This is a genomic window from Curvibacter sp. EU05-FHT14A10 (assembly GCF_058791075.1).
On record NZ_JBYTDE010000001.1, the window covers coordinates 169,419 to 224,919 of the forward strand.

At 65.4% G+C, this 55,501-nt stretch carries 53 protein-coding genes, 1 pseudogene and 1 riboswitch (2 of these 55 only partly in view); of the genes and pseudogenes, 38 read left to right on the forward strand and 16 right to left on the reverse strand.

Annotated features, from left to right (window positions below; translation table 11 throughout):
• The 11 genes from AC3WUT_RS00745 to AC3WUT_RS00795 form a co-directional block, all read left to right on the forward strand.
• Positions 1 to 153: the 3' end of a YfgM family protein gene (locus AC3WUT_RS00745; RefSeq protein ID WP_492345155.1), read on the forward strand. Its footprint begins 543 nt before the window's first position; only the last 153 of its 696 coding nucleotides appear in the window; its start codon lies off the left edge, out of view; its stop codon occupies positions 151 to 153.
• 5 nt (positions 154 to 158) lie between these two features.
• Positions 159 to 1,295 (forward strand): outer membrane protein assembly factor BamB, encoded by a 1,137-nt coding sequence (gene bamB / locus AC3WUT_RS00750; protein ID WP_492345156.1) that lies wholly within the window; start codon positions 159 to 161, stop codon positions 1,293 to 1,295.
• A gap of 17 nt (positions 1,296 to 1,312) precedes the next feature.
• Positions 1,313 to 2,656 carry a ribosome biogenesis GTPase Der gene (gene der, locus AC3WUT_RS00755; protein ID WP_492345157.1) on the forward strand — a complete coding sequence of 448 codons (1,344 nt, stop codon included), beginning with the start codon at positions 1,313 to 1,315 and terminating at the stop codon, positions 2,654 to 2,656.
• Positions 2,657 to 2,774: 118 nt separating this feature from the next.
• On the forward strand, positions 2,775 to 3,026 hold the full coding sequence (hfq, locus tag AC3WUT_RS00760; protein ID WP_019575375.1) for an RNA chaperone Hfq: 252 nt from the start codon (positions 2,775 to 2,777) through the stop codon (positions 3,024 to 3,026).
• A gap of 60 nt (positions 3,027 to 3,086) precedes the next feature.
• Positions 3,087 to 4,262, forward strand: a complete 1,176-nt coding sequence (gene hflX / locus AC3WUT_RS00765; protein WP_492345158.1) for a GTPase HflX — start codon at positions 3,087 to 3,089, stop codon at positions 4,260 to 4,262.
• 40 nt (positions 4,263 to 4,302) lie between these two features.
• A complete protein-coding gene (gene hflK, locus AC3WUT_RS00770) occupies positions 4,303 to 5,661 on the forward strand; it encodes an FtsH protease activity modulator HflK (protein WP_492345159.1) in 1,359 nt (452 codons plus the stop codon).
• Between the two features lie 11 nt (positions 5,662 to 5,672).
• Positions 5,673 to 6,575 carry a protease modulator HflC gene (gene hflC / locus AC3WUT_RS00775; RefSeq protein ID WP_492345160.1) on the forward strand — a complete coding sequence of 301 codons (903 nt, stop codon included), beginning with the start codon at positions 5,673 to 5,675 and terminating at the stop codon, positions 6,573 to 6,575.
• A 6-nt stretch (positions 6,576 to 6,581) separates the two neighbouring features.
• Positions 6,582 to 6,773 (forward strand): DUF2065 domain-containing protein, encoded by a 192-nt coding sequence (locus tag AC3WUT_RS00780; RefSeq protein WP_492345161.1) that lies wholly within the window; start codon positions 6,582 to 6,584, stop codon positions 6,771 to 6,773.
• 52 nt (positions 6,774 to 6,825) lie between these two features.
• On the forward strand, positions 6,826 to 7,974 hold the full coding sequence (locus AC3WUT_RS00785) for an ATP phosphoribosyltransferase regulatory subunit (protein WP_492345162.1): 1,149 nt from the start codon (positions 6,826 to 6,828) through the stop codon (positions 7,972 to 7,974).
• Positions 7,975 to 7,987: 13 nt separating this feature from the next.
• On the forward strand, positions 7,988 to 9,361 hold the full coding sequence (locus AC3WUT_RS00790) for an adenylosuccinate synthase (RefSeq protein ID WP_492345163.1): 1,374 nt from the start codon (positions 7,988 to 7,990) through the stop codon (positions 9,359 to 9,361).
• 104 nt (positions 9,362 to 9,465) lie between these two features.
• A complete protein-coding gene (locus tag AC3WUT_RS00795; protein ID WP_492345164.1) occupies positions 9,466 to 9,990 on the forward strand; it encodes a phosphoribosyltransferase in 525 nt (174 codons plus the stop codon).
• A gap of 67 nt (positions 9,991 to 10,057) precedes the next feature.
• On the opposite strand, the gene AC3WUT_RS00800 is transcribed toward AC3WUT_RS00795, so the two are convergent.
• On the reverse strand, positions 10,058 to 12,559 hold the full coding sequence (locus AC3WUT_RS00800) for a heavy metal translocating P-type ATPase (protein WP_492345165.1): 2,502 nt from the start codon (positions 12,557 to 12,559) through the stop codon (positions 10,058 to 10,060).
• 291 nt (positions 12,560 to 12,850) lie between these two features.
• On the opposite strand from AC3WUT_RS00800, the gene AC3WUT_RS00805 reads away from it, so the two are divergent.
• Positions 12,851 to 13,390: a hypothetical protein gene (locus AC3WUT_RS00805; protein WP_492345166.1), complete on the forward strand. Its 540-nt coding sequence runs from the start codon at positions 12,851 to 12,853 to the stop codon at positions 13,388 to 13,390.
• Positions 13,391 to 13,417: 27 nt separating this feature from the next.
• Here AC3WUT_RS00805 and AC3WUT_RS00810 read toward each other — a convergent pair whose 3' ends face one another.
• From AC3WUT_RS00810 to AC3WUT_RS00825, 4 genes are all read right to left on the reverse strand, one after another.
• The gene (locus AC3WUT_RS00810; RefSeq protein WP_492345167.1) at positions 13,418 to 13,966 is read right to left on the reverse strand and encodes an NUDIX hydrolase; all 549 of its coding nucleotides are present in this window, start codon (positions 13,964 to 13,966) and stop codon (positions 13,418 to 13,420) included.
• Between the two features lie 68 nt (positions 13,967 to 14,034).
• Entirely contained in the window at positions 14,035 to 14,541 is a 507-nt protein-coding gene (locus AC3WUT_RS00815; protein ID WP_492345168.1) for a hemerythrin domain-containing protein, read from the reverse strand.
• 133 nt (positions 14,542 to 14,674) lie between these two features.
• Complete coding sequence (locus tag AC3WUT_RS00820; protein WP_492345169.1) at positions 14,675 to 15,370, reverse strand: fumarylacetoacetate hydrolase family protein; 696 nt, start codon at positions 15,368 to 15,370, stop codon at positions 14,675 to 14,677.
• A 52-nt stretch (positions 15,371 to 15,422) separates the two neighbouring features.
• Positions 15,423 to 15,731, reverse strand: coding sequence for an antibiotic biosynthesis monooxygenase family protein (locus AC3WUT_RS00825; RefSeq protein WP_027475463.1), 309 nt, complete (start codon positions 15,729 to 15,731; stop codon positions 15,423 to 15,425).
• A gap of 68 nt (positions 15,732 to 15,799) precedes the next feature.
• Here AC3WUT_RS00825 and maiA point away from each other — a divergent pair, with 68 nt between their 5' ends.
• Together maiA and pgeF are read left to right on the forward strand one after the other, a co-directional pair.
• Positions 15,800 to 16,438, forward strand: coding sequence for a maleylacetoacetate isomerase (gene maiA / locus AC3WUT_RS00830; RefSeq protein WP_492345170.1), 639 nt, complete (start codon positions 15,800 to 15,802; stop codon positions 16,436 to 16,438).
• A 2-nt stretch (positions 16,439 to 16,440) separates the two neighbouring features.
• On the forward strand, positions 16,441 to 17,295 hold the full coding sequence (pgeF, locus tag AC3WUT_RS00835) for a peptidoglycan editing factor PgeF (protein WP_492345171.1): 855 nt from the start codon (positions 16,441 to 16,443) through the stop codon (positions 17,293 to 17,295).
• Here pgeF and AC3WUT_RS00840 read toward each other — a convergent pair.
• Positions 17,212 to 17,568: a hypothetical protein gene (locus AC3WUT_RS00840; RefSeq protein WP_492345172.1), complete on the reverse strand. Its 357-nt coding sequence runs from the start codon at positions 17,566 to 17,568 to the stop codon at positions 17,212 to 17,214. The genes pgeF and AC3WUT_RS00840 overlap by 84 nt on opposite strands.
• Before the next feature lie 91 nt (positions 17,569 to 17,659).
• On the opposite strand from AC3WUT_RS00840, the gene phaC reads away from it, so the two are divergent.
• The 4 genes and pseudogenes from phaC to AC3WUT_RS00860 form a co-directional block, all read left to right on the forward strand.
• The gene (gene phaC, locus AC3WUT_RS00845) at positions 17,660 to 19,372 is read left to right on the forward strand and encodes a class I poly(R)-hydroxyalkanoic acid synthase (RefSeq protein ID WP_492345173.1); all 1,713 of its coding nucleotides are present in this window, start codon (positions 17,660 to 17,662) and stop codon (positions 19,370 to 19,372) included.
• Between the two features lie 102 nt (positions 19,373 to 19,474).
• Entirely contained in the window at positions 19,475 to 20,653 is a 1,179-nt protein-coding gene (locus AC3WUT_RS00850) for an acetyl-CoA C-acetyltransferase (protein WP_492345174.1), read from the forward strand.
• 129 nt (positions 20,654 to 20,782) lie between these two features.
• Positions 20,783 to 21,520, forward strand: coding sequence for an acetoacetyl-CoA reductase (gene phbB, locus AC3WUT_RS00855; RefSeq protein ID WP_492345175.1), 738 nt, complete (start codon positions 20,783 to 20,785; stop codon positions 21,518 to 21,520).
• A 198-nt stretch (positions 21,521 to 21,718) separates the two neighbouring features.
• Positions 21,719 to 22,948: pseudogene (locus AC3WUT_RS00860) on the forward strand (cation:proton antiporter domain-containing protein); the annotation flags it as partial.
• Between the two features lie 33 nt (positions 22,949 to 22,981).
• Here the strand turns inward: AC3WUT_RS00860 and AC3WUT_RS00865 are convergent.
• Complete coding sequence (locus AC3WUT_RS00865) at positions 22,982 to 23,680, reverse strand: response regulator (RefSeq protein ID WP_492345176.1); 699 nt, start codon at positions 23,678 to 23,680, stop codon at positions 22,982 to 22,984.
• The gene (locus AC3WUT_RS00870) at positions 23,677 to 25,233 is read right to left on the reverse strand and encodes an ATP-binding protein (protein WP_492345177.1); all 1,557 of its coding nucleotides are present in this window, start codon (positions 25,231 to 25,233) and stop codon (positions 23,677 to 23,679) included. Before AC3WUT_RS00870 ends, AC3WUT_RS00865 begins: the two co-directional genes overlap by 4 nt.
• Positions 25,234 to 25,553: 320 nt before the next feature.
• Here AC3WUT_RS00870 and AC3WUT_RS00875 point away from each other — a divergent pair, with 320 nt between their 5' ends.
• The gene (locus AC3WUT_RS00875) at positions 25,554 to 26,921 is read left to right on the forward strand and encodes a dicarboxylate/amino acid:cation symporter (RefSeq protein WP_492345178.1); all 1,368 of its coding nucleotides are present in this window, start codon (positions 25,554 to 25,556) and stop codon (positions 26,919 to 26,921) included.
• 81 nt (positions 26,922 to 27,002) lie between these two features.
• Positions 27,003 to 27,743 (forward strand): SOS response-associated peptidase, encoded by a 741-nt coding sequence (locus AC3WUT_RS00880; protein ID WP_492345179.1) that lies wholly within the window; start codon positions 27,003 to 27,005, stop codon positions 27,741 to 27,743.
• On the opposite strand, the gene dsdA is transcribed toward AC3WUT_RS00880, so the two are convergent.
• Positions 27,687 to 29,078, reverse strand: coding sequence for a D-serine ammonia-lyase (gene dsdA / locus AC3WUT_RS00885; RefSeq protein ID WP_492345180.1), 1,392 nt, complete (start codon positions 29,076 to 29,078; stop codon positions 27,687 to 27,689). The two genes, AC3WUT_RS00880 and dsdA, sit on opposite strands and share 57 nt — an antisense overlap.
• 530 nt (positions 29,079 to 29,608) lie before the next feature.
• On the opposite strand from dsdA, the gene AC3WUT_RS00890 reads away from it, so the two are divergent.
• The 16 genes from AC3WUT_RS00890 to AC3WUT_RS00965 all read left to right on the forward strand — a co-directional run bounded on the left by AC3WUT_RS00890 (position 29,609) and on the right by AC3WUT_RS00965 (position 47,644).
• Positions 29,609 to 30,574 carry an ABC transporter substrate-binding protein gene (locus tag AC3WUT_RS00890; RefSeq protein ID WP_492345181.1) on the forward strand — a complete coding sequence of 322 codons (966 nt, stop codon included), beginning with the start codon at positions 29,609 to 29,611 and terminating at the stop codon, positions 30,572 to 30,574.
• Between the two features lie 3 nt (positions 30,575 to 30,577).
• Positions 30,578 to 31,426, forward strand: a complete 849-nt coding sequence (locus AC3WUT_RS00895) for an ABC transporter permease (protein ID WP_492345182.1) — start codon at positions 30,578 to 30,580, stop codon at positions 31,424 to 31,426.
• Complete coding sequence (locus tag AC3WUT_RS00900; protein ID WP_019575348.1) at positions 31,423 to 32,202, forward strand: ABC transporter ATP-binding protein; 780 nt, start codon at positions 31,423 to 31,425, stop codon at positions 32,200 to 32,202. The genes AC3WUT_RS00895 and AC3WUT_RS00900 overlap by 4 nt, the downstream gene beginning before the upstream one ends.
• Positions 32,203 to 32,244: 42 nt before the next feature.
• A complete protein-coding gene (hutC, locus tag AC3WUT_RS00905) occupies positions 32,245 to 33,075 on the forward strand; it encodes a histidine utilization transcriptional repressor HutC (RefSeq protein WP_492345183.1) in 831 nt (276 codons plus the stop codon).
• A 66-nt stretch (positions 33,076 to 33,141) separates the two neighbouring features.
• A complete protein-coding gene (gene hutH / locus AC3WUT_RS00910; protein ID WP_492345184.1) occupies positions 33,142 to 34,707 on the forward strand; it encodes a histidine ammonia-lyase in 1,566 nt (521 codons plus the stop codon).
• 48 nt (positions 34,708 to 34,755) lie between these two features.
• Complete coding sequence (hutU, locus tag AC3WUT_RS00915; RefSeq protein ID WP_492345185.1) at positions 34,756 to 36,489, forward strand: urocanate hydratase; 1,734 nt, start codon at positions 34,756 to 34,758, stop codon at positions 36,487 to 36,489.
• Positions 36,490 to 36,615: 126 nt separating this feature from the next.
• Positions 36,616 to 37,356, forward strand: coding sequence for an IclR family transcriptional regulator (locus AC3WUT_RS00920; RefSeq protein ID WP_492345186.1), 741 nt, complete (start codon positions 36,616 to 36,618; stop codon positions 37,354 to 37,356).
• A 67-nt stretch (positions 37,357 to 37,423) separates the two neighbouring features.
• Positions 37,424 to 38,170 (forward strand): transporter substrate-binding domain-containing protein, encoded by a 747-nt coding sequence (locus tag AC3WUT_RS00925; protein WP_492345187.1) that lies wholly within the window; start codon positions 37,424 to 37,426, stop codon positions 38,168 to 38,170.
• 37 nt (positions 38,171 to 38,207) lie between these two features.
• Complete coding sequence (locus tag AC3WUT_RS00930; protein ID WP_492345188.1) at positions 38,208 to 38,876, forward strand: amino acid ABC transporter permease; 669 nt, start codon at positions 38,208 to 38,210, stop codon at positions 38,874 to 38,876.
• Entirely contained in the window at positions 38,873 to 39,679 is an 807-nt protein-coding gene (locus AC3WUT_RS00935) for an amino acid ABC transporter ATP-binding protein (RefSeq protein WP_492345189.1), read from the forward strand. Before AC3WUT_RS00930 ends, AC3WUT_RS00935 begins: the two co-directional genes overlap by 4 nt.
• Before the next feature lie 20 nt (positions 39,680 to 39,699).
• The gene (locus AC3WUT_RS00940; protein WP_492345190.1) at positions 39,700 to 40,296 is read left to right on the forward strand and encodes a HutD/Ves family protein; all 597 of its coding nucleotides are present in this window, start codon (positions 39,700 to 39,702) and stop codon (positions 40,294 to 40,296) included.
• A gap of 2 nt (positions 40,297 to 40,298) precedes the next feature.
• Complete coding sequence (gene hutI, locus AC3WUT_RS00945; RefSeq protein ID WP_492345191.1) at positions 40,299 to 41,558, forward strand: imidazolonepropionase; 1,260 nt, start codon at positions 40,299 to 40,301, stop codon at positions 41,556 to 41,558.
• Positions 41,559 to 41,566: 8 nt separating this feature from the next.
• Positions 41,567 to 42,994, forward strand: coding sequence for a formimidoylglutamate deiminase (locus AC3WUT_RS00950; protein ID WP_492345589.1), 1,428 nt, complete (start codon positions 41,567 to 41,569; stop codon positions 42,992 to 42,994).
• Between the two features lie 24 nt (positions 42,995 to 43,018).
• A complete protein-coding gene (gene hutG / locus AC3WUT_RS00955; protein WP_492345192.1) occupies positions 43,019 to 43,840 on the forward strand; it encodes an N-formylglutamate deformylase in 822 nt (273 codons plus the stop codon).
• An 88-nt stretch (positions 43,841 to 43,928) separates the two neighbouring features.
• A complete protein-coding gene (gene acuI, locus AC3WUT_RS00960) occupies positions 43,929 to 44,912 on the forward strand; it encodes an acrylyl-CoA reductase (NADPH) (protein WP_492345193.1) in 984 nt (327 codons plus the stop codon).
• 153 nt (positions 44,913 to 45,065) lie between these two features.
• A riboswitch (cyclic di-GMP riboswitch) is annotated at positions 45,066 to 45,151 on the forward strand.
• A 129-nt stretch (positions 45,152 to 45,280) separates the two neighbouring features.
• Entirely contained in the window at positions 45,281 to 47,644 is a 2,364-nt protein-coding gene (locus AC3WUT_RS00965) for a putative Ig domain-containing protein (protein WP_492345194.1), read from the forward strand.
• A gap of 73 nt (positions 47,645 to 47,717) precedes the next feature.
• On the opposite strand, the gene AC3WUT_RS00970 is transcribed toward AC3WUT_RS00965, so the two are convergent.
• The 7 genes from AC3WUT_RS00970 to AC3WUT_RS01000 form a co-directional block, all read right to left on the reverse strand.
• On the reverse strand, positions 47,718 to 48,182 hold the full coding sequence (locus AC3WUT_RS00970) for a hypothetical protein (RefSeq protein WP_492345195.1): 465 nt from the start codon (positions 48,180 to 48,182) through the stop codon (positions 47,718 to 47,720).
• Positions 48,183 to 48,303: 121 nt separating this feature from the next.
• A complete protein-coding gene (locus AC3WUT_RS00975; protein WP_492345196.1) occupies positions 48,304 to 49,026 on the reverse strand; it encodes an ABC transporter ATP-binding protein in 723 nt (240 codons plus the stop codon).
• A complete protein-coding gene (locus tag AC3WUT_RS00980) occupies positions 49,023 to 49,757 on the reverse strand; it encodes an ABC transporter ATP-binding protein (protein ID WP_492345590.1) in 735 nt (244 codons plus the stop codon). The genes AC3WUT_RS00975 and AC3WUT_RS00980 overlap by 4 nt, the downstream gene beginning before the upstream one ends.
• 26 nt (positions 49,758 to 49,783) lie before the next feature.
• Complete coding sequence (locus AC3WUT_RS00985) at positions 49,784 to 50,797, reverse strand: branched-chain amino acid ABC transporter permease (RefSeq protein WP_492345197.1); 1,014 nt, start codon at positions 50,795 to 50,797, stop codon at positions 49,784 to 49,786.
• A 61-nt stretch (positions 50,798 to 50,858) separates the two neighbouring features.
• Positions 50,859 to 51,722, reverse strand: a complete 864-nt coding sequence (locus AC3WUT_RS00990) for a branched-chain amino acid ABC transporter permease (protein WP_492345198.1) — start codon at positions 51,720 to 51,722, stop codon at positions 50,859 to 50,861.
• A 40-nt stretch (positions 51,723 to 51,762) separates the two neighbouring features.
• Positions 51,763 to 52,404, reverse strand: a complete 642-nt coding sequence (locus AC3WUT_RS00995; RefSeq protein WP_492345199.1) for a LysE family translocator — start codon at positions 52,402 to 52,404, stop codon at positions 51,763 to 51,765.
• 143 nt (positions 52,405 to 52,547) lie between these two features.
• A complete protein-coding gene (locus AC3WUT_RS01000; RefSeq protein WP_019575328.1) occupies positions 52,548 to 53,738 on the reverse strand; it encodes an ABC transporter substrate-binding protein in 1,191 nt (396 codons plus the stop codon).
• An 839-nt stretch (positions 53,739 to 54,577) separates the two neighbouring features.
• Here AC3WUT_RS01000 and AC3WUT_RS01005 point away from each other — a divergent pair.
• Complete coding sequence (locus tag AC3WUT_RS01005; protein WP_492345200.1) at positions 54,578 to 55,096, forward strand: hypothetical protein; 519 nt, start codon at positions 54,578 to 54,580, stop codon at positions 55,094 to 55,096.
• Between the two features lie 198 nt (positions 55,097 to 55,294).
• Positions 55,295 to 55,501, forward strand: partial view of a bactofilin family protein gene (locus AC3WUT_RS01010; protein WP_492345201.1) — the 5' portion only. Its footprint extends 387 nt past the window's final position; 207 of the gene's 594 nt are visible here — the first part of the coding sequence; it begins with the start codon at positions 55,295 to 55,297; its stop codon lies off the right edge, out of view.

Here is a 55,501-nt window from a genome sequence, read left to right on the forward strand (position 1 = left end):
ATCGCCGAATACCGCAAGGCCTATCAAAAGCTCGATGAGCGCACGGAATACCGGCGCCTGATCGAGGCCAAGCTCAATGCGCTGGGCGTCAACCCGCAAGCTGCTGCCGAACCGGCGACAGCCGCGACAACCCCTACCGAGGACAAGAAGTGAAGCACATGGCACGACCGGTCGTTGAACGCAGCCTCATGGCGGCCCTGGCGGCCGTTTCGCTGCTGGTGTTGACTGCTTGCAGCTCGGGCTCGCCCAAGCACAAGCCTGCCGAACTGGCGCCCGTGGTGGCCCTGGTGGGGGTCAAGCCGGCCTGGTCGGCCAGCCTGGGGGCGGTTGAGTTCCCGCTGGACGCCCAGGTCACGGGTTCCACCCTGACCCTGGCCTCGTCGGCAGGGCAGGTCACCGCTTGGGATGCCACCACCGGGCGCGAGCTTTGGCGCGCCGACGCCAAGGCCAGCATCACGGCGGGTGTGGGCGGCGATGGCAAGCAGGTGGCTGTGGTCACCAGCAACAACGAATTGGTCAACTTTGTGGCCGGACGCGAAATCTGGCGTCGCCAATTGCCCGCCCAGGTCTTCACTGCGCCCTTGGTGGCCGGTGGTCGGGTCTTCGTGTTGGCGGCCGATCGCTCCGTATCGGCCTTTGATGCTGAATCCGGCCGCAAGCTCTGGACCCAGCAGCGCCCGGGTGAGCCCCTGGTGCTGCGTCAACCGGGTGTGCTGATTCCGGTCAATGACACCCTGGTGGCCGGCCTGTCCGGGCGGCTCGCGGGCTTGAACCCTGCCAACGGCGGTATCCGTTGGGAGGCGCCTCTGGCCACGCCGCGCGGCACCAACGATGTCGAACGCCTGGTCGACCTGGTGGGTCGCGTGAGCCGCGTGGACGACTCGGTCTGCGTGCGCGCCTTCCAGGCTGCCGTGGGCTGCGTGCAGGCCCAGCGTGGTACCTTGAGTTGGACCAAGCCAGCCAATGGATTCACCGGCGTGCATGGTGATGCGGCAACCGTCTTCGGTACCGAGTCCGATGGCCGTCTGGTGGCCTGGCGTCGTGCCGATGGTGAGCGCCTGTGGACCAGCGATCGTCTGCAATACCGCCACCTGACCGCCCCGTTGCTGTTGGGTCGCTCGTTGGCGATCGGCGACGACGCTGGCTTTGTTCATTTGCTGTCTCGCGAAGATGGCAGTTCCCTCAACCGCCTCAGCACCGACGGCTCACCGATTGCGGTGGCCCCGGTGCTGGCTGACGGCGTGTTGGTCGTGGTCACCCGCAAGGGTGGCGTGTTTGCATTCCGTCCGGAATGAATCGGCGGTAATGCTTCATGAAACCTGTTATTGCGCTCGTCGGGCGCCCCAATGTCGGCAAGTCGACACTTTTCAACCGCCTCACCAAGTCGCGTGATGCCATCGTGGCCGACTTCGCGGGCCTGACCCGCGATCGCCACTACGGCAATGGCCGTCAGGGTGCGCACGAGTACATCGTGATCGATACCGGGGGCTTCGAGCCCGATGCTGCCAGTGGCATCTACAAGGAAATGGCCAAGCAGACCCAGCAGGCTGTGGCCGAAGCCGATGTGGTGGTGTTTGTGGTCGATGCCCGGGCCGGCCTGTCGGCCCAGGATCACGACATTGCCAAGTACCTGCGTCGCCTGGGCAAGCCTTGCGTGCTGACGGCCAACAAGGCCGAAGGCATGAAAGAGGGCATGCAACTGTCCGAGTTTTATGAGCTGGGCCTGGGCGAGGTCTATCCGGTCTCGGCGGCCCACGGCCAAGGCATCCGCGGCCTGGTCGATCTGGCGCTGGCCCCCTTGAACCTGCCTGAGCCCGACGAGGATGCCGAGGAGGCTGATGCCGGCCTGATCAAACTTGCCGTGGCGGGGCGTCCCAATGTCGGCAAGTCAACGCTGATCAACACCTGGCTCGGTGAAGAGCGTCTGGTGGCCTTTGACATGCCTGGCACCACCCGGGATGCGATCTCGGTGCCCTTTGAACGCAATGGGCAGCGTTACGAATTGGTGGATACCGCCGGTTTGCGTCGCAAGGGCAAAGTCTTTGAAGCGATCGAGAAATTCTCGGTGGTGAAGACCTTGCAAGCCATCGAGTCGGCCAATGTGGTTTTGCTGTTGCTGGACGCCACCCAGGGCGTGACCGATCAGGACGCCCACATTGCCGGCTACATCCTGGAGAGTGGCCGCGCCGTGGTGATTGCCATCAACAAGTGGGATGCGGTGGACGACTACCAGCGCCAACTGGTCGAGCGCTCGATCGAGACCCGCCTGTCCTTTTTGAAGTTTGCCTCTGTGCACTTCATCTCGGCACGCAAGCGCCAGGGCCTGGGGCCGGTCTGGTCGGCGATTGCGCAGGCCCACAAGGCGGCCACGTGCAAGATGCCGACGCCGGTTCTCACCCGCCTGCTGCTGGAGGCGGTGCAGTTCCAGACGCCCAAGAAGACGGGCATGTACCGTCCCAAGCTGCGCTATGCCCACCAAGGGGGCATGAACCCGCCGGTGATCGTGATCCACGGCAACTCGCTGGAGCACGTGACCGAGGCCTACAAGCGCTTCCTGGAAGGCCGTTTCCGCAAGGAATTCAGCCTGGTGGGTACGCCTTTGCGCATCGAGCTCAAGACTTCGCAAAACCCTTTTGCTGACAAGGACGGCCATTGAGCCCATGGCCGCAGGGCCCCCGGAGTCCGGGTGCTGAAAATTGGCCTTGCGCCTTGCCAGGGGCCGGGCCTGTGGTAAGGTCTGGCTTTCCAACAACATTTTGAACACGGAGAATATCGTGAGCAATAAAGGGCAGCTTCTTCAAGACCCGTTCCTGAACGCACTGCGCCGCGAGCATGTGCCGGTGTCGATTTACCTCGTCAACGGCATCAAGCTTCAAGGTCAGATCGAGTCGTTCGACCAGTACGTGGTGTTGCTGCGCAACACCGTGACGCAAATGGTTTACAAGCATGCCATCTCGACCATCGTGCCGGGTCGTGCTGTGAACTTCTCCACTGCTGACGCTGCAGAGCCCGCAGCCGCACAGTGATCCGGAAGCCGGCCGTCCCCCGCAAGGGGGGCGGCCGGCTTTTTTACAGGCTCCGTTGATTTGACTGACAAGAATTCTCCTGCCCCCACCCCGGTCATCCTCGTGGGTGTGGACCTGGGTGGTCCGCATTTCGATGCCGACCTGGAAGAGCTGGGTCTGCTCGCCGAGACCGCGGGCCTGACGCCCGTGGCGCGCATCACCTGCAAACGCAAGGCGCCCGACGCGGCCTTGTTCGTCGGCAGTGGCAAGGCTGACGAGATCCGGTTCATGGCCGAGCAGCACGGGGCCGTCGAGGTCCTGTTCGACCAATCGCTGAGCCCCGCCCAGCAGCGCAACCTAGAGCGCCACCTCGGCTTGCCGGTCAACGACCGGACCTTGCTGATTCTTGAAATTTTTGCCCAGCGTGCGCGCAGCTTCGAAGGCAAACTGCAGGTCGAGCTGGCACGCTTGCAGTACGTCAGCACGCGTCTGGTGCGCCGCTGGTCTCACTTGGAACGTCAGCGTGGGGGCATCGGCGCGCGGGGCGGGCCGGGCGAAACCCAGATCGAACTGGACCGCCGAATGATCGGCGAGGCCATCAAGCGCACCAAAGAGCGTCTGGAAAAGGTCAAGCGTCAGCGCAGCACCCAGCGTCGCCAGCGCGAGCGTCGCGATACCTTCAACATCTCGTTGGTGGGCTACACCAACGCAGGCAAGTCGACGCTGTTCAATGCCCTGGTCAAGGCCCGGGCCTACGCGGCCGACCAGCTTTTTGCCACCCTGGACACCACCACCCGCCAGCTCTACCTGGGTGAGGCCGGGCGCTCGGTGTCCTTGTCCGACACCGTGGGTTTCATCCGAGACCTGCCCCACGGGCTGATCGACGCCTTTCAGGCCACCCTGCAGGAGGCGACCGACGCTGATCTGCTGTTGCATGTGGTCGATGCGGCCAACCCGGATTACCCCGAGCAACTCAACGAGGTCCTGCGTGTGCTGGGCGAGATCGGGGCCGCTGAGGTACCTCAGTTGCTGGTGTTCAACAAGCTCGACGCCATCGATGAGGCGCAGCGTCCGCTGCAGGCCCTGGACACGTTCGAGCTGGCCGGCCGTCAGGTGCCCCGCGTGTTCGTGAGTGCGCGCAGTGGCGAAGGCCTGTCAGTGCTGCGTCAGCAGCTCGCCGCCTTGGCCCTGGCCCATCTGGCACCAGCTGTAGATCCCGCAGCCGGCGCCACGGAATTGGCACTTCCTTCGTCCTGATTGGGCACAATCAGTCCCGTACAAGAAAAGAGCAATGCGAATGAACTTCAAGACCAAAGCCTTGCGCTGGCCGGCTCTGCCGGGTCGCATCAAGGGGATGTTCAATCTCAACGATCCGCGCTGGGGTCGGGGGGATGATTCCTCCGGTGAACGTGGCCGTCCGGACAAGGAGGCTCCAGAGCAACCAAGCCCGCGCGGGCAGGGGGGCCAGCAGGTTCCGCCGGACCTCGATGAGTTGTGGCGTGACCTGAACCGCAAACTGGGCAAGCTGTTTGGCGGCCAAGGCGGCGGGCAGGGCGGTGGCTCGGGCGGCAAGGGCAGCGGCGGTGGCTACCAGCCCGACATGAAAAGCGCTGGTGTTGGCGTGGGGCTGATCGCGGCCGTGGCCGTGTTGATCTGGTTGGGGACAGGCTTCTTCATCGTCCAGGAAGGCCAGCAGGCCGTGATCACGCAGTTCGGGCGTTACAAGTCGACCGTGGGGGCCGGTTTCAACTGGCGCCTGCCTTACCCGATCCAGCGCCACGAGTTGGTGTTTGTCACCCAGATCCGCTCGGTGGATGTGGGCCGTGACACGGTCATCAAGAGCACGGGCCTGCGCGACTCCGCCATGCTGACTGAAGATGAAAACATCGTCGAAATCAAGTTCGCTGTCCAATACCGGCTGAATGACGCGCGCGCCTGGTTGTTTGAGTCCAAGAACCCTGGCGAGTCCGTGGTGCAGGCTGCCGAGACGGCGGTGCGTGAAGTGGTTGGCAAGATGCGCATGGACACCGCCTTGTCCGACGAGCGCGATCAGATCGCGCCGCGCGTGCGTGCCTTGATGCAGAGCATCCTCGATCGCTACAAGGTCGGGGTGGAAGTGGTGGGCATCAACCTGCAGCAAGGGGGCGTGCGCCCACCCGAGCAGGTGCAGGCGGCGTTTGACGACGTGCTCAAGGCAGGGCAAGAGCGCGAACGTGCCAAGAACGAAGCCCAGGCATATGCCAATGACGTGATTCCGCGCGCGGTGGGCTCGGCCTCCCGCTTGAAGGAAGAGGCCGAGGCCTACAAGGGCCGCATCGTGGCTCAGTCTCAAGGCGATGCCCAGCGCTTCAAGTCGGTGCTGAACGAGTACCAGAAGGCGCCCCAGGTCACCCGAGACCGCATGTACATCGATACCATGCAGCAGATCTACGGCAACGTGACCAAGGTATTGGTCGAGTCGCGGCAAGGCGGCAATCTGCTGTACATGCCGCTCGACAAGATCCTGCAGCAGGCCGGGGCGGCCTCGGCCGACGCGGCACCCGCTGCTGCCGTGGTCCCTCAGGCCCCCGCCAGCGCACCCACAACAGGTGCTGCGTTTTCCAGCGAGTCGCGCGCTCGTGACAACGGCCGCTCGCGTGACCGCGAATCGCGCTAGGGAGTAGCTTCGTGAACAGAATCGGATTTCTCATTTCATCGTTGCTGGTGGCCCTGGCGCTGCTGAGCTCCATGCTGTTCGTGGTCGACCAGCGTCAGTTCGGGGTGGTCTATGCCCTGGGACAAATCAAGGAAGTCATCACCGAGCCCGGTCTGAACTTCAAGCTGCCGCCCCCGTTCCAGAACGTGTCTTACATCGACAAGCGCCTGCTCATGCTTGACAGCAACGACACCGAGCCCATGCTCACGGCTGAAAAGCAGCGCGTGGTGATCGACTGGTATGTGCGCTGGCGCATCGCCGATCCGCTGGAGTACATCCGCAACGTCGGTCTGGACGAGACCGCGGGTGCCAACCAGCTCAACCGCGTGGTGCGCAACGCGTTCCAGGAAGAGGTCAACAAGCACACCGTCAAGGAACTGTTGTCCTCCAAGCGGGATGCTGTGATGAACGACGTGCGCCGCGAAGTGCTCAAGGTGGTCAAGGGCGACAAGCCCTGGGGTGTGGACGTGGTGGATGTGCGTGTCACCCGCGTCGACTACGTGGATGCCATCACCGAGTCGGTCTATCGACGCATGGAGGCCGAGCGCAAGCGCGTGGCAAATGAACTGCGTTCCACTGGGGGCGCCGAGGGGGAGAAGATCCGTGCCGATGCCGATCGCCAGCGCGAAATCACGGTGGCCAACGCCTACCGTGAGGCGCAGCAGATCAAGGGCGAGGGCGACGCTGAAGCGGCTCGCACCTACGCCGAGGCCTTTGGCAAGGACCCGCAGTTCGCACAGTTCTACCGCAGCCTGGAGGCCTACAAGGCCACGCTGAACAAGAAGAGCGATGTGGTGGTGGTCGATCCGTCCACCTCCGAGTTCTTCCGCATCTTCCGCGGTGCTGCGCCCACAGCGCCTGCCGGCAAGAAGTGAGCGCGGGTGTTGGACTCTGACGCGCTCTGGCTGGCGCTGGGCTTTGTCTTGGTGATCGAGGGCTTGTTTCCCTTCCTGTCACCGACCGCCTGGCGTCAGACTTTCACCCGCCTGCTCCAGTTGCAGGATGGTCAGATCCGCTTCATCGGCCTGCTCAGCGTGCTGGCCGGTCTGGCGTTGGTGTGGGCCCTGTCCTGAGTGGGCTGGCCAACATCTGTAAAATCACGTTTTTAACAGCCCCCCCATCACCATGTCTGCCTGGGTCCTGCCGGATCACATTGCCGATGTCCTGCCTTCCGAGGCCCGGCACATCGAAGAACTGCGCCGCGCCCTGCTTGATACGGCGCGCAGCTACGGCTATGAGCTGGTCATGCCGCCTCTGCTGGAGCACCTTGAATCCCTGTTGACCGGTACAGGTGAGGCGCTCGATCTCCTCACCTTCAAGCTGGTCGATCAACTGTCGGGCCGCACCATGGGCCTGCGTGCTGACACCACCCCGCAGGTGGCCCGCATCGACGCCCATCTGCTCAACCGCCAGGGCGTGACCCGTCTGTGCTATTGCGGCCCGGTGTTGCACACCCGGCCGGACAGCCCGCACGCCACCCGTGAGCCGCTGCAGTTCGGTGCCGAAATCTATGGCCATGCCGGCCCTGAGGCCGATCTGGAAGCACTGCTGCTGGCCCTGGATTGCCTGAAGGCGGCCGGCGTCACCGGCCTCAGCGTCGACCTGGCCGATGCGCGCATCCTTCGCACGCTGCTGGACGGTTTGCAACTGGCGCCGGCCCGTCTGCAGGCCATTCAACAAGCACTGGCCGTCAAGGCCAGCAGCGATCTGCAGGCCCTGGTGGCCGATCTGCCCTCTCCCACGCGTGAATTGCTGCTGGCCTTGCCGGGCCTGTACGGCGACATGGGCGTGCTGGATGAGGCCAGCCGGGTCTTTGCCGGGCAGCCCAAGCTGCTGGCCGCGTTGGACCAGTTGCGCTGGCTGGCCAGCCAGTTGGGTGAGGTCAATCTGACCTTCGACTTGGCCGACATGCGCGGCTATGCCTACTACACCGGTGCACGTTTTTCGATCTATGTGCCCGGCACCAGCGATGCGCTGGTCCGCGGTGGCCGTTACGACGAAGTGGGCGCGGTGTTCGGCCGCAATCGCCCGGCCGCCGGCTTCAGCCTGGACGTGCGTGAATTGGTGAGCGTGGTGGCCCCGCGTGCCCTGCGTGCGGCCATCCGCGCGCCCTGGGGCGTGGACCCGGCCTTGCGCGCTGCGGTGGCGGCCCTGCGTGCGCAGGGTGAGACGGTGGTGGGCGTGCTGCCGGGCCACGAGAGTGAAGTTGATGAGTTCCATTGCGATCGCCAGCTGGTCTCCAGCGCTGGGCAGTGGGTCGTGAAATCCCTTTGAATCAAATACTGTGATGAACAAGACAAGCGGTCGTAATGTGGTGGTGGTCGGTACCCAATGGGGTGACGAGGGCAAGGGCAAGCTCGTGGACTGGCTGACCGAAAGCGCCCAGGGCGTGGTGCGCTTCCAGGGTGGCCACAATGCAGGGCACACCCTCGTGATCAATGGCGTCAAGACGGCGCTGCACCTGATCCCCAGCGGCATCATGCGCGCCGGCGTCAAGTGCTACATCGGCAACGGTGTGGTGCTGTCGGCGGCCAAGCTGTTCGAGGAGATCGAAGGCCTGGAGAAGGCCGGTGTCGAGGTGCGCTCGCGCCTGCGCATCAGTGAGGCCTGCCCGCTGATCCTGCCTTTCCATGCCGCACTTGATGTGGCCCGTGAGGCGGCCCGCGAAGAAGGCGGTACCGAGAAGATCGGCACCACCGGTCGCGGCATCGGTCCGGCTTATGAAGACAAGATCGCCCGCCGCGCCCTGCGCGTGCAAGATCTGAAGTACCCCGAGCGTTTCGCGGCCAAGCTGCGTGAACTGCTGGCCCTGCACAACCATGTGCTGACGACCTTCCTGGGGTCGCGCAAGTTCGTGTTCGGCGAGGCACTCAAGCCCTACATCGTCGATGGCGAAGTGCAGTTTGAGCCCGTCTACCAAGAAGCCATGCGCCACGCCGAGTTGCTCAAGCCCATGATGGCCGACGTCTCGCGCGAGCTCAACGACGCCCACCAGCATGGCGCCAACCTGTTGTTCGAAGGCGCCCAGGGCACCTTGCTCGACGTCGATCATGGCACCTACCCCTATGTGACCTCCAGCAACTGCGTGGCCGGCAATGCCGCTGCAGGCGCTGGTGTGGGCCCGGGCATGCTGCATTACATCCTGGGGATCACCAAGGCCTATTGCACCCGCGTGGGTGGCGGCCCCTTCCCGACCGAACTCGACTGGGAAAAAGAAGGGACCCCGGGCTGGCACATGAGCACGATCGGTGCCGAAAAAGGTGTCACCACCGGTCGCAGCCGCCGCTGCGGTTGGTTCGACGCGGCCCTGCTCAAGCGCAGCGCGCAGGTCAATGGCCTGACCGGGCTGTGCATCACCAAGCTCGACGTGCTGGATGGCCTGACCGAACTCAAGCTGTGCACCGGCTATGAACTTGACGGCGAAGTGACCGACATCCTGCCCATGGGAGCGGACGACATTGCCCGCTGCAAGCCGATCTACGAAACCATGGAAGGCTGGACCGACAGCACCGTGGGTGTGACCGACTATGACAAGCTGCCCGTCAACGCCCGCCTGTACCTGCAGCGCATCGAGCACGTCACCGGCGTGCCGATCCATGTCATCTCGACCAGTCCGGACCGTGACCACACGATCATGATGCGCCACCCCTACCTGGCCTGACGATCTGGTCTGAGATAGGCTTCTTTTCTTTACAAATTCATGAATAATGAGCCCGTCGCAGGCTTGCGGCGGGCTTTTTAGCGATCCATCCAGGAGCAAATCAGATGCTGACCGAAGACGGTAAACACCTGTACGTGAGCTACGACGAATACCACAGCCTCATCGAGAAGCTGGCCATCAAGATCCACCAGTCGGGTTGGGAGTTTGACACCATCCTGTGCCTGGCACGCGGGGGCATGCGCCCAGGTGACATCCTGAGCCGCATCTTCGACAAGCCACTGGCCATCATGTCCACCAGTTCATACCGAGCCGAAGCGGGCACGGTGCAAGGGCATCTCGACATCGCACGCTTCATCACCACCCCCAAGGGCGAGATTGCCGGACGGGTTCTGCTGGTGGATGACCTGGCTGATTCGGGGCACACCCTGAACGCCGTGATCCAGATGCTGAAGAACAACTACGCCCCCATCACCGAGCTGCGCAGTGCGGTGATCTGGACCAAGCAGCTGTCCATCTTCACGCCTGACTATTCGGTGGAGTACCTGCCGACCAATCCCTGGATCCACCAGCCCTTCGAGAGCTACGACAGCCTGCGCCCAGAAAAGCTGCTGGAGAAGTGGAAGATCTGAGTCTTTCACACGCTCTTGCCCATCGGCCGCCGCACTTTCCAGTCGGCGGCCGATTTCGTTGGCGGGTTCAGGCCACGGTGCGTCTCAGGGGGTAGCGCAGCAAGCGCAGCGCGTTCACCACCACCAGCAGGGTCGAGCCTTCATGGAACAGCACGGCAGTGCCCATGTTCAGACCCAGCAAGGTGGCCGGCAGCAGCACCGCCACCACCCCCAGACTCACCCACAGGTTTTGCCGGATGATCCGGCTGGTCTGGCGCGACAGCCCGACTGCGAACGGCAACTGGTCCAGGTCGTCGCCCAGCAGCGCCACGTCTGCGGTCTCCAGCGCCACATCCGATCCCGCGGCCCCCATGGCAATGCCCACGGTGGCGTGGGCCATGGCGGGGGCGTCGTTCACGCCATCACCCACCATGGCCACCTGGCCACCGTTGGCCCGCAGGGCCTGGATGGCCTGTACCTTGTCCTCGGGCATCAGTTCGCCATGGGCTTCGGTCAGGCCGATGGCCTGGGCCACAGCCTCGGCCACCCGGTGGTTGTCACCTGAGATCATGATCAGGCGTTGGATGCCCAGCGCGCGCAGCGCCAACATCACTCCGGCGGCGCCGGGGCGGGGGGTGTCCATCAGCCCCAGCACGCCCAGATCACGCTGGCCCAGGCGGACCACCATGGTGCTTCGCCCAGCCTGCTCCAGGGCCTCACGGGTCTGCTCCAGGGCGGCGTCGGGGCTGTCCTGTCCCAGGCGGCTGAACAAGGCCGGCTTTCCGATGCAGGCCGTCTGATGGCCCACCCGGGCCGTCACGCCCAGGCCCGTGAGGCTTTGCAGGCCCAAGACCTCGGGCACGCTGACCGAAGGCCCCAGGCGTTCCAAGGCGCCTTCCACCACCGCGGCAGCCAGCGGATGGTCGCTGTGGCGTTCGACCGCCAAGGCCACCGTCAGCAGCTCTTCGGCGCTGACCCCGGCGGCGGGTTCGACGTCAGTCAGGCTAGGCTTGCCTTCAGTCAGGGTGCCCGTTTTATCGAAGGCCATCGCATCCAGGCGTCCCAGGCTCTCCAAGGGCGCGCCGCCTTTGATCAATACCCCGCCATGCCCTGCGCGCGCCACGCCACTGAGCACGGCACTGGGCACCGAGATGGCCAGCGCGCAAGGGCTGGCCGCCACCAGCACCGCCATGGCTCGGTAAAAACTGGCCGAGAACGGCTCATCCACCACCAACCACGCGAAGAGCAGCAGCAAGACAAAGCTCAACACGAGGGGCACAAACACGCGCTCGAAGCGTTCGGTGAAGGTCTGCGTGGGGGAGCGCTGGGTTTCGGCTTCGGTGACCAAGCGAACCATGCGGGCCATGGTCGACTCGTTGGCCAAGCGTGCCACCACCACCTCCAGTGCGCCCCGACCGTTGAGGCTGCCGGCAAACACGCGGTGCCTGGCAGGCAGGCGTGCGAAATCGCGCAGCGCGGTCTGAGGCGTGCTGACGGGTCCCTTTTCCACGGGCAGGCTTTCACCAGTGATCGGGGCCTGGTTCACGCTGCTCTGGCCAGCCAGCACAAAGCCATCGGCCGGAAAACGTTCGTTGGGTTTGATGAGGATCTGGTCACCGGGACGCAGGGTGGCCACGTCGACCTCTCGGGTGTGTTCACCCTCACGCAACGTGGCCCGTTCGGGGGCGAACTGGGCCAGGGCCTCGATGGCGCGTCGGGCCCGCCCCATGGCAAAGTGCTCCAGTGAGTGCCCCAGGCTGAACAGGAACAGCAGCAGGCCCCCCTCGGCCCACTGTCCCAGGGCTGCTGCCCCGGCGGCCGCCACCAACATCAGGGTGTCGATTTCGAAACGGCGCGCTCGCAGGTTGGCCCAGGCCTCGCTCACGGTGAACCAGCCGCCTGTCACATAGGCCATGACATAGCAGGCCAGCGGTATCCAGCCCGGTGAGGGGTGCCAGGTTTCCAGCAGCCATCCCCCGAGCACCAACACACCGGCGCACAAAGCAAAGGCCAGCTCGGCATGCTCACCCAGCGGTCCATCGTGCGCATGCTGATGCCCGTGCCCGTGCCCGTGCCCGTGCCCGTGCCCGTGCCCATGGTCATGGTCATGGTCATGGTCATGGTCATGGTCATGGTCATGGTGGCGCGCAGCCCTGGTGGACTCGGGGGTCGAAGCGGGCGCTTGAATCAAGGCCCGGGCCTGGTGGCTCAGCGCCTGTTCCGTGGTGCGTTCGCGCAGGTACTCCAGGTGCAGCAGTCCGTCCGGGCCCAGTTCGACGCCCAACACGCCCTCGAGTGCGGCAAGGTGCTCAAGCCACACGGGTGGGGGCTCATCCCCCTCGGAACGCGAATCCAGACTCAGGTGTCCGATCTGGCTGGTGATGTGTTGCCCAGAGTCCTGCACCAACAGGCGCAGGCGGGGGAGATCGATCAAATGGGGGTCGAACTGGATGCTCAACTGGGGGGGCGCCTCTTCCTGCAGCACGCGCAACAGATTGATGCCTTGTGTCTGGCGCAGCACCGCGTCCAGTCGTTCGATGCATCGGTCCCCGGCATGGGCAATGTCAGGCAGCACAAGCGACAAGTCCATTCTCAACTCATGGGGGGGCGCCATGGATTCTTCCTTCCGTTTCTGAATGCGAGGGTGAACAAGACCCATGTTCTGAGGCTTTCAACGATTGTCTTCCAGCCTGCTTGCCCCTGCGTGTTCTCATGGCAAGGCAGCCAGCCCATTCGGCATCGGGGCAGGGGGCTGTGATCGGATGGGGCGGCTTGCCATCCGGGCGGGGTGTGAAACACCTTCATGCCTATGTTTACAAATAGACAAGACCGAAGCTCCCCCTGGCGCGTTAAGGTCACATCAACACTAGGAGTCAATATCGTGCTTAACAAGTCAATGTCACTGGTCGGCTCTATCAATCCGTCTCGCTACTCCAAGGCGCTGAAATCAGGTTTGCTGGCGCTGGCCGTCGGCACCTTCAGTGCTGGGGCCGCCCATGCCCAGGCGTATGTGAACCTGACGGTGGGGGGGCCCATGGCCCCAGGCGTCTATGGTCAGATCTCGGTGGGTAACAATCCCCTGCCGCCTATCATCAATACCGCACCGGTTGTGATCGGCCAGCCCGTGTTGGGGGCGCCTCCGATGTATCTCTATGTATCAACCGTGGAGTATCGGAATTGGGGTCGCTATTGCCGCCGCTACCAGGCCTGCGGTCGGCCGGTGTACTTTGTCCGGGTGGATGACCGGGACCGCTGGTGGGAGCGTCGTGGTGATGGGCCGCATGGGCCGGGGCGAGGCTTTGAGCGTCACGAGGAGCGCCACCAGGACCGAGGCGAGCACCGCGGCTGGGACCGCGAGGGGCGCGGGCCGGGGGGTGATCGCGGCGAAGGTCGTGGGGATCGGCACGGCGATCGCCACTGACGCCGAGCCGGTGGGCTGCCTCAGGGCTCAGGCGATGTCGATCTGATGGATGTCGTAATGGCCGCGGCGTCGATCGGCAAAATAGCACTCCAGCGTTTCCTTGACGGTTCTGAACGCGATCTCGTCCCACGGAACTTCGTGCTCTTCGAACAGTCGGGCTTCGATGGTTTCATGCCCAGGATGGAAGGTGTCGCTGAGCAGGCGGGCTCGGTAAAAAAGATGCACCTGACCCACTCGGATCACGTTCAGGATGCTGAAGAGACCTTCCAGCTCGAACAAGGCCCCGGCTTCTTCCTGGGTTTCGCGCGCCGCACCCTGGGCGGTGGATTCTTCAAGCTCCATGAAGCCTGCCGGCAGGGTCCACTTGCCCCAGCGGGGCTCGATGTTGCGCTTGCACAGCAGCACCTTGGTGCCCAGGTAGGGCACCGTGCCCACCACGTTGAGCGGGTTCTCGTAATGGATCGTGTGGCAGACCGTGCAGACGGCGCGTGGTTTGGTGTCTCCGTCGTCCGGAATCCGATAGGCCACGACCGAACCGCAGTTGCGGCAGTGCTTGATGGGGCTGCGATACGTCATGCCACGAGTGTACGGGCAAGTGCGGCGCTGACGTGCCCAGGGGGATATCGCGTACGCCCGCGTCGGGATCAGGCCCGGACCAGGGCGGGCAACTCGGTCAGTCTCCGCGCCACCACGGCCGCCCAGCGTGCCTTGGACTCGGGATAGATCAGTGATTCTTCCAGGGCAATGTGGCCTTCACAAAGGCTCAGGAACACCTCGGCATAGTGCTGAAACTCGGCCGGATCGGTCCAGCCGTGGCCGTCAGCCATGGCGCGCAGTTGCGGGGCCAGTTCAATCCAGTTTTCCTCGATCCAGCCATGGTCCTGCTGCAGGGTGCGGATGGTCTGGGCCAGCGAGGCGTCTGCAGTGGCCAGCAGGGGCGGAAACACATTGCGTTCCTCTTCGGCGTGGTGCTCTCGCGAGGTGCCAGAGAAGAAGGCCTCAATGGCCGCAGCCTGCTGCTGGGCCCATGGGTCCACACCGGTCTCGGCAACGTGCTTGACCAGGGCCTTCAGGGCCTGGAGGTGGCTGGCGATCTGCTGGTGGCAGGCGTCCAGGGCTTCGAAGTCGGCGGATTCGGTGACCGTGCTCATGACGTGCTCCTGTGAATGGGATGGCTCCATCGTAGGACGCGTGCGCCTTGCATTCTTAAGCCATGTCAAGGCTTGTGCTGAAATGAAAAAAGCCCCTCGCGGGGCTCCAAGGGCGTGTGCGTTCGGTGGTCGATCAGGCAATCCGCACGTTCAGCTGGCCCAAGCCGGTCACACCACCTTCCAGCAGGTCCCCCTTGACGACGGCTGACACGCCCTCTGGGGTGCCCGTGTAAATCAGGTCGCCCGGGCTCAACTCCCAGGCGGCCGACAGGTGCTCGATGGTTTCGGCAATGTTCCAGATCAGCTTCGAGATCTGGCTGGACTGACGCTCCTGGCCGTTCACCTTGAGCCAGATCGCGGCCTGTTCCAGATCGCTGACCTGGGCTGCCGGGGTGATGGGACCGATCGGCGCGCTGTGGTCAAAGCCTTTGCCGATGCACCAGGGGCGGCCCTGCTTCTTCATTTCGTTTTGCAGGTCGCGGCGCGTCATGTCCAGGCCCACCGCATAGCCGTAGATGTGCTTGTGCGCATCAGCCGCCGTGATGTTGCGGCCGCCGGTGCCGATGGCCACCACCAGCTCGATTTCGTGGTGCAGGTTCTGCGTCAGGCTGGGGTAGGGCATGGTGCCGGTTTCGCCAGCGTTCACCACCACCAGCGCATCCGCGGGCTTCAGAAAGAAGAAGGGTGGTTCGCGACCGGTGAAGCCCATCTCCTTGGCGTGTTCTTCGTAGTTGCGGCCCACGCAATAGATGCGGCGCACCGGAAAACGGTCGCTGGTACCCAGCACCGGGACGCTCACCGGGGGAGCGGCAGGGATCACATAGCTCATGTCAGCCTTTCAAGTCGTCTTGCAGCGGGGAAGTGAACGGGGGCAAGGGGCTTCAGTTGCCGTCGGAATGGGTCACCAGCTCGAAATGCTCCACCACCGGCGGCGCCGCAAAGAAGGGGCCCACAATGGCTCGCCATTGGGCAAACAGGGGCGACCCACGGAAGCCCTCGGTGTGGTCCTCCAGGGTGGCCCAGAAAATCTGCAGCACATAGCGTTCGGGCGATTCAATGCCGTGGTTCACGGTGAAGCCTTGAAAGCCCTTGGCCTGGCTGATCACGGTGCGCAGGCCACGCTCGATGGCCTCCTCGAAGGCGGCCTGCTGGCCGGGTTGAATGCGAATGTCGGCAAGTTCGAGAATCATGAGGCGTCTCTTTCGTGGCTCGGTCAATGATGCCCCGGAGTCTACCGTCTGCCTTTATCCTTGCGCTCATGAAGCTCTTCAACTATTTCCGATCCTCTGCCTCGTTTCGCGTGCGCATTGCCCTGCAGCTCAAGGGCCTGCCTTACGACTACCAGGCCGTGCACCTGGTCAAAGGCGAACACCGGGCCCCGGCCTACGCCAGCCTGGTGGGTGACCCGCTGGTGCCCATGCTGGAGGTCGACGGCGCCCACCTGACCCAGTCGATGGCCATCATCGAATACCTGGACGAAACCCACCCCGAGCCGCCCCTGCTGCCGGCGGATGCGCTGGGTCGGGCCCGGGTGCGTGCCCTGGCACAGACCATTGCCTGCGAGATCCATCCCATCAACAATCTGCGCGTGCTCAGGTACCTGTCGCATGAGCTGCAAGTCGATGAAGACGCCAAGAACGCCTGGTACCGCCATTGGGTGCGCCAGGGCCTGGAGGCCTTCGAACGCCAGCTCGCCCAGTCGGGCACCGGGCGCTTCTGCCACGGCGACACCCCGGGCCTGGCCGATTGCTGCCTGGTGCCACAGATCTTCAATGGCCAGCGTTTCAAGGTGAACTTCGAGGGCCTGGATCGCACCATGGCCGTTTTCGAGTCCTGCATGGCCCTGGAGCCCTTCCAGCGGGCGCAACCTTCGCAGTGCCCGGACGCCGAGGCCTGAGCATGGCGCAGCCGCCCGCCTCAGCGTTGACCGCGGCCTCGGTCTCCTGGTTCGAGCCTGATTGGCCGGTACCGCCTTCGGTGCGGGCCTTGTTCACCACCCGCCTCGGTGGGACCAGCGACGCCCCATGGGATGCCCTCAACCTGGGCGCCCACGTGGGCGACCGGGCTGAACATGTGGCCCAGAACCGGGCACTTCTGCAGAGCGCAGTGCGCGAGCGCGGCGGTGGCGAGTTGGTATTTTTGAACCAGGTGCACGGCTGCGATGTGCTGGACGTGGACGCCTGTCCCGTCAGCCAGCCCTTGCAAGGCCAGGCTGCGGATGGATCCATCACTGCCCGCCCAGATCAGGCCTTGGCCATGATGGTGGCCGACTGCCTGCCCGTGTTGATCACCGACCGCTCAGGGCAGCGCGTGGGGGCTTTCCATGCGGGCTGGCGGGGCCTGGCGGGGGTGCAGGGGAGGGGCATCCTGGAGTCGGCCGTCGAGGCTTTTGTCCAGGCCCGGCCGCCGTCGCTTCCGGTGATGGCTTCAGACCTGCTGGTCTGGCTGGGGCCCTGCATCGGCCCTGCGGCCTTCGAGGTGGGTGACGAGGTGCGTCAGGTCTTCGGCAGTGCCCAGCCCGAGGCCCTGTCGCTGTTCCAGCCGGTGGCGCAGCGGCCAGGTCATTGGCTGGCCGATCTGGCGGGCCTGGCTCGGCTGCGTCTGCGCGCCGTGGGTGTCAGTGCCGTGTATGGGAACGATGGCACAAGGGCATGGTGCACGTACACCCAGTCAGCGAGCTTTTTCTCGCACCGGCGCGACAGCCAGCGGTTCGGCGGAACCGGGCGCATGGCCGCCTGCATCTGGCTCGTCTGAGCGGGCTTCCGTGCTCGCTGCAACGTTCGTCGGATCGATCGGATCGGCGAGCGGTGATGCCGCCATGGCCTGCGCGGCATCTGCCGCTTCTCGTTTCTTGGCTGCCTTTCGTCTTGCTGGTGCCCCCATCAGATACAGCACGATCGACATCGGCAGCAAGCCATAGAGTACAAAGGTGACCAATGCGCCCAGCAATGTTCCTGTTGTGTTGGTGGCTTCTGCCACGGCCATCATGACCGCGACATACATCCAGGCGATAAGAACGAGGTACATGTTGATATAAAGACGTGATCGAGTTGCAGAGTCTGCAAGAATCCGGATCAACCCCAATCAATTTTCAACGGACAGTTCATGAGGAGACAACATGAATTCTGAAGCACAGTGGGGTCAAAGCGCCCAGCAATTTCAACACATGCTGAGCGAGGGCTGGGGCAAGGCCCTGCAGGCGTTCCAGCAACTGGGCATCCCATCGTTGCCCACGGCCGCTGCGGCACCCATGCCCCAGATCAGCTTTGATGCTGAGAAACTGCAGGCCTTGCAGCAGCAGTATGTGAAAGACGCCACCGATTTGTGGAATGCCAGTCTGTCGGGTACCCCTGAGGCCCGTGACCGGCGTTTTGCGGGTGAGGCCTGGGGCGGTAACCCGGTGGCCAGCTTCACGGCCGCGGTCTACCTGCTCAACAGCCGCAGCCTGGCCGGTCTGGCCGACGCCGTCCAGGCCGACGACAAGACCCGGGCCCGAATCCGTTTTGCCGTCGAGCAATGGGCCGCTGCCTCGGCGCCAAGCAACTTCCTGGCCTTCAATGCCGAAGCCCAGAAGAAGGCCCTGGAAACCCAGGGCGAGAGCATCGCCAAGGGCCTGCAGAACCTGATGCACGATCTGCAGCAGGGTCACATGAGCCAGACCGACGAAAGCCTGTTTGAGGTGGGCCGCAATGTGGCCACCACCGAGGGGGCGGTGGTGTTCGAGAACGAACTGTTCCAGCTGATCGAATACAAGCCACTGACGGCCAAGATCCACGAGCGCCCCTTCCTGCTCATCCCACCTTGCATCAACAAGTTCTACATCCTTGATCTGCAGCCCGAAAATTCGCTGATCCGCCACCTGGTGGCCGAAGGGCACCGCACCTTTGTGGTCAGCTGGCGCAACCCCGATGACAGCATGGGCCAGAAAACCTGGGATGACTACATCGAGGATGCCGCCATCAAGGCCATCCACACCGTGCAGGACATCACCGACGCCAAGACGCTCAACGCGCTGGGCTTCTGCGTGGGTGGCACCATTCTGGGCACCGCCTTGGCGGTGCTGGCGCAGCGCGGTGAAAAGCCGGTCGAGTCGGCCACCTTCCTGACCACCTTCCTCGATTTCTCGGACACCGGCATCCTGGACCTGTTCATTGACGATGCCTTCGTCAAGTTCCGCGAAATGCAGATGGGTCAGGGCGGGCTGCTGAAAGGGCAAGAACTGGCCTCGACCTTCAGTTTTCTGCGCCCCAACGACCTGGTCTGGAACTACGTGGTCGGCAACTACCTCAAGGGCGAAACCCCGCCGGCCTTCGATCTGCTGTACTGGAACAGCGACTCCACCAACCTGCCCGGGCCGTTTTACGCCTGGTACCTGCGCAACACCTATTTCGAGAACAACCTGGTCAAGCCGGGCAAGGCCGTGGTCTGCGGCGTGCCTGTTGACCTGGGCAAGGTCGACATTCCGGTTTACCTGTATGGCTCGCGCGAAGACCACATCGTGCCCATCACGGGGGCCTATGCCTCGACCCGCCACCTGCCGGGCAAGAAGCGCTTCGTGATGGGGGCCTCGGGCCACATCGCCGGCGTGATCAACCCGCCAGCCAAGAAAAAGCGCAGCCACTGGATCCGCTCCGATGGCAAGCTGCCGGCCACGCACGCCGAATGGCTGGCCGGTGCGCAGGAGCATGCGGGCAGTTGGTGGACCGACTGGACCGAATGGCTGGCAGGCCACGCCGGCAAGCTGATCCCGGCCCCCAAGACCTATGGCAAGGGCGCCAAGTACAAGGCGATCGAACCGGCCCCGGGCCGTTACGTCAAGCAGAAGGCCTGATTCGGGAAACACCCAGGTACGTTTTCATTTTTCCCTGTCCCGGGCGAGACATACTGGGTGCCGAACACACTGATTTTTTGAGCAACACACTCTGGAGCACACATGGAAGACATCGTCATCGTTTCGGCCGCCCGCACGGCCATCGGCAAGTTTGGTGGCTCGCTGGCCAAGATCCCGGCCACGGATCTGGGCGCCTTGGTGATCCGCGACGTCCTGGCCCGCAGCGGCCTGTCTGCCGATCAGGTGGGCGAAGTGATTCTGGGCCAGGTGCTGGCAGCCGGCGTCGGTCAGAACCCGGCCCGTCAGGCCGTCATCAAGGCCGGTTTCGACAAAGGCACGCCAGGCCTCACGATCAATGCCGTGTGCGGCTCGGGCCTCAAGTCCGTGATGCTGGCGGCCCAGGCTGTGGCCTCGGGCGACAGCGACATCGTGATCGCCGGCGGTCAGGAGAACATGAGCCTGTCGCCCCACGTGCTGCCCGGCTCGCGTGACGGCCAGCGCATGGGCGACTGGAAGATGGTCGACACCATGATCGTTGACGGCCTGTGGGACGTCTACAACCAGTACCACATGGGCATCACCGCCGAGAACGTCGCCAAGAAATACGGCGTCACCCGCGAGCAGCAGGATGCGCTGGCCCTGGGCTCGCAGCAGAAGGCTGCGGCCGCCCAGGAGGCCGGCCGCTTCAAGGACGAAATCGTTCCGGTGACCATCCCCCAGAAGAAGGGCGATCCGCTGGTGTTCGATACCGACGAATTCATCAACCGCAAGACCAATGCCGACGCACTGGCGGGTCTGCGCCCAGCTTTCGACAAGGCCGGCAGCGTGACCGCCGGCAATGCCTCCGGCCTCAATGACGGCGCGGCCGCCGTGATGGTGATGAGCGCCAAGCGCGCCGCCAGCCTGGGTCTCAAACCCTTGGGTCGCATCGCCAGCTTTGCGACCTCGGGTCTGGACCCGGCCTACATGGGCATGGGCCCGGTGCCGGCCTCCACCAAGGCCTTGCAGCGTGCCGGTTGGGCGGCTTCGGAACTGGACCTGCTCGAAATCAACGAAGCCTTCGCAGCCCAGGCCTGCGCCGTCAACCAGGAAATGGGCTGGGACACCAGCAAAGTGAACGTCAACGGGGGTGCGATCGCTCTGGGGCACCCGATTGGTGCGTCGGGCTGCCGCATTTTGGTGACACTTCTGCATGAGATGCAACGACGTGATGCCAAGAAGGGCATCGCCTCCCTGTGCATCGGTGGTGGCATGGGAGTTGCCCTAACCATTGAGCGTTGATTTGCCATTCAAAATGGCAAACAGGTCGGGCCTGCTGGTCCGACAAATAGGAGGGGCTGCTGCGGCAGCGCTCCACAACAGGCGCAATAGCTATTAGTTACATAGCAAAAACATAATCAGGAGCGATTCATGAGTCAAAAAGTAGCGTACGTCACCGGTGGCATGGGTGGCATCGGAACCGCCATCTGCCAGCGCCTGCACAAAGAAGGTTTCAAGGTCATCGCTGGCTGCGGCCCGACCCGCGACTTCAGCAAGTGGCTGGCCGAGCAGAAGGCTCTGGGCTACACCTTCTACGCCTCGGTGGGCAATGTGGGTGATTGGGATTCCACCGTCGAAGCCTTTGGCAAGGCCAAGGCCGAGCATGGCTCGATCGACGTGTTGGTGAACAACGCCGGCATCACCCGCGATCGCATGTTCCTCAAGATGACCCGTGAGGACTGGGATGCCGTGATCGAAACCAACCTCAACAGCATGTTCAACGTCACCAAGCAGGTGGTGGGCGACATGGTTGAAAAAGGCTGGGGCCGCATCGTCAACATCTCGTCGGTCAACGGCGAGAAGGGCCAGGCCGGCCAGACCAACTACTCGGCTGCCAAGGCCGGCATGCACGGCTTCACCATGGCCCTGGCCCAGGAACTGGCCAACAAGGGCGTGACGGTGAACACCGTGAGCCCGGGCTACATCGGCACCGACATGGTCAAGGCGATCCGCCCGGATGTGCTCGACAAGATCGTTGGCACCATCCCCGTCAAGCGCCTTGGCGAGCCCAGCGAAATCGCTTCCATCATCGCCTGGCTGGCGTCGGACGAAGGTGGTTACTCCACCGGCGCCGACTTCTCGGTCAACGGTGGCCTGCACATGGGCTGAAGCAAGCCTTGTTTTCAGTCGACCCCGCCTCTGGCGGGGTTTTTTTTCGTCTTTTTTGGTCAATTAGGCCGACGAGCGGGAACCATGGGGAGATGATCGATTCCGACTGGGAGGCCTCGCAGCCCCTTTACAGTGCCGCCAGGGTTTTTGCCACAGCGGCATCCTGACCGCCATCACCCCAATGAGGACCTTCTGCCCATGCCCCACAGTGTTTCCCTGATCAGCACGATTGCCGTGGGCCTGGGCCTGTCCCTGATCCTCGGCTTCGTCGCCGTGCGCCTGCGCCTGCCTGCCCTGGTGGGCTACCTGGTCACGGGCATGATCGTGGGGCCCTTCACCCCGGGCTTCGTGGCTGACGCTGAAATTGCCTCGCAGTTGGCCGAGATCGGGATCATGTTGCTGATGTTCGGCGTGGGCATGCATTTCTCCTTTGCTGACCTGATGGCGGTGCGCCGCCTCGCCCTGCCGGGGGCGGTGGTTCAGATGACGGTGGCCACCCTCATGGGCATGGGGCTGGCCTGGGCCTGGGGGTGGGCGCTGGGGCCGGCCCTGATGCTCGGGCTGGCCTTGTCTGTGGCCAGCACGGTGGTGTTGTTGCGGGCGCTGGAATCGTTTGGGTTGATGGATTCTTTCACGGGCCGGGTGGCCATTGGCTGGCTGGTCGTGGAAGACCTGGCGATGGTGCTGGTGCTGGTGCTGCTTCCCCCTCTGGCAGGTGTGCTGGGGGCGTCTGACCCCGCCCACGCGGCCGCGGGCAGTGCGTCGCTGCTGGGCACGCTGGGGCTCACGCTGCTGCGCGTCGGTGCGTTTGTGGCGGTGATGCTGGTGCTGGGGCGCCGGCTGTTCCCCTGGCTGCTCAAGCAGGTGCATCGAACCGGTTCGCGCGAACTCTTCACGCTGTGCGTGGTGGCGGGCGCCGTCAGCATTGCCTATGCCTCGGCCGCTTTGTTTGGCGTGTCGTTTGCGTTGGGCGCTTTTTTTGCTGGCATGGTGATGCGGGAGTCCGAGTTCAGCCACCAGGCGGCGGAAGAATCCCTGCCCTTGCGCGATGCTTTTGCCGTGCTGTTTTTTGTATCGGTGGGCATGTTGTTCGATCCCCAGGTGCTGCTGGATCGCCCGCTTCAGGTGCTGGGGGTGGTGCTGGTGATCATGCTGGGCAAGACGGTGGCAGCGGCCTTGTTGGTGGTGGCCCTGGGCCAGTCCTTGAGCACGGCCTTGCGCATCGCGGCCAGTCTGGCGCAGATCGGCGAGTTCTCGTTCATCCTGGTGGGCCTGGGGCGCACCTTGGGCCTGCTGCCCGCAGAGGGGCAGAGCCTGGTGGTGGCGGGGGCCTTGATCTCGATCGCCTTGAACCCCTTGCTGTTCGGCGCCTCCGGACCCTTGTGCACCTGGCTGTGCCGCCATTCAGCCCTGGCGCGCCGGCTGGAGTCGGCAAGCTAGGCATCCTTCGCCGCTGAGCGTTCAGTCCTTGGGGGGCTCTTCAAGCACAAAGCCCACGCCATAGACCGAACGTATCCATTCCGGGCCCACTTGGGCTTGATTCATCTTGCGCCGCAGGTTCTTGATGTGGCTGTCCACGGCCCGCTCGGTCACGTCGAGCTCTTCCACATACACCCGGTCCAGCAGGTGGCGCCGGGAGAAGGTACGCCCAGGAGCTGCCGCCAGCACCTGCAGCAGCGCGAATTCACGTCGCGTCAGGTCCAGCACCTGGCCATGCAGGCGTGCCTCCCAGCGCTCCGGATCGAGTTGCAACGGCGCCGGGTTGCCTGCAGGAGGCTGAGGTTGACTGCGGCGCAGCACGGCCTTGACCCGGGCCACCACTTCGCGCGGTGAGAAAGGCTTGCAGATGTAATCGTCAGCGCCCGTTTCCAGGCCCAGCAGGCGGTCCAACTCTTCGACCCGGGCGGTGATGATGATCACCGGCAGCGTGCTGGTCTGGCGCAAGGTGTGCAACAGGCTCAACCCATCCAGGCCGGGTAGCATCAGGTCGAGCAGCAGCAGATCGGGTGGGCATTGCTGGAGGGCTTTTGCGGCGCTCAGACCGTCCCCGAGGCAACGCACCTCCAGGCCGGCCAGGCGCAGGTAGTCGGCCAGCACTTCGGCAATGTCAGTTTCGTCCTCGACCACATAGACGGTGGGTTTCCGGCGTGTGTTGTTCATGGCGATTCCACATCTTCATCCTGCACTGGGAGACTCAGCACGACGCGCAACCCACCCAGGGGCGACAGGGCCAGGCTCAGGTGGCCGCCATGGGCCTTGACCAGGACCTGACAGATGCTCAGCCCCAGCCCGGAGCCGCCCAGGGCCCGGTTGCGTGAGCTTTCGGCTCGGAAGAAGCGTTCGGTCAGGCGCGGCAATTCGGCGGCCGCAGGGGCCGGGGCGCTGTCGTCGAAATGCAGCTGCAGCCAACTGGTTCGGGACGCATCGCTGGCACGCTCCAGTTGGGCCGTGATGCGCAGCAGCCCCCCGCGCTGGGTGTAGCGCACGCTGTTCTCCATCAGGTTGCTGAAAATCTGGTGCAGGCGGCGCTCGTCACCGTTCAGGGTCAGCGTGCCTCGGGTCTGCCCGCAGGCATTGACGAACTCCAGTGCCAGCCCGGCTGAGTTGAATCGCTCACGCCAGCCACTGACGGTTTCGGCCAGCACGGGCAGAGGGGCCAGGTCGTCACGAGTCTGCAGCACCAGGCTGTCGGGCGGATCCAGGCTCAGGCGCAGGTCATCCACCAACTGGCCCAGGCGCATCACCTGTCGATGCAGGCGCCCCGTGCTGGCCTGTGTGAATGGACGCACCCCGTCCTGCAAGGCTTCGATTTCGGCACGCAGGGCCGCCAGCGGGGTGCGCAGTTCGTGTGCCACATCGCCCAGCCAGCGCTGTCGGGAGGCTTCGATGGCATTCAATTGTCGGTTCATGTCATTGAAGGTTTGCACCAGCAGGGCCAGTTCGTCGCGCCCCTGGGTCGGCAGCAACGGGGCTGGCTGGCCCTGGGCGACGGCGCGGGCCGCTGCCATCAGTTGGGCCACTGGCCGGAACCAGCGCCGACCGATCTGCCATGACATCAGCAATGCCAGCACCAGGCCACTCAGGCCGGCCCACAGCGCGAAGTGCAACTGCCGGGCCATGAAGGCCTGATTGGCTTCGCTCCCCAGGTCGGCCGACGGTTGCAAGGCCAGGTAGCCCACCGTCTTGCCGTCGGCCACGATGGGCACGCTGGGCATGCGAGCCAGCTCGCTGGTTGCGTAGGGCAGCGCCGCGCCCGCAATGCGTTGCTGGCGGCTGGCATCAAGCAGGGTGAGTCGGCTGTGGAGGGCGTCGGGGGCCGGGGTCCTGTAGGGGGCTGGCCTGGAGCGGTCTGGCTCAGGGGGAGGCTCGCGCCGTGGCGGCTCGATCAACAGGTTCGCGGGGGCCCACCCTTCTGATCGAGGCGGTGGCCGGTGGTAGGGGTGTCCTTCCGGTGCGGGCCCGGGCGGCATGCGCAACAGGTGCTCCCAGGCTTCGGGGTCTTGTGCCAGCGGGCCCCAGCCGTCGGTTTCGTCATGGTTCTGGGCCAGCCGACTGACCAGCCAGTCCAGGCGCTGGAGCTCGACCTCGGCCACAAATTCACCCAGGCTGTGCTGCAGCCCCCACCGCGTCATGCCCATGAAAACGCCCACCATGACCAGCAACAGGCTGAGCAGGGCGAGAAAGATTTTTCTCTGCAGGGTCAGGCGGGGCATGGGTGTGTGAAGTGGAGGGCCTGTCAGCCTGGATTGTGCGGCAGTGCCCGATTCAATGTTTGAACCGTGACGCTGCTCACGTCAGTTTGGCCCTTCATCGGGGAGAAATCTGGGAGCCCTCTCGGCCAGTTCTCAAGACGGGCCCTTTCTGGCCTTTTTTGTGAGTAGATGCTTACCCCTGAGAGCTCTTGTACCTTTACTTTGCGCCTGGGTGACATGGCTGAGCTTGTTGTGGAATCCCACAATGCCGACACGTTTCATGGGCTATACAATCGCGCCCACTTTCGAGCAGGGTCCGGTCCGTTCCGGGCTTCATCCACATGAATTCAAACCAAAAAACGCCTCAATCCAGCCCCGCTGCCAGCCCCGCCAAGCGGCCGCTGTACAAGTCCCTCTATGTGCAGGTGCTGTTGGCTGTGACCATCGGGGTCTTGCTGGGGCATTTCAACCCTGGCCTGGGGGCCGACATGAAGCCTCTGGGCGATGGCTTCATCAAGCTGATCAAGATGATCATCGCCCCCATCATCTTCTGCACGGTGGTGGTAGGCATTGCCGGCATGGAAGACATGAAGAAGGTCGGCAAGACCGGTGGCCTGGCACTGATGTATTTCGAGATCGTCAGTTCCCTGGCGCTGGTGGTGGGCCTGGTCATCGTGAACGTTCTGGCGCCGGGCGAGGGCATGCACGTCGATCCAAGTACCCTCGACACCAAGGGCATTGCAGCGTACACCGGCCCGGGCAAGATGCAGGGCACGGTTGATTTTCTGCTCAACGTGATCCCCAACTCGGTGGTGGATGCGTTTGCCAAGGGCGAGATCCTGCAGGTGCTGCTGTTCGCGGTGCTGTTCGGTTTTGCCCTGCACAAGTTCGGCGGGCGCGGCACCCTGGTGTTCGACTTCATCGAGAAGACCTCGCACGTGCTGTTCGACATCGTGGGCATCATCATGAAGGTGGCCCCCATCGGTGCCTTCGGTGCCATGGCTTTCACCATCGGCAAGTATGGCGTCGGTTCGCTGTTCAGCCTGGGCAAGCTGATGGGCTCGTTCTACCTGACCTGCCTGGTCTTCGTCTTCGTGGTGCTGGGCACCATCGCCCGTGTGCACGGTTTCAGTGTCTGGAAGTTCGTCAAGTACATCAAGGAAGAGCTGTTGATCGTGCTGGGCACCTCCTCGTCCGAGTCGGTGTTGCCGCGCATGATGGAGAAGATGGAGAACCTCGGTGCCCGCAAGTCGGTCGTCGGGCTGGTCATTCCCACCGGGTACTCGTTCAACCTGGACGGCACTTCGATCTACCTCACCATGGCCGCCGTTTTCATTGCACAAGCCACCGACACGCCCATGACCCTGGTGCAGCAGCTGACCTTGCTGGCCGTGCTGCTGTTGACCTCCAAGGGCGCTGCCGGCGTGACTGGCAGCGGCTTCATCGTGCTGGCGGCCACCCTGTCGGCGGTGGGCCACGTGCCGGTGGCGGGCCTGGCGCTGATCCTGGGCATCGACCGCTTCATGTCCGAGGCCCGAGCCCTGACCAACCTGGTGGGCAACGGTGTGGCCACCCTGGTGGTGGCACGCTGGACCGGCGATCTGGACATGAAGCGCCTGCAGGCGGGCCTCAACAACGAGACCTGGCAAGAGGCCGATGCCCCCGAGGTGCTGCTCGATCAGAAGCAGGAAAAATTCGGCGCACATTGAGCGTCTGCAGTCGCCTGCCTGAAAGACCAGCCTGCGGGCTGGTTTTTTTGTGGGCGCCGCACCTCCATTAGCATCCCCACCATGTGTGCCCACTACCAATCCTTGCGTGACCCGGCCGCCTGGCAGCGGGGTTTCGGCCTGGCGCCACCCGACGGCGGGCGCGATGATGTCTGGCCCAGTTACCCGGCCGCTTTCATCCGCCACCCGCAACCCGTGCCTGCCGTCGGGCTGCCGGCAGACCGGGTTGCGGCCGAGGCCCTGATCGGGCGCTTTGGCCTGGTTCCCCATTGGGCGCGTGACGAGGCTGTGGGCCGCCATACCTACAACGCGCGCAGCGAGACGGTGGCCAGCAAGCCCAGCTTTCGCGATGCCTGGCGCCTGGGGCGCCGGTGCGTGGTGCCCGCCGAGGCGATCTACGAGCCCGACTGGCGCAGTGGGCGGGGCGTGCCCACCCGCATCCGGCGCCGTGATGGGCAGCCTCTGGCCCTGGCGGGGGTCTGGACAGGCTGGCGCAGCCCCTCTGGCGAGGTGCTGCGCAGTTTCAGCCTGCTGACGGTGAATGCCGATCAGCACCCTTTCATGCGTCAGTTCCACAAGCCCGATGAGGAAAAGCGCATGGTGGTGGTGCTGCCCCCTCAGGCCCTGCACCGCTGGTTGCAGGCCCCGGTGGCAGACGCGGCTGCCTGGATCCAGGCCTGCGCCGACGATGTCCTGTGCGTGGATGAGGCCAGCGAGCCCTCCGCCCCATCCGTACCCTTGACCCCTTCAGGCGGGCTGGGCGACACCGACGAGACGCTCAGCCTGCAACTGCCCCTGACCTAAGCTCAGCCGGCCGCGTTGCACACATCGGCTGTAGTCCATTTCGGGCAGCAACTGCCCACCGGTGGTCCAGACGATGTGCGTGGCCTGGGGCAGGTGGGGCCTCAGCCCGCGTTGGTCCAGCCAGGCCTGACCCGCCGGTGAGCCCAGCAATCGCCCAGGCCCGCTGAAGCCCGCGGCCGCCGAAGGCTCGATGCGCAGATCGGCGTGGTCCAGGGCCAGCACCAGGTGCTCGAACAAGGTGGCATCGGCCACCGTGAACACCCCCGACAGGCGCGGGCGCATCAGGCCCGCCGCCAGCAATGAAGCCCGGGGCACGGCCAGTCCGTCGGCCTCGGTCTGGTTGCTCAGGCCGTGGTCGTACACCGAGGGGTGGGCATCCGGTGCGGCCATCATCTGCAGCAGAAAGCAGGGCGATTGCACCGGCTCGGCAAAGAAACAATGCACATGCGCACCCATCAGCTCGCGCAGCCCGAAGGCGATGCCCGCCGGTGCACCGCCCACACCACAGGGCAGGTAGACAAACAGGGGGTGTTCGGCGTCGACCTGCCGCCCCTGCTGCTGCAGTTGGTCGCGCAGGTGCAGGGCGGCAGCGCTGTAGCCCAGCAACAGTGACGCCGAGCGTTCATCATCCACAAAATGGCACAGCGGGTTGCCGGCGGCCTGGACCCGGCCGGCGGCCACGGCCTTTTCATAGTCGCCCAGGTGCTCCACCACCTCGACGCCGCGCTGGCGCAGGCGCTCTTTCTTCCAGGCCTTGGCATCGGCCGACATGTGCACCACCGCCTTGAAACCCAAGGCCGAAGCCATCACACCGATGCTCAGGCCCAGGTTGCCGGTGCTGCCCACGGCCACCTGGTGTTGGGCGAACAGCGCGCGTGCCGCACTTTGGCCCAACACCCGGTAATCGCTGCCGGCGTCGATCAGACCGGCCTGCAGCGCCAGGGCTTCGGCCTGTTGAAGCACCTCATGAAAGCCACCGCGGGCTTTGATCGACCCCGCCACCGGCAGGTTGTGGTCGGTCTTGACCCACAAAGCCCCCTGTTCAGCTCCCAGGCCCAGGGCGCCCTGAAGCCGGGGGGCCGGCAACAGCGCCGATTCGATCGCGCCCTTGCTGGCCCGCAGCTCCGGAAACAGATCGGCCAACAGCCCGGCAAAGCGTTGCAGGCGCGCGGCGGCGGCCCGGGTGTCGGCCAGGGTCCATCCGATCGGGCCGTCCGGGCCATCGGAGGGGGGGCTGCAGGGGGAGGGCTTGGACAGCTCGGGGTTGAGCCACAGGGTGGGCCGGGCCTGACGGATCTGGCCCTCCAAGGTCGCGGGGGAAGCTGGCAAAGTCATGAAGGGGCGCCGGCCACGCGGGGTGGCCCTGCCTGAAAAGCCGCGCCGCAACAGCGGCCCGGTGGGGAGAAATCGGTTTCAAACCCGGCATTCTTCACCCGCTGGCCTTGCGATGCAAGCAGCACCAGCCTGGGGCGGCCTGACCCGAAACGGTGACCTTGGGCCCGGCCGCGCTGGGCGGGGCTTTGCGCCCGCTGCAACCCGTCAAGGTGCATGGCCGGGCACCAGGGCAGGGCGTTGTTCGGGGGAGAGGCCTTGGGTGAGCGCCTGGCACGCTGCTTGCAATGAGTCGCCAGCCTCGGTTATCAAAACCTGTATAGACAGCATATTGGTGCAAATCCCGATGAGGTGCACTGACTTGGTGAGGGACACTGCGGCAGGCGCTTACGGCACAGACCGGTGGGCGTTTGCGTTCATGTGACGTGCCTTGTTGTATAGACAGGATGGGTGCCCGGATGGTCCGGGCACTTGGCGCGGCGCCAGGGGCGCCTTGTGCAAACGGGGTTTCAATCCTTACAGGAGCATCAAAAATGGGTCGTTCAATGTTCAAGCTGGCGTCGTTGGTGGGCGCTGCAGGGCTGGTGGCAGGGCTGGCGGCGCCGGTGCAGGCGCAGGAAACCAAGATCGCCCTGGGCATGTCGGGCTGGACAGGCTTTGCACCCCTGACCCTGGCGGACAAGGCCGGGATCTTCAAGCAGCATGGCCTGGAGGTTGATCTCAAGATGATCCCTCAGAAAGACCGGCACCTGGCCCTGGCCTCCAAGGCCATCCAATGCGCGGCCACCACCGTCGAGACCCATGTGGCCTGGAACGCCAACGGCGTGCCCATCGTGCAGATCTTCCAGATGGACAAGTCCTATGGTGCCGATGGCCTGGCCGTGCGCAATGACGTCAAGGGCTTTGCGGACCTCAAGGGCAAGACCGTCGGCGTCGATGCCCCGGGCACCGCGCCGTATTTCGGCCTGGCCTGGATGCTCAGCAAGAACGGCATGAGCCTCAAAGACGTCAAGGTCACCACGTTGGCGCCCCAGGCGGCGGCGCAGGCCTTTGTGGCGGGCCAGAACGATGCGGCCATGACCTACGAGCCTTACCTCTCGACCGTGCGCTCCAACCCCACCGCCGGCAAGATCCTGGCCACCACGCTCGATTACCCGATGGTGATGGACACCGTGGGCTGCGACCCCGCCTGGCTCAAGGCCAACCCCAAGGCCGCCCAGGCGCTGACGGACTCGTACTTTGCCGCGCTGGAAATGATCAAGAACGATCCGGCCAAGTCCAATGACATCATGGGCTCGGCCGTCAAGCAGACCGGTGAGCAGTTTGCCAAGTCGTCGGCCTACCTGCGCTGGCAGGACAAGGCCGCCAATCAGAAGTTCTTCGCGGGTGAGTTGACCAGCTTCATGAAGGACGCCACCACCATCCTGCTGGAGGCCGGCATCATCCGCAAGGCACCGGAAAACCTCGCCGTCACCTTCGACGCCAGCTTCATCAAGTAAGCCATGAGCCGTTCGCAAGCCATGCCTTCCGCCCTGGCCAGCCCTGTGGCCGCGGCGCCCCGCCGGCGCAGCACCTGGGCGCCGCTCGAACCCGTCAGCCTGCGTGCGCGCTGGCTGCTGGGCCTGGGTTTCTTTGTGGTGTTCGTGTTGGTCTGGGCCGGCTTCACGCTGGGCGGCTTGGTCTCGCCCACCTTTCTGGCCAGCCCCGTCACGATGGCGCAAGAGGCCTGGCTGCTCTTCACCGAGTACGGCTTTCACAAGGACATCGGCATGACGGTGTGGCGCGTGCTGGGCGGCTTTGTGCTGGCGGCTGTCATCGCCGTGCCCCTGGGCATCGCCATGGGCGCCTACAAGGGGGTTGAGGCCTTCTTCGAGCCCTTTGTCTCGTTCTGCCGCTACCTGCCGGCCTCAGCCTTCATCCCGCTGCTGATCCTGTGGGCTGGCATCGGCGAGTTGCAGAAGGTGCTGGTGATCTTCATCGGCTCGTTCTTCCAGATCGTGCTGATGGTGGCCGTGATTGTCGGCGGGGCCCGCAAGGACCTGGTCGAGGCGGCCTACACCCTGGGCGCCAATGGCCGCGGCATCGTGCGCCGCGTGCTGATCCCGGGTGCGGCCCCCGAGATCGCCGAAACCCTGCGCCTGGTGCTGGGCTGGGCCTGGACCTATGTCATCGTGGCCGAGCTGATCGGCTCCTCGTCGGGCATCGGGCACATGATCACCGACAGCCAGGCCTTGCTGAACACTGGGCAGATCATCTTCGGCATCATCGTCATCGGGCTGATCGGCCTGGTGTCCGACTTCGCTTTCAAGGCCCTGAACCGGCGCCTGTTCGTGTGGAGCTTCTTCAAATGAGCCAGTTGTCCATCCAGGGCGTCTCGCGCGTCTTCGAGTCCAGCCGCGGCCAGCGCACCCAGGCCTTGCTGCCGGTCGATTTCGAGGTGCGCGACAACGACTTCGTCACCATCCTGGGCCCCTCGGGTTGCGGCAAGAGCACCTTGCTGCGCATCGTGGCCGGCCTGGACCACCCCAGCACCGGCCGCGTGCTGCTGGACGGCCAGCCCGTGCAGGGCCCGGGCGCCGACCGCGGCATGGTGTTCCAGAGCTACACGCTGTTCCCCTGGCTGACCATCGAGCAGAACGTGCGCTTCGGCCTGCGCGAGCGCGGCATGAGCGAGGCTGCTCAGAAAGAGCGTGCCGATTTCTTCATTGCCCGCGTGGGCTTGCGTGGCTTCGAGCAGCACTTTCCCAAGCAGCTCTCGGGCGGCATGCAGCAGCGCACGGCGATTGCCCGCGCCCTGGCCAACGACCCCAAGATCCTGTTGCTCGACGAGCCCTTCGGCGCCCTCGACAACCAGACCCGGGTGCTGATGCAGGAGCTGCTGCTGGGCATCTGGGAGGCCTCGCGCAAGACCGTGCTGTTTGTCACCCACGACATCGACGAGGCCATCTTCATGGCCAACCGGGTGGCGGTGTTCAGTGCCCGCCCCGGGCGCATCAAGACCGAGCTGGCGGTGGACTTTCCGCACCCGCGCCACTACACGATCAAGACCAGCCCCGAGTTCATGGCCCTCAAGGCCCGCCTGACTGAAGAGATCCGGGCGGAATCCATGGCTGCGGCCGAGCACTGAGGTTCGACGCCCACTGTCCCGCGCCCACTACGATAGCGCCCCATGTCACCCACGCCCGCCAGTCGCCGCAAGGCCTCATCCCATCTGCCCGCCACCGCGGTGGCCTCGGCCAGCGCTGTGCCGCTGACCGCCGCCACCTCTTCGCTGCCGCCGGCGCTCGCGCTTTACCAGCAGATCAAGGACCACATCTCGCGCAAGATCCAGGACGGCTCCTGGCCGCCGGGGCACCGCCTGCCGTCCGAGCACGAGCTGGTGGCGCAGTTCGGCATCTCGCGCATGACCGTCAACCGGGCCCTGCGTGAGCTGACCGAGCAGGGCAGGGTGGTGCGGGTGGCCGGTGTGGGCAGCTTCGTGGCCGAGGAAAAGCCTCAGTCCACCTTGTTGCAGATCGCCAACCTGGCCAGCGAGATCCGCCAGCGGGGTCATGACTACCGCTGCGAGGTGCTGGTGGTGGAGCGCATCTCCGCTTCGCTGGAGGTGGCCGCCGCGCTTGACCTCCGCCTGGGCGATTCGGCCTTTCACTCGGTGTGCGTGCACCTGGAAGACGGCGTGCCGGTGCAACTGGAAGACCGTTACGTCAACCCCCGGGTGGTGCCCGACTTTGGCGCGCAGGACTTCAGCCTGCAGCAGCCCTCCGAGTACCTGGTGCGCAACGTGCCTTTCGACCAGGTCGAGCACGTGGTGGATGCCGTGCTGCCCACCCTCGAGCAGGCCGAGCGCCTGGCCATGGTGCCCACCCAGCCCTGCCTGCTGCTGACCCGGCGCACCTGGACCCGTGGTGTGCCGGTGACGGTGGTGCGCTGCCTGCACCCGGCCTCACGCTACCGCCTGGGCAGTCGTTTCAAGGCCGACGGCAACCCCGTCTTCGGCTGAGCCGGCCACGCTTTTTGGACGGCCTTGTTTTCGTTTCAGACAACTTGTATAGACAGGATGGTCAACATGACATCGAACCCCATCGCTACCGCCCCCGAGCTGCTGCTGGAGCCCGGTCAGGTGAGCCTGGCCCAGTGGCGCCGCATTGCCTCCGGCGGCCTGAACCTGCGCCTGCATGCATCGGCGCACGCCGGCCTGCTGGCGGCCCAGCGCTGCGTGCAGCGCATCGTTGATGAAGACCAGGTGGTGTATGGCATCAACACCGGCTTCGGCAAGCTGGCCAGCACCCGCATTGCCCATGAGCGCCTGGCCGAGCTGCAGCGCAACCTGGTGCTGTCGCACAGCGTGGGCACGGGCGAACCGCTGCCCGCCCCGGTGGTGCGCATGGTGCTGGCCTCCAAGGCGGTCAGCCTGGCGCGCGGCCACTCGGGGGTGCGGCCCGAACTGGTGGACGCCTTGCTGGCGCTGGCCAATGCCGATCTGCTGCCGGTGATCCCGGCCAAGGGTTCGGTCGGGGCTTCGGGCGATCTGGCCCCTCTGGCCCACTTGGCCTGTGTGCTGATCGGCGAGGGCGAGGTGATGCTGCCCGAGGGGGGGCGCCTGGGCGGCGCCCAGGCCCTGGCGCGCATCGGCTTGCAGCCCTTTGTGCTGGGCCCCAAGGAGGGGTTGGCCCTGCTCAACGGCACCCAGGTGTCCACTGCGCTGGCACTGGCTGGCCTGTTCGGCGCCGAAGAGGTGCTGGCCGCCGGGCTGGCAGCCGGGGCCTTGTCGCTGGAGGCCATCAAGGGCTCGGTCAAACCGCTGGATGCGCGCATCCATGCCGCCCGGGGGCAGCCCGGCCAGATCGCCGTGGCCGCTGCGCTGCGTGAGTTGCTGGAGGGCAGCGACATTGTTCATTCGCACGAGCACTGCGGCCGTGTGCAAGACCCGTATTCGATCCGCTGCGTGCCCCAGGTGATGGGCGCCTGCCTGGACAACCTCCAGCACGCAGCCCGTGTGCTGCAGACCGAGGCCAATGCCGCCTCGGACAATCCACTGGTGTTTGACAACGGCGATGTGATCTCGGGCGGCAATTTCCACGCCGAGCCGGTGGCCTTTGCCGCCGACATCATCGCCCTGGCGGTGTCCGAGATCGGTGCCATTTCGGAGCGCCGCATGGCCTTGCTGTTGGACACCGGGTTGTCGGGCCTGCCGGCTTTTCTCATCCGCGACAGCGGCGTCAATTCGGGTTTCATGATTGCCCAGGTCACGGCCGCGGCGCTGGCCTCCGAGAACAAATCGCTGGCCCATCCAGCCAGCGTCGACAGTCTGCCCACCTCGGCCAACCAGGAAGACCACGTCTCCATGGCCACATTTGGTGCCCGCCGCCTGGCCGACATGGTGACCAACACCGCCGTGGTGGTGGGCATCGAGGCCATGGCCGCCGCCCAGGGCCTGGATTTCCAGCGCCCCTTGAAGAGTTCGCCAGCCGTGGAGGGCCTGATGGCCGGCATCCGCCAGCGCGTGGCCTTCCTGGAGCAGGACCGCTTTCTGGCCCCCGACATCGAAGCCATGCGCCTGTGGGCTCGCCAGACCGATTGGCCGGCCTGCCTGAAGGCCGTCTGGCCCAGCGCAGCGGCTGCCGGGCTTTGACCTGACGCCTTCCATTTTTCGTCCACCGTCTTACCAGGAGTGTTGACCATGAACGCCAATGACCACCTCATCGCCGCCGCCACGGCCCCGGCCGCCGATCCCCGCCACGACCCGAGCCGCGTGATCCGCGCCCCGCGCGGCGCCGAGAAAAGCTGCAAGAGCTGGCTCACCGAAGCGGCTTATCGCATGATCCAGAACAACCTCGACGCCGAGGTGGCCGAGCGCCCGCAAGACCTGGTGGTCTATGGCGGCATCGGCCGGGCGGCCCGCGACTGGGCCTGCTACGACGCCATCCTGGAGAGCCTGCGCCAGCTCAACGACGATGAAAGCCTGCTGATCCAGTCGGGCAAGCCCGTGGGCGTGTTCAAGACCCACGAGAACGCCCCCCGCGTGCTGCTGGCCAACTCCAACCTGGTGCCCAAGTGGGCCCACTGGGAGCACTTCAGCGAACTCGACCGCAAGGGCCTGTTCATGTACGGCCAGATGACCGCGGGCAGTTGGATCTACATCGGCACCCAGGGCATCGTGCAGGGCACTTACGAGACCTTTGCCGAGGCCGGTCGCCAACACCATGGCGGCAGCCTCAAGGGCCAGTGGATCGTCACCGCCGGCCTGGGCGGCATGGGGGGCGCCCAGCCCCTGGCCGCCACCTTTGCGGGTGCGGTGTCGCTGAACATCGAATGCCAGCAGGCCAGCATCGACTTCCGCCTGCGCACCCGATACCTTGACCAACAGGCGCGTGACCTGGACCACGCCCTGGCGCTGATCGCCCAGTACACGGCTGCGGGTGAGGCGGTGTCCATCGGCCTGCTGGGCAATGCAGCCGAGGTGCTGCCCGAACTGGTGCGCCGGGCCCAGGCCGGTGGCCTCAAGCCCGGGCTGGTGACCGATCAGACCTCGGCCCACGATCTGGTCAATGGCTACCTGCCGGCCGGCTGGAGCGTGGCGCAATGGCGTGCGGCCCAGCAGGACCCGGCCCAGCATGCCAGCCTGAAGAAGGCCGCGGCCCAGTCCTGCGCCCGCCATGTGCAGGCCATGCTCGATTTCCAGGCCCTGGGTGTGCCGGTGGTCGACTACGGCAACAACATCCGCCAGGTGGCGTTCGATGAAGGGGTGAAGAACGCCTTCGATTTCCCCGGCTTTGTGCCGGCCTACATCCGCCCCCTGTTCTGCGAGGGCAAGGGCCCCTTCCGCTGGGTGGCCTTGTCGGGTGACCCGGAGGACATCTACAAGACCGACGCCAAGATCAAGGCGCTGTTCCCCGAGAACACCCATGTGCACCGCTGGCTTGACATGGCCCGCGAGCGCATCAGCTTCCAGGGCCTGCCGGCGCGCATCTGCTGGCTGGGGCTGGGTGAGCGGCACAAGGCGGCACTGGCCTTCAACGAGATGGTGCGCACGGGCGAGCTCAAGGCGCCCATCGTGATCGGCCGCGACCACCTGGACACCGGCTCGGTGGCCAGCCCCAACCGCGAAACCGAGAGCATGAAGGACGGCACCGACGCCGTCAGCGATTGGCCCCTGCTGAATGCCCTGCTCAACACAGCCGGCGGCGCCACCTGGGTCAGCCTGCACCACGGCGGTGGGGTGGGCATGGGGTATTCGCAGCATTCGGGCGTGGTCATCGTGGCCGATGGCAGCGAGGCGGCCGACCAGCGCCTGGCCCGCGTGCTCTGGAACGACCCGGCCACCGGGGTGATGCGCCATGCCGACGCCGGCTACGAAAGCGCCCAGGCCTGCGCGCGACGAAACGGCCTGAACCTGCCCATGCTCAGGGACTGAGGGCGGGAAGGCTGGAATCTCAAAAGCCGCCCCCCATTCCCAGCAGGTGGGAATGGGGTCTTGGCGGGTCTGCCCTGACGCCAGATACTGCAAGCCAAGCAACGCTTCAGCGCTCACCTCATTCCCATGACCGCCGGATCTGACACCTCCCCCGCCACCGACCGCACCCTGCAGGTGCTGTCGGTGCTGGCGCAGCACCGCGAACCACTGAGTGCGCTGGAGCTGAGTGCCGCCACAGGGCTGGCCAAGAGCACGCTGTACCGCCAGATTGCCACCTTGCGGCGCTGGGGTTTTGTCATGGAGGTCGATGGCCGCTACGGCCCGGGCCCCGCCAGTGTCGAGCTGGCCAGCGGCTTCGATGCCAACTCGCGCCTGGTGCAGTGCGCACGGGCCGACCTGCAGGCCCTGGCCCGCCTCAGCAGCGAGAGCGTGGCCCTGGTCGCGGTGCTCAACGAACGGGCGGTGTGCCTGGAGATGGTGGACAGCGTGCAGTCGCTGCGTTGCTCCTTCGACAAGGGGCGCAGTGTGCCCTTGCGTGACGGCGCCAGCGCCAAGTGCCTGCTGGCCCATCTGCCCGAGGCCCAACGCGATGCGGTCCTGGAGCGGCTGGCGCTCGATGCCACCGAGCGCGAAACCCGACGCCATGAGCTGGCAGCCATCCGTGAGCGTGGCCATGCCATCACGGCCGGCGAGGTGGATGCCGGTGTCTGGGGCGTCAGCGCGCCCCTGCTCGATGGCCAGCGCCAGTTGCAGGGTGCCATCACGCTGATGGCACCGACCTTGCGTATCGATGGCCGCGAGGCGGCCTTTGTGCACATGACCCTGGTCACCGCGGCACGCATTGCCCGCGCGCTGCAGGGCCCGTGACCCGACGCCTTGTTGTGATTCCTTTCCCCCCCCCCGCTGTTTCCCTCCAACCTGACAGGACCTCCCCATGAACTTTCGTCGCCAACTCATCCTCGCCGCCCTGGCCTTCAGCAGCTTGGCTGGCCTGCACGGCGCTGCCAGCGCCCAGACCGATGTGCTGCACGTGGCCACCGATGCCACCTTCCCGCCCATGGAATACACCGACAACGGCAAGCGCACCGGCTTTGATGTCGAGTTGGTGGAGGCTGTGGGCGCCGCCATGGGCAAGAAAGTCGAATGGGTGGACATCGACTTCAAGGGCCTGATCCCGGGCCTGATTTCCAAGCGTTTCGACATGGCCGTGTCGGCCATCTACATCACTGACGAGCGCAAGAAGGTGGTCGACTTCACCGAGCCCTACTTTGCCGGTGGTCTGGTCACCATGGTCAAGGCCGGCAGTGCCATGAAGGCTCCGATCGACCTGAATGGCAAGAAGGTATCGGTGCAGGTGGGCACCAAGTCGGTGGCTTTTGTGAAGCAGGCCTTCCCCCAAGTGCAGCTGGTCGAGGTCGAGAAGAACCAGGAGATGTTCAACCTGGTGGACATCGGTCGCGCCGATGCGCTGGTGACCGGCAAGCCCGCCGCCTTCCAGTACATGCGCACCCGCCCGGGCCTGCAGGTGCTGGAGCCCCAACTGACCACCGAGGAGTACGGCATGGCCTTGCGCAAGGACACGCCCGAGCTGACCCGCGCCGTCAATGCCGCGCTGGCCAAGCTCAAGGCCGACGGCAGCCATGCGCGCCTGGTGGCCAAGTGGTTCCCGGCTGGCAAATGACGGCTTGAGCGCCCCCTGACTGAAGGCACTCCACCCCATGGACTTCGATTTTTCACCCGTCTGGGCGGGCTGGCGCGATCTGCTCAACGGCGCCGCCGTCACGGTGCAGATCACCGCCTGTGCCCTGCTGCTGGGCTGTGTGCTCGGCCTGCTGGCCGGCATGGGCCGCCTGCGGCGCGGCAACCCGCTGGTCTACGGCCTTTGCACGGCGTATGTCGCGCTGATCCGCGGCACACCGCTGCTGGTGCAACTGTTCATCCTGTTCTTCGGCCTGCCGCATTTCGGGCTGCTGCTGCCGGCCTTTGTGTGCGGCGTGCTGGGCATGGGCATTTACTCGGGCGCCTATGTGTCGGAGATCGTGCGCGGGGCCATCCAGTCGGTGGACCGCGGACAGATGGAGGCCGCGCGCTCCATGGGCATGTCATACGGGCAGGCCATGCGCAGCGTGATCCTGCCGCAGGCCGTGGTGCGCATGATCCCACCGCTGGGCAATGAGTTCATTGCCTTGATCAAGAACTCGGCCCTGGTGTCCCTGCTGACCATCCACGACGTGATGCACGAGGGCCAGAAGATCATCAGCGTGTCGTACCGCTCGCTTGAGGTGTACCTCGCGATCGCGGCGGTGTATTTCGTGCTCACGGGCCTGACCACCCTGGCCCTGCGGCACATCGAACAGCGCCTGCGCGCCGGAGGCATGGTGCAATGAGCCCGACCCTGAAACAGACGCCGCCCGCGGCGCAGGCGGCGCAAGCGGCCGGACCCATCGTGCGCATCCGTGGCCTGGGCAAGCGTTACGGCGATCATGTGGTGCTGAAAGGCATCGACTTCGAGGTTCAGCCCTCGCAGGTGGTGGTGGTGATCGGGCCCAGCGGCTCGGGCAAGAGCACCTTCTTGCGCTGCTGCAACGGGCTGGAGCAGCCCGAGCAGGGCAGTGTCGAGATCGTGGGCCACACCCTGGTGCGTGACGGCCAGATGCTGGGCGAGCACGAGCTGAACGCCTTGCGCACCGAGGTGGGCATGGTGTTCCAGTCGTTCAACCTGTTCCCGCACCTGTCGGTGCTGGGCAACGTCACCCTGGGCCCGCGCATGCTGCGGGGCCTGAGTGCCGCCCAGGCCGAAGCCGAGGCGCGTGAGCTGTTGCAGAAGGTGGGCCTGTCGGCCAAGGCCGATGCCATGCCCGCCAGCCTGTCAGGCGGCCAGAAACAGCGCGTGGCCATTGCCCGGGCCCTGGCCATGCGACCCAAGGTGATGCTGTTCGACGAACCCACTTCGGCCCTCGACCCCGAGCTGGTGGGCGAGGTGCTGCAGGTCATGAAGCTGCTGGCCAGCGAGGGCATGACGATGATGGTGGTCACCCACGAGATGGGCTTTGCCCGCGAGGTGGCCGATGTGGTGGTGGTCATGGACGGCGGCGGCATCGTCGAGGCCGGCGACCCGGCCACCGTGTTCGGCGCCCCGCGCCAGGAGCGCACCCGGCAATTTCTGCAGGCCGTGCTGAGCCGTTCGTGAGCCTGGAGGCCAGATCCGAGATGCCAGACCTGCACTTCTTCGACCGCCGAGCCCTCGAGGCCATGCCCTGGAAGAACGGCGGCGGGCTGACCCGCGAGATCGTCTGCCAGCCCCCGGGCGCGGGCCTGGACGCTTTTGACTGGCGGGTGAGCATTGCCCACATCGCCAGCGATGGCCCGTTCTCCAGTTTCACCGGGGTGGACCGCGTGATCACGCTGCTCGAAGGCGCCGGCGTGCACCTGGCCTCTGGCGACGGCGCGGTGGCGCACCGCCTGTCCACACCGTGGCAGCCCTTTGCCTTTGCGGGCGAAGCGGCCATCGACAGCCGCCTGCTGGGCGGCCCTTGCGATGACTTCAACGTGATGACGCGGCGCGAGCGCTGCCGGGCCTCGGTCACGGTACTGCGTGGTGATGTGGGGCAGGCCCTGCCGTCGGCGCCAGCCGGCTTGTTGATGAGTCTGCAGGGGGCCTGGCAGCTGTGTGGCGCTGAAACCGTGGCGCTGGCGCCCGACCAGGGCCTGTGGTGGCAGGCCGGGGCAGGGCGCTTCGGCCCCTGGCGGCTGACGGCCGATGGGCCGCAGGCCGCACTGATCGTGGTGTTGATACAGGAGGTCTGAAGATGCTGGGTTCCACGCACGCCAGTGCCGAGGGTTTGTGGTTCAACCTGCGGGTCGCGCCCGGTGCGCTGACGGCCGATGGCCCGCCCGACAGTGACGCCTTGCTGGTGCAAGGGGGGCAGATCGCCTGGGTCGGGCGCCTGGCCGATGCCGTGCTGCCGCCCGGCACCCCCAGGCACGATGGCCGGGGCCATTGGCTCACGCCCGGCCTGATCGACTGCCACACCCACCTGGTGTATGGCGGGCAGCGTGCCCCTGAATTCGCCTTGCGGCTGGCCGGGGCCAGCTACGAAGAGGTGGCACGCGCGGGCGGGGGCATTGTCTCCAGCGTGCGGGCCACCCGCGAGGCCAGCGAAGACGAACTGCTGGCCAGCGCCAGCGTCCGACTGCAGAGCCTGCTCGCCGAGGGCGTCTGTGCCATCGAGATCAAGTCGGGCTATGGCCTGAGCCTGGCGCACGAGCGCAAGCAGTTGCGGGTGGCGCGGCGCCTGGGCGAGCTTCACGGCATCACGGTGCGCACCACCTTTTTGGGCGCCCATGCCCTGCCGCCCGAGTACGCGGGGCGCAGCGCCGATTACATCGATCTGGTTTGTCGCGAGATGCTGCCGGCGCTGGCAGCCGAGGGCCTGGTGGATGCGGTGGACGTGTTCTGCGAGCGCATCGCGTTCTCGCTGGCCGAGACCGAGCAGGTGTTTCAGGCTGCCCAAGCCCTGGGCCTGCCGGTGAAGCTGCACGCCGAGCAACTGTCCGACATGGGCGGCGCGGCGCTGGCGGCGCGCTACGGTGCGCTGTCGTGCGACCACATCGAGCACCTGTCGGCCGAGGGCATTGCGGCCATGCGCCGCGCGGGCACGGTGGCCGTGTTGCTGCCGGGGGCCTTCTACACCTTGCGCGACACCCAACGGCCGCCCATCCAGGCCTTGCGTGAGGCCGGTGTGCCCATGGCGGTGTCCACCGACCACAACCCGGGCACCTCGCCAGCCCTGAGCCTGCTGCTGATGGTCAACATGGCCTGCACCCTGTTCCGCCTGACCGTACCCGAGGCCCTGGCCGGGGTCACCCGCCACGCCGCCCAGGCACTTGGCCTGCAGGACACCCATGGTGTCCTCGGCCCGGGGCGGCCTGCCAACTGGGTGCTGTGGCCTGTGGGCGAGGTGGCCGAACTGGCCTACTGGCTGGGCCAGCGAGCCCAGCCCACGGTGGTGCGCCAGGGGCGCGTCACCCAGACCTGTTCCGAAGCGGACGTGAGATCTTCGACATGAGCACCGACATGCGCACCAACACCTTGTTTGCACCCCACGCCCTGCTGCCTGATGGTTGGGCCCGCGACGTGCTGCTGCAGTGGGATGCGGCCGGCGTGCTGACGCACGTGCAGGCGGGGGTGCCGGTGGGCGCGCAGGCACCCGTTGGGGTGGCCCCGGCCACAGGCCCCGTGATCCCGGGCCTGCCCAATCTCCATTCACATGCCTTCCAGCGCGGCTTCGCCGGCCTCACCGAGCAGCGCAGCAGCCCGGGGCAGGGCGGCGAGGCCGACAGTTTCTGGAGCTGGCGCACCCTGATGTACCGCTTCGCCGGCAGCCTGACACCCGAGCGGCTGGAGGCCATCGCCACCTGGCTGTACCTGGAGATGCTGGAGGCCGGCTACACCTCGGTGTGCGAGTTCCACTACGTGCACCACCAGTCCGACGGCCAACCCTATGCCGACGATGCCACCTTGGCGCGTTGCCTGTTGCGGGCGGCGCAGCGCACCGGCATGGGCATGACGCTGCTGCCCGTGCTGTACCAGACCGGCGGTTTTGGCGGGCAGGCGCCGCACGGCGGGCAGCGGCGCTTTCTGCGCAGCACCGACAACCTGCTGAGCCTGCTGGACACGCTGCAGGGCGAGATCCAGCAGGGCCTGCACGGCCACGGTACCCGGCTCGGTCTGGCGCCGCACTCGCTGCGTGCTGTGCCACCCGACAGCCTGCGCGAAGCTGTGGCGGGCCTGACGGCCCTCGACCCCGAGGCCCCCATCCACATCCACATCGCCGAGCAGACGCGCGAGGTGGACGATTGCCTGGCCTGGAGCGCGCGGCGTCCGGTCGAATGGCTGCTGGAGCATGCACCGGTGGACCGGCGCTGGTGCCTGGTGCACGCCACCCACATGACCGAGGCCGAATACCGCGCCGCGGCTGCCAGCGGCGCGGTGGCCGGCCTGTGCCCCAGTACCGAGGCCAACCTGGGCGACGGCCTGTTTGACCTGCCCCTGTGGCGCGATGCCGGCGGTGCCTGGGGCGTGGGGTCTGACAGCCATGCCTGCGTGAATGCGGCCGAAGAGCTGATGCTGCTGGAGTATGGCCAGCGCCTGCAGCGGCATGAGCGAAATGTGTTGGCCAGCGCCCGCCAGCCTGGCGTGGCCACGGCCATGACCTTGCAGGCCGTGGCGGGCGGTGCCCAGGCCTGCGCCCGCCCCGTGGCGGGCCTGGCACCAGGGCAGCGAGCCGACTGGGTGGCGCTGGACCCGCAGCACCTGGCCCTGGCCGGCCTGCCTGCGCCCGACATGCTCTCGGCCCATGTGTTCGGCAGCCACCGCAGCTCGGCCGTGGCCGAGGTGCGGGTGGGCGGCGTGCCCCGCGTGCAGGCCGGGCGCCACGCCTTGCACGATGAGGCGGCCCGGGCCTTTGTGCAGGCCCGCCGCGAACTGCTTGAAAGTACCTGACCTTCTCCTATCCGAGGCCCTCCCATGACCGCGACCACTTTCACCACCGATCAGGCTGCATTCCGCCTGCACCAGGGACACCGTCCGCTGTTGATCTCCATGCCCCATGTGGGGACCTACGTGCCGCCCGCGCTGGCCCAGCGCCTGACGGCCGAAGCCCGGCAGGTGCCCGACACCGACTGGCACCTGGAGCAGCTCTATGGCTTTGCACGCGCTCTGGGCGCCTCGATCCTGGTGGCCACCCATTCGCGCTACGTGATCGACCTGAACCGCCCACCCGACGGCGCCAGCCTGTACCCGGGCCAGAGCGTGACCGGGCTGTGTCCCGTCGATACCTTTGACGACACCCCTTTGTACGCTGACGGTCGGGGCCCGGACGAGGAAGAGATCGCACAGCGACGCGAAGCGGTGTGGGCGCCTTACCACGCCTGCTTGCAGGCCGAGTTGCAGCGTTTGCGGGCCCAGCATGGCGTGGCCATGTTGTGGGACGCGCACTCGATCCGTTCGGTGCTGCCACGCTTCTTCGACGGCAAGCTGCCCGACCTGAACCTCGGCACGGCGGATGGTGCCAGTTGCGACCCGGCCCTGGCGCAGCGCTTGCTGGAGATCGCCCAGGCCGCGCCGGCGCACACCGCGGTGCTCAACGGGCGCTTCAAGGGCGGGCACATCACCCGCCATTACGGCCAGCCGGCCCAGCGCATCCATGCGGTGCAACTGGAGATGACGCAGTGCAGCTACATGCAAGAGGCCTTGCCTTTTGACTACCTGCCCGGGGTGGCCGCCCGCATCCAACCCACCGTGCAGCAACTGATCGAGGCCATGCTGGCCTTTGCCGAGGGGCCTTGAACTGACCCTCAGGGGGATCCCGGGTGCTTGATAGGTCTGTTCGAGCTGGGGCATGATCCACGCCGCTTGTACCCAATCAGGAGACCCCATGTTCGAAGGCATTTTGATCACCAAGGACGACGCCGGTTACCGCGCCCAGTTGCAGTCCATCGACGAGGCACAGTTGCCCGAGGGTGACGTGACGGTCCAGGTGGCCTGGTCCACACTCAATTACAAGGATGGCCTGGCCATCACCGGTCAGTCGCCCGTGGTGCGGCGCTTTCCCATGGTGCCGGGCATTGATTTCGCGGGCACCGTGACGGCCAGCAGCCATGCCCACTGGAAGGTGGGCGACCCGGTGCTGCTCAATGGCTGGGGCGTGGGCGAAACCCATTGGGGCGGCCTGGCCGGGGTGGCCCGGGTCAAGGGCGATTGGCTGGTGCGCCTGCCCGAGGCCTTCAGTGCCCGCCAGGCCATGGCGATCGGCACCGCGGGCTACACCGCCATGCTGTGCGTGATGGCTTTGGAGCGCCACGGCATTCAACCTGGTGACGGCGACATCCTGGTCACGGGGGCCAATGGTGGTGTGGGCAGCGTGGCCCTGGCCCTGCTGGCCAGGTTGGGCTACCGCGCCGTGGCCTCGACCGGTCGGCCGCAAGAGGCTGAACACCTGAAATCGATCGGCGCCGCCGAGGTGATTGACCGGGCCGAACTGGCCGCGCCCGGCAAAGCACTGGGCAAGGAGCGCTGGGCCGGGGTGGTGGATGCCGTGGGCAGCCACACCCTGGCCAATGCCTGCGCCTGCACCCGATATGGCGGCGCGGTGGCGGCCTGCGGACTGGCTGGGGGCATGGACTTTCCGGCCACGGTGGCGCCTTTCATCCTGCGCGGGGTGACGCTGTACGGCATTGACAGCGTGATGGCTCCGCTGCCGTTGCGCCAGCAGGCCTGGGCGCGCCTGGCCCGCGACCTGGACCCCACCTTGCTGGAGGCGTTCACCCGTGAAATCCCGCTGGCCCAGGCCCCCTCGGTGGCGGCCGATCTGTTGGCAGGCCAGGTGCGCGGCCGCGTGGTGGTGCGCGTGACGGCGTGAGGCCCGGCACCCTCTGACAGGCAACATTGGCCATGTCGGCTTGGGCGGATGGCGGGAACTGGCTGGCTTTTTCAGTTCTTTTCCGTTCGTCACTTCTTATCGGCTGTGTTACGAATTGTGTTGATATGAAACATAAATGAACTTAAGATGGCGGCATGTAAAAGGCACACCCGTCCGAAAGGCGGGGTCGCAAAGCCACCGGTCTAAGCCCTCAGGGGTATGACAGCGGGGTTGCCAAGCCCCTGTGGCTTCTTCTGCGAAGCCCACCTGGATCCCCAGGTCCCAGAAGCCGGCAACCCACCCGCCCGGTGTCCTGGCTTCCCTTCTTTTGATGGCTGTGCCTCCCGTCCAACTGACCGGAGAGTGCCATGGCCTCCTTGATTCAATTCCATTCCTTGCGTTCTGCGTCAGCCGCCTGCGGCCTGGCCTTGAGCGCGATGACCTTGCTGCTGGCGGCCTGCGGCGGCGGCGATGCCGGCACGGCTGCCAGCCCCTCGGTCAGCGCGACCACCACGTTGTCGGCCGAGGTGGACACCTTGCCGGAGTCGGCAGCCACGCAGACCGCCTTGCCCACGTTTCACCTGGCACCGGTGCAACTTCAGGCGCCTGACGACGTGGATGCCTCTGGCTCGGGCGCATCGGCCCAAATGGCTCCCCGCGTGCAACTGGTGCCTGCCGAATTGGCCGGCCTGAGCAGCCGTCGCCTGACGCCCGAAGCGATGATCCAGGCCAAGGCCCTGGGGGTTCCTGCCAATGTCCAGTCCGATGATTCGACCGCGAAGGCCGGGACCGCCGTGGTCACCTATTCACCGGCGCAGATCCGGGCCGCGTACGGCTTGCCGGCTACTCCGGCGGCGGGTGCCAGCCTGTCGGCTGCCCAAGCCGCTCAGTTGGGTGCCGGCCAGACGATCTACATCGTCGACGCCATGCACAACCCGAACGTGGCGGCCGAGTTGGCCGCCTTCAACAGCAAGTTCGGCCTGCCCACTTGTACCACCAAGGCCATTGCCACCACTGCCGCGCTGCCGCTGGCCGCCCCGTCGGCCTCGGCCTGCGAGCTGTCGGTGGTGTACAGCAACACCAGTGGCGCCATGACGGCAACGGCACCCGCGTACAACTCGGGCTGGTCGACCGAGATCTCGCTGGACGTTCAATGGGCCCACGCGATCGCGCCGCTGGCCCGCCTGGTGCTGATCGAAGCCCCGGACTCCGGCGTGAACAGCCTGCTGGCCGCCGTGGGCTTGGCCAACAAGATGGGCCCGGGCGTGGTGTCGATGAGTTTTGGCGCCAACGAAGGCAACTGGACCGCTTCGGCCGACAGCTATTTCGGCACGGCCAACATGACCTACCTGGCGGCCGCCGGTGACTCGGGTGCCGGCGTGAGCTGGCCGGCCGTGTCGCCCAAGGTGCTGGCCGTCGGCGGTACCTCCCTGACCTACAGCGGCACGGGCAGCCGCAGCGAAGTGGTGTGGACCGGCTCGGGTGGTGGCACCAGTGCCTACACCGCCACGCCCAGCTACCAGACCAGCGCGGTGCCCGGCATGGGCACGGTGGCGCGTCGCACCGTGTCAGATGTGGCCATGAATGCCAACCCCAACACCGGCCAGTACGTGGCGGTGATCCCTGCCGGCAGTACCACCGCCCAATGGGTCAGCGCGGGCGGCACCAGCATGTCCACCCCGCAATGGGCGGCCCTGTTGGCGGTGGCCAACGCGATGCGAGTCCAGTCGTCCAAGGCTTTGTTGGGTGCGCCGCACTCTGTTCTCTATGGCCAGATCTCGGTCAATGCCAGCAGCTATGCCGGTGCGTTTCTGGATGTGGTGTCGGGCAACAACGGCACCTGCGCCACCTGCAGCGCGCACACCGGTTTTGACACCCCCACCGGCCTGGGCACGCCCAACGGCAGCAACCTGCTGAGTGTGTTGAGCGGTGCCACCGTGACCAACCCGCCGGTGGTGGCTTCGGCCAGCATCACAGGCCAGGTGGGAACGGCCCTGTCGTTCACCGTGTCGGCCAGCGCTCCCAATGCCGTGACCTACAGCCTGACCGGCGCACCGAGCGGCATGGCGATCTCTACCGCGGGTGTGGTCAGCTGGGCCACCCCGGTGGCGGGTACCTACGCTGTGACGGTGGTGGCCAAGGACAGCAAGACCGGCCTCAGCGGCCAGGGTGTCTACACCGTGACCGTGACCGCGCCGGTGGCCCCCACCGTGACCGCCGCCACCGTCAATGGCACGCCAGGCACCGCCTTGTCATTCACCGTGAACGCCACCGGCGCCAATGCCCTGAGCTACAGCCTGAGCGGTGCCCCCACCGGCATGAGCGTCAACGCCAGCACCGGTGTGGTGAGCTGGGCCAGCCCGGTGCTCGGCAGCTACAGCGTGACCGCCATCGCCAAGGACAGCAAGACCGGCCTGACCGGGCAAGCCGTGTACACGGTCAAGATTGCAGCCGCCACCTCGACCAGCAGCGGTTTGTCGGTCAATGCACCCGCCATCACGGGTACGGCAGGCAAGGCCGTCAGCGGCACGATCACGATCACGGATTCGGGTGTGAGCTGGGTTTCGGTGTCGATCTCTGGCGCGCCGCTGGGCATGTCGTTCTCGATGACGGGCCTGACCGTGACGGCCAACTGGCCCAGCCCGAAGACTGGCAGCTACTCGCTGACCATCGTGGTCACGGACTCGGCGGGTCGCAAGGTTCAGGTTCAAATGCCGGTGACCATCAAGTAAGCAACTCGCTTTCGTCTCCATTGAGCGGCGCCAGGGAATGCCCTGGCGCCGTTTTTTTTGTGCTGACAGACCGTCAAGGACAGTTCAAGGCCATGGCTTGTCCCTCCCAGGTGCTTTGGCGCACCGGGCCCTGGCCCGGGCAGCTGTAGCGCACGATCAGGAACTTGCGTTGGTTCGGCGCGGGGTCGCCGCACAAGCCGTTGTTCACCGCGAGCACCGGCATGGGCTGCTCGGCCAGCGTCCGGGCAATGCCGGCACGGGCATCACAGGCACGCTCGGCCGTGCCATAGCGGGCCTCGTGCAAGGTGATGGGGGCCGGGCTGGCGCCCAAGGAACCCGGCCAGCCTGGGGTCGCGCCCGGCTGCCAGGGGGCCTGGCGAGCGGCAGCCAGGCCATCGGCATAGCCCTGGTCGTAACCGCGGCGATAGGCGAAGTTTTGGCCCTCGCTCTGGGCCTGGGCCAGAGGGGCCAACAAAACAAGGCTCAGTCCGGTGATGAGCAGGGCCCCTGGCAAGGGGCGACTTGGGCGCAAAGGCATGGCGGGCTTTCAGGCCCGCGGGAAGGATGAGGGATCTGCGGGCTTGCACGCTCAATGAGTGGCGCAGGCGGGGCGTTGACACCCGATCTGTATCAACTTGTGCTGGTCTGTGAAGCGCGTCTCAAACGCCCAGGTACTGGTCCAGCAAGGCCGGGTTGGCCCGCAGTTCCTCGGAGCTGCCTTCGAAGGCCACCTGGCCTTTGACCAGGATCACGTTGCGGTTGCTGATCTGGGTGACGTGCTTCCAGTTCTTGTCGACGATCACGCTGCTGATGCCGCTTTCGCGAATCAGGCCGCAGATGCGCCAGATCTCGCGTGCGATCAGGGGGGCCAAGCCCTCGGTGGCCTCGTCGAGGATCAAGACATCGGGGTTGGTCATGAGCGCGCGGCCGATGGTCAGCATCTGCTGTTCGCCCCCAGACAGTTGCTGGCCACCGTGGTTCAGTCGCTCGGTCAGGCGTGGAAAGGTCTCCAGCACGCGCTCGTAGGTCCAGTCGCGCTGGCCCCGGGTGCCGGCGCGGGCGGCCATCTGCAGGTTCTCGCGCACGCTGAGGTTGCCGAAGATGCCGCGTCCTTCGGGCACGTAGGCGATGCCCAGCCGTGACACCTCGTAGGGCGAGCGCCCGGTCATGGCGCGGCCCGTGATGTTCACCTGGCCCGAGCGGGGCTTGACCAGGCCCATGATGCTTTTCAGCAGGGTGCTCTTGCCCATGCCGTTGCGTCCCATCAGCCCGATGGTTTCACCGCGCGCCACCGAGAAGCTGAGGTCACGCAGGATGTGGCTGGCACCGTAGAAGGTGTTGAGGCCCTGGGCCTGGATCAGCAGTTCGGGGGTGGGGCTCATTCGTCGGCTCCGAGGTAGGCGGACTGCACCAGCGGGTCGGCACGCACCTCGGCCGGACTGCCGCTGGCGATGCGCTGGCCGTTGACCATCACGGTCAGGCGATCGGCCAGCGTGAAGACAGCGTCCATGTCGTGCTCGACCAGCATCATGGCGTGGCCGGGCTTGAGCCGCAGCAGCAACTCGACCACCCGTTCGGCCTCGGCCACGCCCATGCCGGCCAGGGGTTCATCCAGCAACAGCACCTGCGGTTCGGTGGCCAGGGTCATGGCGATCTCAAGCTGGCGCTGTTCGCCATGACTGGCTGCGCCCGCGACGGCCTGGCGGCGGGCTTGCAGACCGGCCAACTCCAGGGCGCGCTCGGCGCGTTCGTTGATCGCACGGATGCTGTCGGCACGCTGGAGCCAACGCCAGGCCTGCGGGCTGCGCGACTGGGCTGCCAGCCGGATGTTGTCCCACACGCTCAAGGGGGCAAAGATGTTGGTCTTTTGGTAGCTGCGGCCCAGGCCCTGGCGCGAGATGCGTTCGGCCGACCAGCCGGTGACGTCTTGTCCGCCCAGGGTGATGCGGCCCTCACTGGGGGGCAGGTCGCCCGAAAGCAGGTTGGTCAGGGTCGATTTGCCGGCACCATTGGGGCCGATCACGGCATGGATGCAGTTGCGCCACAGATCGAGTTCGACCTGGTTGACGGCGGCCAGCCCACCGAAGCGGCGGGTCAGGCCGCGCGCACTCATCAGCACTTCGGGGGTCTGTGTGGCGTTCACGCTTGCTCTCCAGAGGGGGCTTTGCCTGCGCGCTGGGTGAGGCCCAGCAGTCCCCGGGGCGCAAACACGATCAGCGCGACGATGAACAGGCCCATCCACAGCTGCCAATGCTTGCCGGTGTCAAAGCCGCCGACGGCCGGCAGGTCCTTGAACAGGTCGAGCAGCAACTCGAAGGTGAAGGCCCCGACAATGGCTCCGGCAAAATTGCCCATGCCGCCCAGGATGACCATCATGATGGCGTGAGCGCTCATGTGAAAGCCCATCAGTTCGGGGTTCACGTAGCCACTCTGTGCACCCCACAGGTAGCCGGCCAGACCGGCCAATGCGCCGGCCAGGGTGAATGCCGCCAGCTTGTAGCCAAAGGTTCCGAAGCCCATGGCACGCATGCGGTGTTCATTGATGCGGATGCCCGCCAGAGCCCGGCCGAACGGGCTCCAGAGCAGGCGCCGAAGAAAGGCATAGACCGCCACCAGAAAGAACAGCGTGAAATAGTAAAAGCTCAGCTTGTTCTCGAGATCGAAGGGCAACCAGCCCGCCAGGCTCGCATCGGGCTTGAAGTTGATGTACAGGCCATCCGAGCCACCCAGGAGCTTGTTGTCGAAGAACAGATAGAACACCATCTGCGCAAAGGCCATGGTGACCATGATGAAGTAGATGCCCTGGGTGCGCACCACAAAGAAGCCGATCACCAGGGCCGCCAGCGCCGAGGCGGCCACCGCCACGGGCAGCGTCCACCACAGGCTGGCGGGTTCGCCTGCGGGCGTGATGAAGGCCAAGGCATAGCCGGCCAGCCCGAAATAGGCTGCATGCCCGAGGCTGACCAGGCCGGTCACGCCCTGCAGCAGGTCCAGGCTCATGGCGAAGATGGCCAGGATCATCATGCGTGCCACCATCTGCACGTAGAAATCGCTGCCCACGAAGGGGAAGCTCAGCAGGGCCAGCAGGCCCAGGGCCAGCGCGGCCTGCAGGCCACGGGGCAGGGTCTCGAGACGGGCACGGGGGGCAGACATCAGTGGAACTCCGGGCGTAGGGGGGGCAGGGCAGGGGTGTGCGTGAACGCTGCGTCGGGGGTCATTGCTTGAACAGCCCCTCAGGCTTCCACAACAGCACGGCGGCCATCAGCATGTAGACCAACATGCCCGAGACCTGGGGCAGCAGCACCTTGCCAAAGGTGTCGACCAGGCCCACCAGCAATGCCGCGATCAAGGCACCGCGCACCGAGCCGATGCCGCCGATGACGACCACCACAAAGCACATGATCAGGACCTGTGAACCCATGTTGGGGTAGACGCTCGCAATGGGGGCCGCCACCATGCCGGCCACGGCGGCCAGGCCCACGCCGAGGGCAAACACGATGGCATGGATCAGCCGGATGTTGATGCCCAGCGATTCGGCCATGTCGCGGTTGAAGGCGCCGGCCCGGATCTTCATGCCCAGCCGGGTGCGCGAGATCAGCAGGTACAGGCCGAGGGCCAGCAGCAGGCAAACCACCGACATGAACAGGCGGTAGGCCGGGTAGGAGAGGGTGTCGGTCAGTGGCAGCGACCAGTCCAGCGCCTTGGGGATGTCCACGCCGTGAACGTCGTCGCCCCACAGCAGCGAACGCAGCTCTTCGAACACGTAGATCAGGCCGAAGGTCAGCAGCACCTGATCCAGGTGGTCGCGCTGGTAGAAATGGCGGAACAGCAGCCATTCAAGCGCCAGGCCCAAAGCCACCGACAGCAGGGCCCCGAGCACGATGGCCAGCGGCAGGCTGCCCACCTGCGCGCTGAGCCACCAGGCCAGATAGGCCCCGAGCATGTAGAAGCTGCCATGGGCGAGATTGACCACGCCCATGATGCCGAAGATCAGCGTCAGGCCGGCCGCCAGCATGAACAGCAGCAGGCCGTACTGCACGCTGTTGAGCAACTGGATCAGAAGGTTGGCAAGGTCCATGGCGGGGCGGGGTTTGAAGTGGGTGGGCCGTCGGATCGGATCAGGTGTGGCGACGCGACATCAGCAGCAAGCCACCCATGAGGGTGAACAGTCCGCCCGAGATGCGGTTGAACCACTGCATGCGGCTGCTGGAGCGCAAGGCCGGGGCTAGCCGCGCCACGCCCAGGGCGCACGCCGAGAGCACGGTGAATTCAAAGCTCACGAAGGTGCCGGCCAGCAGGCTGAACTGCGGCAGAAACGTGGCGGTCGGGTTGATGAACTGCGGAAAGAAGGCCGTGAAGAACAGGATGGCCTTGGGGTTGCTACCCCCCACCATCAGGCCCTGCAGGTACAGGCGTGCATAGGACTGGGGCTGACGCTGGCCCGGCGAGTCGGTGGCCTGGGGTGAAAAGACCGTTGCCCGACTGCGGAAGGTTTTGATGCCGAGCCAGATCAGGTATGCGGCACCGACGCTTTTGAGAACCAGGAAGGCGGTTTCTGACGCTGCCAGCAGGGCGCCCAGGCCCAGGGCCGAAAGCAACATCACCCCCAGCACGGCGGTCACACTGCCCGCCACCGAGGCCAGGGCGCGGCGTGGGCCGTACTGCAGCGAGTTGGTCATGCACATGAGCATCGTGGGGCCGGGCGACAGCACGAGCAGGGCCACGGCGGCGAGGTAAAGCAAAAAGGTACTGAGGGTCATGGCGATGAGGGGGCAGGTGAGGCAAACACAGGTCGTGGCCACGGGATCCAGGCGCACGAACAACAGGCCGGCGCTCCAATCGAAGCGCTGGTCACATCATTCTTGCAAATGCCGGGCCCCGTGGGCAGGCCGCCCCCGTTCGATCAACCCAGCCGGCAACCCGCGCCGCTGTCGGCCAGGGCCTTGGCGGCCACGCCGAGCACCTTGTTCTCGCCTTTTTCAACCACCCGCAGGTAGATGTCCTGCACCGGGTTGTGGGCCCGACTCATGGTCCACTTGCCACGCGGGCTGTCGATCACAGCCGATTCGAGCGCCTTGTACAGCGCTGGCTTGCTGCCGCTGAGGTCCCCTTTGACGGCATTGGCGCCTTGCACCAGCAACAAGCCCGTGTCGTAGCCCTGCACGGCATACACATCCGGTTGCATCTTGAAGGTCTTGGCGTAGTCGAGGCGGAACTGCTTGTTGCGCGGCGTGTCCAGCGAATCGCTGTAGTGCATGGTGGTGATCACGCCGTCGGCGGCCGGGCCGGCGGCCTCGATCACGCCTTCGGTCAGAAAGCCCGATCCATAGAGCGGGATCTTTCCCTTCAGACCGGCTGCCGCATAGTCACGCATGAACTTGGCGGCCCCACCTCCGGCAAAGAAGCAGGCCACCGCATCGGGCTTCAGTGCAGCGATTTCGGTCAACAGGGCCTGGAACTCGACGTTCGGGAAAGGCAGGCCCAATTCTTTGACGATGGTGCCACCGGCCTTGGTGTAGCTCTCCTTGAAGCCCTCGTAGGCCTCGTCGCCAGCGGCGTACTTCCAGGTGATCCAGACGGCCTTCTTGTGGCCACGGGCCACCATGGCCGCGCCCAGCGCCTGGGTGGGTTGGGCATTGGTGAAGCTGGTGCGGAACACGTTCGGGGCGCACAGGGCCCGGGTCGCTGCATGCACGCCGGCGTTGGGGATCAGGCTCAACACCCCGCTGTCGCGTGCCACCTTCTGGATGCCCATCTGCACGCCCGAGTGCACGGTGCCAATCAGCACATCCACCTTGTCTCGCTGGACCAGTTTGTTGGCGTTTTCGATGCCCTTGGCGGGCTCTGATTCGTCGTCGACCTTGAAGTATTCGATCTCGCGCCCGCCGAGCTTGCCGCCTTGCTCATTGATGGCCATGCGCACCCCGTTCTCAATGGCCACGCCCAGTTGGGCGTAGGTGCCGGTGTAGGGCAGCATGAAACCCACACGCAGCTTGCCGGTTTGGGCTCGGGCCAGTTCGGGCAGCCACAGGCCGCTGGACGCTGCACCCACCAGGGCTGCGCTGCGGCTGAGGATCAGTCGGCGTGAGGTCATGTGTGTCTCCAGTTGTCGATTTTCAAAACATCGGGTGCGTTGTCAGTGCAAGGCCTTGACCGAGGGCGACACCCCGCTGAACGGCAAGCTTTGGTGCCAGCGGGTGGCTCGCTTGGCGCGACTTCGATGAAGGCGCTCCGCATCGTGGCTGGGTGATCATCTGCTTGGTATGCAATAAAGTGCCTGCACGTCTTGTGCACGCAGTATATTGCCGACATTCGAATTCAAGCGATTTTTTTCTGCCCGTGAAAACCCTGCCCGGCTTCGGCCAGTTGAGGGTCTGTTTGAGGGGGAAGTGCTTTGCTGCGATCAGGTGATGTCATCCGATGGCAGGCTGTCGCGTTGTAGGGAGGTCTTTACAGGAGATCACTCATGCAAGTCCCTCTGAGCAAGCCCCAGCGCCCAACCCTGGGCATCTGGCCGTTTGACGAACGCGACCGCAAGCGTCAACCCGCATGATCAGATGCAGGCGTGCTGAGGCCGCTGCCCCTGCGCTGGCCAGCGGGGCCTCGGTGGCGCGCCAAAAAGAAACCCGGCCAGGGGGCCGGGTGCAACCCCTTGCGGGGCCTGCGCAGGGAGTCGGACGCAGGTTCGGGTTGGCGGGGTGTGACAGCGATGTTTGAGCTTAGACGCTGGGCCCGCTTTTTTCCAGCAGAGCTTGGACTGCGCAGTGCCCCTGACCCGGGCGGCAATGCCCGAAGCGCATGCCGGCGATGAGACCCATGAGCGTCACGGCGGTGGGGCGACGCAAATGTGTCAATGCGTAAATCCAAACTGAGCGCAGCAGGCCATCGCCGCATAGGCCCCGCCCGTCGTGATAAAACCGGCGGAGTGACGGGATGCTGCTGCAACGGATATTTGCAAAGCGCTTATTCAATGGTTTTCGAGGTAACAACGAGAAACATTTGAACCTTATTTTTCACGACTCTGCCCTTAGTATCGCGCCCTGTTCATGGTGTGTCTGGCTGATTCACAAATGCCGCGTGATCTGCTTCCAGACCTGCCAGCTCTCTCGAATGCCTTGCTGGCCAGGGAGTGATTTTTCAGGGAATACGCGTGTGAAACTCGAAACCTTCGTGCCCATCGCCATGGGCTTGCTTCAGGAGCCAGGACTGCGTTTTGAGGTCTTCCTCAACAGCCGGATCCGCATTCATCGCCCCGAGGCCCCACGCACCATGGTGATGCACCTCATGATTTATGTGGTTCAGACCCTTGAGCGGGCTGATTCCGATCTGATTCAATTGGCGGCGCGTAATTTTGGTGCGATATACCGTGAAGCCTTGAAGCAGTGGGCGGCTGATCCGGAGGCGCAAGAGCCTTTTCGGTACCTGATAGATACTGAGATATTTACACTTTGATAGTGTCTTGTCAGAGTTCAAATCATTCGATGGCCCCTTGATTCGTTTGAAGGGTTGATTGAAGGGTTGATTGATAAATATCAGCGGTGTTTCTTTATCGGTTCGTCCGCTGTTTTTGTATCTGGTTACTTTTGTTGCTCACATTTGTTGGAATGTATCGTCAACGCTCCCTAGCATGAATCCCTTTCAGGAGATTCCATGGCGATTCAACCTAACTTCTTTGGCAAACGCGATCCTGATGGCGTGGCTTCCCGGGTTCAGCCCGGTGCATCGGCTCAGCCCGGTGCCGGCCTTGCGCCCTCGCAGTCCTCCAAGACGGGGGCTCCCAGTCCGGTCGCGCAATCTGTCCCGGTGGAGGCAACGGTCAAACCCGCCCCTGCCGAAGGCGGCAGTCGCCTCACCGTG

Excerpts from the sequence above, each read along its gene's own strand:
- bamB (WP_492345156.1), top strand. The coding sequence starts at position 159 with ATGGCACGACCGGTCGTTGAACGCAGCCTCATGGCGGCCCTGGCGGCC.
- der (WP_492345157.1), top strand. The coding sequence starts at position 1,313 with ATGAAACCTGTTATTGCGCTCGTCGGGCGCCCCAATGTCGGCAAGTCG.
- hflK (WP_492345159.1), top strand. The coding sequence starts at position 4,303 with ATGAACTTCAAGACCAAAGCCTTGCGCTGGCCGGCTCTGCCGGGTCGC.
- AC3WUT_RS00785 (WP_492345162.1), top strand. The coding sequence starts at position 6,826 with ATGTCTGCCTGGGTCCTGCCGGATCACATTGCCGATGTCCTGCCTTCC.
- AC3WUT_RS00790 (WP_492345163.1), top strand. The coding sequence starts at position 7,988 with ATGAACAAGACAAGCGGTCGTAATGTGGTGGTGGTCGGTACCCAATGG.
- AC3WUT_RS00795 (WP_492345164.1), top strand. The coding sequence starts at position 9,466 with ATGCTGACCGAAGACGGTAAACACCTGTACGTGAGCTACGACGAATAC.
- AC3WUT_RS00800 (WP_492345165.1), bottom strand. The coding sequence starts at position 12,559 with ATGGACTTGTCGCTTGTGCTGCCTGACATTGCCCATGCCGGGGACCGA.
- AC3WUT_RS00810 (WP_492345167.1), bottom strand. The coding sequence starts at position 13,966 with ATGACGTATCGCAGCCCCATCAAGCACTGCCGCAACTGCGGTTCGGTC.
- AC3WUT_RS00815 (WP_492345168.1), bottom strand. The coding sequence starts at position 14,541 with ATGAGCACGGTCACCGAATCCGCCGACTTCGAAGCCCTGGACGCCTGC.
- AC3WUT_RS00820 (WP_492345169.1), bottom strand. The coding sequence starts at position 15,370 with ATGAGCTATGTGATCCCTGCCGCTCCCCCGGTGAGCGTCCCGGTGCTG.
- AC3WUT_RS00825 (WP_027475463.1), bottom strand. The coding sequence starts at position 15,731 with ATGATTCTCGAACTTGCCGACATTCGCATTCAACCCGGCCAGCAGGCC.
- maiA (WP_492345170.1), top strand. The coding sequence starts at position 15,800 with ATGAAGCTCTTCAACTATTTCCGATCCTCTGCCTCGTTTCGCGTGCGC.
- pgeF (WP_492345171.1), top strand. The coding sequence starts at position 16,441 with ATGGCGCAGCCGCCCGCCTCAGCGTTGACCGCGGCCTCGGTCTCCTGG.
- AC3WUT_RS00840 (WP_492345172.1), bottom strand. The coding sequence starts at position 17,568 with ATGTACCTCGTTCTTATCGCCTGGATGTATGTCGCGGTCATGATGGCC.
- phaC (WP_492345173.1), top strand. The coding sequence starts at position 17,660 with ATGAATTCTGAAGCACAGTGGGGTCAAAGCGCCCAGCAATTTCAACAC.
- AC3WUT_RS00850 (WP_492345174.1), top strand. The coding sequence starts at position 19,475 with ATGGAAGACATCGTCATCGTTTCGGCCGCCCGCACGGCCATCGGCAAG.
- phbB (WP_492345175.1), top strand. The coding sequence starts at position 20,783 with ATGAGTCAAAAAGTAGCGTACGTCACCGGTGGCATGGGTGGCATCGGA.
- AC3WUT_RS00865 (WP_492345176.1), bottom strand. The coding sequence starts at position 23,680 with ATGAACAACACACGCCGGAAACCCACCGTCTATGTGGTCGAGGACGAA.
- AC3WUT_RS00870 (WP_492345177.1), bottom strand. The coding sequence starts at position 25,233 with ATGCCCCGCCTGACCCTGCAGAGAAAAATCTTTCTCGCCCTGCTCAGC.
- AC3WUT_RS00875 (WP_492345178.1), top strand. The coding sequence starts at position 25,554 with ATGAATTCAAACCAAAAAACGCCTCAATCCAGCCCCGCTGCCAGCCCC.
- AC3WUT_RS00880 (WP_492345179.1), top strand. The coding sequence starts at position 27,003 with ATGTGTGCCCACTACCAATCCTTGCGTGACCCGGCCGCCTGGCAGCGG.
- dsdA (WP_492345180.1), bottom strand. The coding sequence starts at position 29,078 with ATGACTTTGCCAGCTTCCCCCGCGACCTTGGAGGGCCAGATCCGTCAG.
- AC3WUT_RS00890 (WP_492345181.1), top strand. The coding sequence starts at position 29,609 with ATGGGTCGTTCAATGTTCAAGCTGGCGTCGTTGGTGGGCGCTGCAGGG.
- AC3WUT_RS00895 (WP_492345182.1), top strand. The coding sequence starts at position 30,578 with ATGAGCCGTTCGCAAGCCATGCCTTCCGCCCTGGCCAGCCCTGTGGCC.
- AC3WUT_RS00900 (WP_019575348.1), top strand. The coding sequence starts at position 31,423 with ATGAGCCAGTTGTCCATCCAGGGCGTCTCGCGCGTCTTCGAGTCCAGC.
- hutC (WP_492345183.1), top strand. The coding sequence starts at position 32,245 with ATGTCACCCACGCCCGCCAGTCGCCGCAAGGCCTCATCCCATCTGCCC.
- hutH (WP_492345184.1), top strand. The coding sequence starts at position 33,142 with ATGACATCGAACCCCATCGCTACCGCCCCCGAGCTGCTGCTGGAGCCC.
- hutU (WP_492345185.1), top strand. The coding sequence starts at position 34,756 with ATGAACGCCAATGACCACCTCATCGCCGCCGCCACGGCCCCGGCCGCC.
- AC3WUT_RS00920 (WP_492345186.1), top strand. The coding sequence starts at position 36,616 with ATGACCGCCGGATCTGACACCTCCCCCGCCACCGACCGCACCCTGCAG.
- AC3WUT_RS00925 (WP_492345187.1), top strand. The coding sequence starts at position 37,424 with ATGAACTTTCGTCGCCAACTCATCCTCGCCGCCCTGGCCTTCAGCAGC.
- AC3WUT_RS00930 (WP_492345188.1), top strand. The coding sequence starts at position 38,208 with ATGGACTTCGATTTTTCACCCGTCTGGGCGGGCTGGCGCGATCTGCTC.
- AC3WUT_RS00935 (WP_492345189.1), top strand. The coding sequence starts at position 38,873 with ATGAGCCCGACCCTGAAACAGACGCCGCCCGCGGCGCAGGCGGCGCAA.
- AC3WUT_RS00940 (WP_492345190.1), top strand. The coding sequence starts at position 39,700 with ATGCCAGACCTGCACTTCTTCGACCGCCGAGCCCTCGAGGCCATGCCC.
- hutI (WP_492345191.1), top strand. The coding sequence starts at position 40,299 with ATGCTGGGTTCCACGCACGCCAGTGCCGAGGGTTTGTGGTTCAACCTG.
- AC3WUT_RS00950 (WP_492345589.1), top strand. The coding sequence starts at position 41,567 with ATGCGCACCAACACCTTGTTTGCACCCCACGCCCTGCTGCCTGATGGT.
- hutG (WP_492345192.1), top strand. The coding sequence starts at position 43,019 with ATGACCGCGACCACTTTCACCACCGATCAGGCTGCATTCCGCCTGCAC.
- acuI (WP_492345193.1), top strand. The coding sequence starts at position 43,929 with ATGTTCGAAGGCATTTTGATCACCAAGGACGACGCCGGTTACCGCGCC.
- AC3WUT_RS00965 (WP_492345194.1), top strand. The coding sequence starts at position 45,281 with ATGGCCTCCTTGATTCAATTCCATTCCTTGCGTTCTGCGTCAGCCGCC.
- AC3WUT_RS00970 (WP_492345195.1), bottom strand. The coding sequence starts at position 48,182 with ATGCCTTTGCGCCCAAGTCGCCCCTTGCCAGGGGCCCTGCTCATCACC.
- AC3WUT_RS00975 (WP_492345196.1), bottom strand. The coding sequence starts at position 49,026 with ATGAGCCCCACCCCCGAACTGCTGATCCAGGCCCAGGGCCTCAACACC.
- AC3WUT_RS00980 (WP_492345590.1), bottom strand. The coding sequence starts at position 49,757 with ATGAGTGCGCGCGGCCTGACCCGCCGCTTCGGTGGGCTGGCCGCCGTC.
- AC3WUT_RS00985 (WP_492345197.1), bottom strand. The coding sequence starts at position 50,797 with ATGTCTGCCCCCCGTGCCCGTCTCGAGACCCTGCCCCGTGGCCTGCAG.
- AC3WUT_RS00990 (WP_492345198.1), bottom strand. The coding sequence starts at position 51,722 with ATGGACCTTGCCAACCTTCTGATCCAGTTGCTCAACAGCGTGCAGTAC.
- AC3WUT_RS00995 (WP_492345199.1), bottom strand. The coding sequence starts at position 52,404 with ATGACCCTCAGTACCTTTTTGCTTTACCTCGCCGCCGTGGCCCTGCTC.
- AC3WUT_RS01000 (WP_019575328.1), bottom strand. The coding sequence starts at position 53,738 with ATGACCTCACGCCGACTGATCCTCAGCCGCAGCGCAGCCCTGGTGGGT.
- AC3WUT_RS01005 (WP_492345200.1), top strand. The coding sequence starts at position 54,578 with ATGCTGCTGCAACGGATATTTGCAAAGCGCTTATTCAATGGTTTTCGA.